At 46.2% G+C, this 57671-nt stretch carries 47 protein-coding genes, 1 pseudogene and 1 CRISPR repeat array; of the genes and pseudogenes, 19 read left to right on the top strand and 29 right to left on the bottom strand.

What is annotated here, in order from left to right; genetic code table 11:
• Positions 1-443: 443 nt before the first annotated feature.
• A CRISPR array of direct repeats spans positions 444-1000; the repeat unit is 37 nt; unit sequence CTTTCAATCGCCCCCTTGCCGCAAACCTGGATGAAAC.
• A gap of 431 nt (positions 1001-1431) precedes the next feature.
• Positions 1432-3342 carry a type V CRISPR-associated protein Cas12k gene (gene cas12k / locus LEPBO_RS0120960; RefSeq protein ID WP_017289534.1) on the bottom strand — a complete coding sequence of 637 codons (1911 nt, stop codon included), beginning with the start codon at positions 3340-3342 and terminating at the stop codon, positions 1432-1434.
• A 170-nt stretch (positions 3343-3512) separates the two neighbouring features.
• Between cas12k and LEPBO_RS0120965 the strand changes: the two genes are divergently transcribed.
• The gene (locus tag LEPBO_RS0120965; protein ID WP_017289535.1) at positions 3513-3845 is read left to right on the top strand and encodes a hypothetical protein; all 333 of its coding nucleotides are present in this window, start codon (positions 3513-3515) and stop codon (positions 3843-3845) included.
• Between the two features lie 135 nt (positions 3846-3980).
• Positions 3981-4640: a PD-(D/E)XK nuclease family protein gene (locus LEPBO_RS37760; protein WP_144056240.1), complete on the top strand. Its 660-nt coding sequence runs from the start codon at positions 3981-3983 to the stop codon at positions 4638-4640.
• A 56-nt stretch (positions 4641-4696) separates the two neighbouring features.
• On the opposite strand, the gene LEPBO_RS0120975 is transcribed toward LEPBO_RS37760, so the two are convergent.
• The 4 genes from LEPBO_RS0120975 to LEPBO_RS0120990 all read right to left on the bottom strand — a co-directional run bounded on the left by LEPBO_RS0120975 (position 4697) and on the right by LEPBO_RS0120990 (position 10618).
• Positions 4697-5944, bottom strand: coding sequence for a hypothetical protein (locus LEPBO_RS0120975; RefSeq protein ID WP_144056241.1), 1248 nt, complete (start codon positions 5942-5944; stop codon positions 4697-4699).
• A gap of 115 nt (positions 5945-6059) precedes the next feature.
• Positions 6060-8897 (bottom strand): CHAT domain-containing protein, encoded by a 2838-nt coding sequence (locus LEPBO_RS40220; RefSeq protein WP_190711082.1) that lies wholly within the window; start codon positions 8895-8897, stop codon positions 6060-6062.
• Positions 8898-8938: 41 nt separating this feature from the next.
• Positions 8939-10153 carry a hypothetical protein gene (locus LEPBO_RS0120985; protein WP_017289539.1) on the bottom strand — a complete coding sequence of 405 codons (1215 nt, stop codon included), beginning with the start codon at positions 10151-10153 and terminating at the stop codon, positions 8939-8941.
• Positions 10154-10618 (bottom strand): hypothetical protein, encoded by a 465-nt coding sequence (locus tag LEPBO_RS0120990; RefSeq protein WP_017289540.1) that lies wholly within the window; start codon positions 10616-10618, stop codon positions 10154-10156.
• A 306-nt stretch (positions 10619-10924) separates the two neighbouring features.
• On the opposite strand from LEPBO_RS0120990, the gene LEPBO_RS0120995 reads away from it, so the two are divergent.
• The gene (locus LEPBO_RS0120995; RefSeq protein ID WP_017289541.1) at positions 10925-15145 is read left to right on the top strand and encodes an AAA domain-containing protein; all 4221 of its coding nucleotides are present in this window, start codon (positions 10925-10927) and stop codon (positions 15143-15145) included.
• On the opposite strand, the gene LEPBO_RS37770 is transcribed toward LEPBO_RS0120995, so the two are convergent.
• The 6 genes from LEPBO_RS37770 to lexA form a co-directional block, all read right to left on the bottom strand.
• Positions 15140-16549, bottom strand: coding sequence for a DNA cytosine methyltransferase (locus LEPBO_RS37770; protein ID WP_017289542.1), 1410 nt, complete (start codon positions 16547-16549; stop codon positions 15140-15142). The genes LEPBO_RS0120995 and LEPBO_RS37770 overlap by 6 nt on opposite strands.
• 99 nt (positions 16550-16648) lie before the next feature.
• Positions 16649-17167, bottom strand: a complete 519-nt coding sequence (locus LEPBO_RS0121005; protein ID WP_017289543.1) for a TniQ family protein — start codon at positions 17165-17167, stop codon at positions 16649-16651.
• Complete coding sequence (locus LEPBO_RS0121010) at positions 17164-18000, bottom strand: TniB family NTP-binding protein (RefSeq protein WP_026148797.1); 837 nt, start codon at positions 17998-18000, stop codon at positions 17164-17166. The genes LEPBO_RS0121005 and LEPBO_RS0121010 overlap by 4 nt, the downstream gene beginning before the upstream one ends.
• 2 nt (positions 18001-18002) lie before the next feature.
• Positions 18003-19712: a Mu transposase C-terminal domain-containing protein gene (locus LEPBO_RS0121015; protein WP_017289545.1), complete on the bottom strand. Its 1710-nt coding sequence runs from the start codon at positions 19710-19712 to the stop codon at positions 18003-18005.
• A gap of 135 nt (positions 19713-19847) precedes the next feature.
• Positions 19848-20213 carry a hypothetical protein gene (locus LEPBO_RS0121020; protein ID WP_017289546.1) on the bottom strand — a complete coding sequence of 122 codons (366 nt, stop codon included), beginning with the start codon at positions 20211-20213 and terminating at the stop codon, positions 19848-19850.
• Entirely contained in the window at positions 20210-20875 is a 666-nt protein-coding gene (gene lexA, locus LEPBO_RS0121025) for a transcriptional repressor LexA (RefSeq protein WP_026148798.1), read from the bottom strand. Before lexA ends, LEPBO_RS0121020 begins: the two co-directional genes overlap by 4 nt.
• Before the next feature lie 230 nt (positions 20876-21105).
• Here lexA and LEPBO_RS0121030 point away from each other — a divergent pair.
• Positions 21106-21357: pseudogene (locus tag LEPBO_RS0121030) on the top strand (transposase); the annotation flags it as partial.
• Positions 21358-21940: 583 nt separating this feature from the next.
• Here LEPBO_RS0121030 and LEPBO_RS0121035 read toward each other — a convergent pair.
• Complete coding sequence (locus LEPBO_RS0121035) at positions 21941-22627, bottom strand: hypothetical protein (RefSeq protein WP_017289549.1); 687 nt, start codon at positions 22625-22627, stop codon at positions 21941-21943.
• Positions 22628-22755: 128 nt separating this feature from the next.
• On the opposite strand from LEPBO_RS0121035, the gene LEPBO_RS0121040 reads away from it, so the two are divergent.
• Positions 22756-22995, top strand: a complete 240-nt coding sequence (locus tag LEPBO_RS0121040; protein WP_017289550.1) for a hypothetical protein — start codon at positions 22756-22758, stop codon at positions 22993-22995.
• Positions 22996-23659: 664 nt separating this feature from the next.
• Here LEPBO_RS0121040 and LEPBO_RS0121045 read toward each other — a convergent pair.
• Both LEPBO_RS0121045 and LEPBO_RS0121050 read right to left on the bottom strand, forming a co-directional pair.
• Positions 23660-24172, bottom strand: a complete 513-nt coding sequence (locus tag LEPBO_RS0121045) for a hypothetical protein (RefSeq protein WP_017289552.1) — start codon at positions 24170-24172, stop codon at positions 23660-23662.
• Positions 24173-24362: 190 nt separating this feature from the next.
• A complete protein-coding gene (locus LEPBO_RS0121050) occupies positions 24363-24650 on the bottom strand; it encodes a Mo-dependent nitrogenase C-terminal domain-containing protein (RefSeq protein WP_017289553.1) in 288 nt (95 codons plus the stop codon).
• A 334-nt stretch (positions 24651-24984) separates the two neighbouring features.
• On the opposite strand from LEPBO_RS0121050, the gene LEPBO_RS0121060 reads away from it, so the two are divergent.
• Positions 24985-26592: an NAD(P)/FAD-dependent oxidoreductase gene (locus LEPBO_RS0121060; RefSeq protein WP_017289555.1), complete on the top strand. Its 1608-nt coding sequence runs from the start codon at positions 24985-24987 to the stop codon at positions 26590-26592.
• On the opposite strand, the gene LEPBO_RS40225 is transcribed toward LEPBO_RS0121060, so the two are convergent.
• The 7 genes from LEPBO_RS40225 to LEPBO_RS0121095 form a co-directional block, all read right to left on the bottom strand.
• Entirely contained in the window at positions 26549-26899 is a 351-nt protein-coding gene (locus tag LEPBO_RS40225) for an HNH endonuclease (protein ID WP_017289556.1), read from the bottom strand. The genes LEPBO_RS0121060 and LEPBO_RS40225 overlap by 44 nt on opposite strands.
• 111 nt (positions 26900-27010) lie before the next feature.
• Positions 27011-27304 (bottom strand): hypothetical protein, encoded by a 294-nt coding sequence (locus tag LEPBO_RS40230; protein ID WP_017289557.1) that lies wholly within the window; start codon positions 27302-27304, stop codon positions 27011-27013.
• A gap of 502 nt (positions 27305-27806) precedes the next feature.
• Positions 27807-28640, bottom strand: coding sequence for a dienelactone hydrolase family protein (locus LEPBO_RS0121075; RefSeq protein WP_017289558.1), 834 nt, complete (start codon positions 28638-28640; stop codon positions 27807-27809).
• A gap of 128 nt (positions 28641-28768) precedes the next feature.
• Positions 28769-29857, bottom strand: a complete 1089-nt coding sequence (locus tag LEPBO_RS0121080; protein ID WP_017289559.1) for a hybrid sensor histidine kinase/response regulator — start codon at positions 29855-29857, stop codon at positions 28769-28771.
• 3 nt (positions 29858-29860) lie between these two features.
• Positions 29861-31300 carry an ATPase domain-containing protein gene (locus tag LEPBO_RS0121085; RefSeq protein ID WP_026148800.1) on the bottom strand — a complete coding sequence of 480 codons (1440 nt, stop codon included), beginning with the start codon at positions 31298-31300 and terminating at the stop codon, positions 29861-29863.
• A gap of 335 nt (positions 31301-31635) precedes the next feature.
• A complete protein-coding gene (locus LEPBO_RS0121090; RefSeq protein ID WP_017289561.1) occupies positions 31636-33699 on the bottom strand; it encodes a thioredoxin domain-containing protein in 2064 nt (687 codons plus the stop codon).
• A gap of 75 nt (positions 33700-33774) precedes the next feature.
• Complete coding sequence (locus LEPBO_RS0121095; protein ID WP_017289562.1) at positions 33775-34539, bottom strand: hypothetical protein; 765 nt, start codon at positions 34537-34539, stop codon at positions 33775-33777.
• Between the two features lie 153 nt (positions 34540-34692).
• Here LEPBO_RS0121095 and clpP point away from each other — a divergent pair, with 153 nt between their 5' ends.
• Together clpP and ygfZ are read left to right on the top strand one after the other, a co-directional pair.
• A complete protein-coding gene (clpP, locus tag LEPBO_RS0121100; protein ID WP_017289563.1) occupies positions 34693-35298 on the top strand; it encodes an ATP-dependent Clp endopeptidase proteolytic subunit ClpP in 606 nt (201 codons plus the stop codon).
• Between the two features lie 154 nt (positions 35299-35452).
• Entirely contained in the window at positions 35453-36364 is a 912-nt protein-coding gene (gene ygfZ / locus LEPBO_RS0121105; RefSeq protein ID WP_017289564.1) for a CAF17-like 4Fe-4S cluster assembly/insertion protein YgfZ, read from the top strand.
• 301 nt (positions 36365-36665) lie between these two features.
• Here the strand turns inward: ygfZ and prfB are convergent.
• Positions 36666-37779 (bottom strand): peptide chain release factor 2 gene (gene prfB / locus LEPBO_RS37785; protein WP_144056244.1). Its coding sequence is split into 2 segments (ribosomal slippage): positions 36666-37706 and positions 37708-37779, totalling 1113 coding nucleotides; the frame shifts between segments, so codons are not numbered across the junction.
• 70 nt (positions 37780-37849) lie between these two features.
• Positions 37850-38341: a CGLD27 family protein gene (locus tag LEPBO_RS0121115; protein ID WP_017289565.1), complete on the bottom strand. Its 492-nt coding sequence runs from the start codon at positions 38339-38341 to the stop codon at positions 37850-37852.
• Between the two features lie 343 nt (positions 38342-38684).
• On the opposite strand from LEPBO_RS0121115, the gene cruF reads away from it, so the two are divergent.
• The 3 genes from cruF (at position 38685) to LEPBO_RS0121130 (ending at position 41729) form a co-directional block, all read left to right on the top strand.
• Entirely contained in the window at positions 38685-39608 is a 924-nt protein-coding gene (gene cruF, locus LEPBO_RS0121120) for a gamma-carotene 1'-hydroxylase CruF (RefSeq protein ID WP_017289566.1), read from the top strand.
• A 110-nt stretch (positions 39609-39718) separates the two neighbouring features.
• Positions 39719-40957: a 2'-O-glycosyltransferase CruG gene (gene cruG / locus LEPBO_RS0121125; RefSeq protein ID WP_017289567.1), complete on the top strand. Its 1239-nt coding sequence runs from the start codon at positions 39719-39721 to the stop codon at positions 40955-40957.
• Complete coding sequence (locus LEPBO_RS0121130; RefSeq protein WP_017289568.1) at positions 40947-41729, top strand: ZIP family metal transporter; 783 nt, start codon at positions 40947-40949, stop codon at positions 41727-41729. The genes cruG and LEPBO_RS0121130 overlap by 11 nt, the downstream gene beginning before the upstream one ends.
• Before the next feature lie 34 nt (positions 41730-41763).
• On the opposite strand, the gene LEPBO_RS0121135 is transcribed toward LEPBO_RS0121130, so the two are convergent.
• On the bottom strand, positions 41764-42606 hold the full coding sequence (locus LEPBO_RS0121135; RefSeq protein WP_017289569.1) for an ADP-ribosylglycohydrolase family protein: 843 nt from the start codon (positions 42604-42606) through the stop codon (positions 41764-41766).
• Positions 42607-42724: 118 nt separating this feature from the next.
• Here LEPBO_RS0121135 and LEPBO_RS0121140 point away from each other — a divergent pair, with 118 nt between their 5' ends.
• The gene (locus LEPBO_RS0121140) at positions 42725-43312 is read left to right on the top strand and encodes a peptidoglycan-binding domain-containing protein (RefSeq protein ID WP_017289570.1); all 588 of its coding nucleotides are present in this window, start codon (positions 42725-42727) and stop codon (positions 43310-43312) included.
• Between the two features lie 620 nt (positions 43313-43932).
• Here the strand turns inward: LEPBO_RS0121140 and bchD are convergent.
• The gene (bchD, locus tag LEPBO_RS0121145; RefSeq protein ID WP_017289571.1) at positions 43933-45969 is read right to left on the bottom strand and encodes a magnesium chelatase ATPase subunit D; all 2037 of its coding nucleotides are present in this window, start codon (positions 45967-45969) and stop codon (positions 43933-43935) included.
• A 284-nt stretch (positions 45970-46253) separates the two neighbouring features.
• Between bchD and LEPBO_RS0121150 the strand changes: the two genes are divergently transcribed.
• The 5 genes from LEPBO_RS0121150 (at position 46254) to LEPBO_RS0121170 (ending at position 52250) form a co-directional block, all read left to right on the top strand.
• Positions 46254-47054 (top strand): cobyrinic acid a,c-diamide synthase, encoded by an 801-nt coding sequence (locus LEPBO_RS0121150; protein WP_239741197.1) that lies wholly within the window; start codon positions 46254-46256, stop codon positions 47052-47054.
• A 236-nt stretch (positions 47055-47290) separates the two neighbouring features.
• Positions 47291-48922 (top strand): iron uptake porin, encoded by a 1632-nt coding sequence (locus LEPBO_RS0121155; protein WP_017289573.1) that lies wholly within the window; start codon positions 47291-47293, stop codon positions 48920-48922.
• A 58-nt stretch (positions 48923-48980) separates the two neighbouring features.
• A complete protein-coding gene (locus LEPBO_RS0121160) occupies positions 48981-50129 on the top strand; it encodes a sugar ABC transporter substrate-binding protein (RefSeq protein ID WP_017289574.1) in 1149 nt (382 codons plus the stop codon).
• A gap of 82 nt (positions 50130-50211) precedes the next feature.
• A complete protein-coding gene (locus LEPBO_RS0121165; RefSeq protein WP_017289575.1) occupies positions 50212-51030 on the top strand; it encodes an ATP-binding cassette domain-containing protein in 819 nt (272 codons plus the stop codon).
• A complete protein-coding gene (locus LEPBO_RS0121170; protein WP_017289576.1) occupies positions 51027-52250 on the top strand; it encodes a sugar ABC transporter permease in 1224 nt (407 codons plus the stop codon). Before LEPBO_RS0121165 ends, LEPBO_RS0121170 begins: the two co-directional genes overlap by 4 nt.
• Before the next feature lie 287 nt (positions 52251-52537).
• Here the strand turns inward: LEPBO_RS0121170 and LEPBO_RS43390 are convergent, their stop codons facing one another.
• Positions 52538-52678 carry a hypothetical protein gene (locus LEPBO_RS43390; protein ID WP_026148803.1) on the bottom strand — a complete coding sequence of 47 codons (141 nt, stop codon included), beginning with the start codon at positions 52676-52678 and terminating at the stop codon, positions 52538-52540.
• Between the two features lie 176 nt (positions 52679-52854).
• Between LEPBO_RS43390 and LEPBO_RS0121185 the strand changes: the two genes are divergently transcribed.
• Entirely contained in the window at positions 52855-53805 is a 951-nt protein-coding gene (locus tag LEPBO_RS0121185) for an SGNH/GDSL hydrolase family protein (protein ID WP_225903964.1), read from the top strand.
• Between the two features lie 88 nt (positions 53806-53893).
• Positions 53894-54868 carry a GH25 family lysozyme gene (locus LEPBO_RS37790; protein WP_017289580.1) on the top strand — a complete coding sequence of 325 codons (975 nt, stop codon included), beginning with the start codon at positions 53894-53896 and terminating at the stop codon, positions 54866-54868.
• 114 nt (positions 54869-54982) lie between these two features.
• On the opposite strand, the gene LEPBO_RS37795 is transcribed toward LEPBO_RS37790, so the two are convergent.
• The 3 genes from LEPBO_RS37795 to sodB form a co-directional block, all read right to left on the bottom strand.
• Positions 54983-55180, bottom strand: a complete 198-nt coding sequence (locus LEPBO_RS37795; protein WP_017289581.1) for a hypothetical protein — start codon at positions 55178-55180, stop codon at positions 54983-54985.
• A 198-nt stretch (positions 55181-55378) separates the two neighbouring features.
• A complete protein-coding gene (gene dxr, locus LEPBO_RS0121200; RefSeq protein WP_017289582.1) occupies positions 55379-56551 on the bottom strand; it encodes a 1-deoxy-D-xylulose-5-phosphate reductoisomerase in 1173 nt (390 codons plus the stop codon).
• Positions 56552-56726: 175 nt separating this feature from the next.
• Positions 56727-57326 (bottom strand): superoxide dismutase [Fe], encoded by a 600-nt coding sequence (sodB, locus tag LEPBO_RS0121205; RefSeq protein ID WP_017289583.1) that lies wholly within the window; start codon positions 57324-57326, stop codon positions 56727-56729.
• Between the last annotated feature and the right edge of the window lie 345 nt (positions 57327-57671).

The following is a 57671-nucleotide window of genomic DNA, read 5'->3' on the forward strand; positions in this document are numbered from 1 at the left end:
AAGTTTGTTTGGTGTATCCGGTTAAAGGCGTGCCTTACAGGTAGACTGCCTGACTCTGGGGGCTTTTAAGAGTCAGGCAATTTTTTGTTTAAATTCGTGTGATTGTTGTCGAATAACACTTTATTTGTCGTCGTTAACGGATTGATGTCGTCGTTAACAATTTAGTGTCGTTTTAACAGCTTCTTGTCGTCGAGGGGTAAGAAATCATTCGTTAACAAATTCTTGTCATCAGAGCTTCAAGCAGTTGAATGCTCATTCAAATTCTTATCCACTTCAACATTTTACAGTACAGACTCTACCCAGTTAAAACGAATGCTAACTCTGCTCGTTATAGCGAGGGGCAAATATTTCTAAATTAAAACCCCGAGTCAGGCAGTCCTTTCAATCCACCCACTGTTAACCGAAAGATTGTGCCTATTAAAGTTGTCAAAAGACTAAGTTACTCTTCAATCGCCCCCTTGCCGCAAACCTGGATGAAACATGTTGATACTGCTCGTTGACGGCAATAACCTTGCCCTTTCAATCGCCCCCTTGCCGCAAACCTGGATGAAACTTTATCCCCAACGCCTCAGCAATACTTTCGACTGAGCTTTCAATCGCCCCCTTGCCGCAAACCTGGATGAAACGTTCTCTGATATTGCGTCAGAAACTTTCTCATACTTTCTTTCAATCGCCCCCTTGCCGCAAACCTGGATGAAACTTGAGTGAATTGCTTGTGCAGGCTTAAGTCTGTTTGGCTTCTCCTTTCAATCGCCCCCTTGCCGCAAACCTGGATGAAACCGCAGTCGAGGGATATCTTTCAGATAAATTCCTAGCCTTTCAATCGCCCCCTTGCCGCAAACCTGGATGAAACCTAAGCAGCGATCGCATATCATGCCTAGTTAAGGGGACTTTCAATCGCCCCCTTGCCGCAAACCTGGATGAAACCGGGCATTTGCCGAGTTGTGCAGGGAGTTTCCGAATCTTTCAATCGCCCCCTTGCCGCAAACCTGGATGAAACCCTGCCATTCAAGGTGCAGCCATAGTGTGCTTTTCAAACATGGTTTTGGCAAACCCCTCTAAATCCGATACTTTTTGTTGGACAAGAAGCAGCTTTATGCTGTGGAAAGCTGCTGAAGGGATTAGTTTGTACGGATTGGCAAACCTCCTAGGGATTTTGACCTCGCTTCGGTTTGCCAACAAGTTAAAAGTTAGGGGTGGATTCCTCCTTGCTCGGAGGTGAGATTGGCTAACCAGCATTGCGGTAGACCCGCACCCTTTTGCTGGGAGCGCACCCAACTTCGAGGTAGACAGTCAACCTGAGCCAGAAAGCAAGACTATCTTCCGACAGTCAAACTAGCTCGTAATTGTCGATGGCACAGGGGCTATTGCTAGCATGAACCACGGCGCACTCTATTTATAAAATACATTTGAACTAATTGCAAGTAATTTCTATTTTCGAGATTGGTATGCTGCGATCGCTAAATTTCTTGCTTTCTCTTGAGGAGTGCCTGAAAGAGGTTGTTTCGTAATCTCAATCGAAATGCCAACTTGAGCTGCTTGGCTTTGAATAAATTGGGTTAATTGAGCGTATCTCCAACGATGAACGCTGGCTCGGTACTGGCGAGCATACTTTCGCTGCTGTTCTATAGAACCTAGAATTTTTTGCTCTGCTCTTGCTTGAACCTCGCTTTGAACAATCTCTCGAATGTCACCAAGGTCAGGAAGCGCGAGGCTACTTACCTGATATTCCTGAGCGATCGCTACAATTTCATGAGCGATCAAACGATCGAGATATTGTCCTTGGTTAGATTCTCTAAGTTGGCTAGAACCTCCTTTTCTTTGGTTGTTATGACGCTTATGAGCGTTACGTTGCTGGTTTAGGCGATATCGATTGAGGAGTTTGTAATTTTTGCCTAGGATTTGACGAATGCTTCTGTAGGTGATAGCTTTACCCGTTTGGATATTGACAATGGCTAAAGTAGCAGGTTTATCAAGTCCATAGCTTACTCCAGCCAGAATTGAAGGTTGACCTTGGTAGAGAGGATAGCTCGGACGTGGAAATTGATTCTCCAGCAATTCCAGCATTCTTTCTCGCCTTCTGATAAAAGCATCCTGATTCTGACTTCGATTTTCTTTGGCTTTCGTACTAGCGATCACTTTTGCACAGTCGCTTGCCTTCTTTTGACGAATTTCCTCTGTGCCTTCTTGCGTCCAAGTATCAGTCTCTATAGAACACGATAAAACTAATCGATGAACTACCCAATGTTCTGCATCACCTTTGCCTTCTTGCCAAGCGATTTGCCCAGAACGTAAGGAGAACAAGCTGCTTGAATGCTGATTTTTGCTTGCTTTTTTAGTTTCTTGATCTTCTAAGAATCGGTTAAACCAGTGAAGATCCCTTTGATCGCAGTAGACCTCAAAGAAATGCTCACTCAAACCGTTGAAACTGACACATATCCTGCCTTGGCTGTTTAGTGACCAGCGAAGATCTTCATTAGTTTCGTAGTTGACAGGGAAGGGTAAAATTGCTGGCTTAGTGAGGAGCCGTGCTTGCCAACCGGCTGCTTCCTCTTCGTTTTCAGGAATATGACTTGTTGCCGTTTCTAACGCTTCTATCCAAGAATGCCAAGATAAGTGCCGTCCTCTTGGGATTCTAGTGGTTTGGAAAGTGTTCATTAAACGCTCAAGGCGGATTTCTGTTTTACGGCGACGTTTGATGAATTTTTCGGGGTTTTCGTTTTGATCAGGCAATTTGCAACCGTTCTTGAGTAGGTAAGCGATCGCACATCGAGTCAAGGGATCTTCTGTCTCGTCATAAAGTTTGAAGAGGGTGCGAGAAACATTCGCGCCTGCTTGATTTGATGTTTGATTCTTTTTCTTACTTCGGGTCTTCTTAACTTCAGGTTGGTCACTCTCTGAAATTGGTTCATTCAGGTGCGTGAGGAGTTCGCTGGCTTTCAATCTGAGTGTATTGATATCAGTCTGACTAGCGATCGTTAATTCATTGTCGCTTTGAAGCATTGCTAACCAACGGGTCTGACCTGAAATCTGATTTCTAAGTCGTGTTTGAAGTGCTAGCCAGGACAAAAATATGCGATGTACAGTCGAGATTGCTGAGGAATAAAACCTTCCTGGTTGTCCTGAAAATTGGGGGTCTTGCTTTAGTTGATTACACGCTTCACTGACAACTAAACGAGGAAGTTTCCCTGTAAGGCTCCATTCCTCAAACCGCGAATCCTGAGCGATATGCTTGAGCAACTCGTTGATCAGAGGAGTATGCTTTTCTGCCATTAAGTGCCATAAAGCACGACGAGTTTCTTCAGTTGCCACCAACTTGCATTGGATTGTAATGACACTCATAAGACAAGTTCCTAATTTTGGTAAGGTACAAGACCAGCATGATGAGCATAGATTCAGCGATCGTAGTGTTGACCAACTTTCAATCTCGATTTGGAAATAATACATTAGTTCTAAACTCTTGCAAAGATATAGTAGCCTAGAGTTTTGCCATTCTGACAATCAATCTGGTTATGCCTCTTGCTCCTCGCCTACCAACTCATCGACACTGGAATACGTTGAACGCATATCTACGACCATTGGGCGATAAGCAGATGGAGATCGACGAGTTTCTTAACAACTGGGATGTTTCGCGAGAGGAACTTGCATTCATCTGCGACTGTTCTTTAACCACCGTAAATCATTGGTTTTCTCAAGGAGAGCATCGTAGGATTCCGACGGATAAGCACAAGCAGCGACTGGCGCTAGCTCATCACATCTGGATCACGATCGAGTCGGAACCTGAGTATTTACAGACGCTACGGCAGATGTATCACAAGCAACGTCGGCGAGAAGAAAAGGAATAAGAGGTTGTCATATGACAAGAAGTGCTTGTGATAACTGATAGTTCAATTGTACTTTTCATATAGCCTGCGCTCATAGGGGAGCCATCCTCTAATCGATTGTTGGCTGTGAGAGGTAAACTATTTGGATTAGAAGCAGTGAATATTTGTGAACAGAAGGCTATTCCCTCAATCTGGGTAACTTGGCTGTCTCGATTAATGGCGGATGAATCGCAGTGTGTTTGGTCAGTTTGGTTTCGGACACACTTCAAATATGAAAAGCTCAATACAAACTTTGATTCTGCTAAATGGAACGCTAATCATCGCGTCTTAGTCAATGATCGTATCAATATTCTGGAAACTGAAGGGTATACCGTTTATGTTGAGGGCGAGAATCGATTTGAGGTGCTGGGCAGAGCGCATTTGGTGAAAGTCGCTGGTAAGCCAGATATCATCGCAATCAAAGATGACTATGCTTGGGTGGAAGACTGCAAGACAGGACAACGGAAGAATTCAGATTTCTATCAAATTCTGATTTATTTGCTCTTACTTCCTGTCAGCTTAGCTCCTTGTCAAGGGCTTTCTCTGAAAGGTCGGTTGATTTATAGCGATGAAGTTGTAGAAATTCAGGCAGAGCAAGTAAATGAGAATTTTAGAGAGCAATTCCGAGCCGCGATCGCAATTCTCAGCAGTTCAATTCCTGCACGCAAAGTTCCCAGTTTTCAGGAATGCCGATTCTGTGACATTTCAACTGCGTACTGCCCAGAGCGATCGGAAAATCATTTAGAACAAAACTCTTCAGAGCATGGCTTGTTTTGAGTTGCGCCAGTTAGATCAATTTTCTGGCGCAACAGTTCAACTGCTTCCCGATGTTTCTAACGGGTTTTCATCGGAATTTGGAATGGAAGTCGCTTAGGAGTAGCTTTCTCAGTTGGCTCTAGGATGAAGTAGCCGTCAACCGCAGAGGACTCTGGTAGTGCTGCGACTTTGTGTTCAAACTCGGTTGGAGTTAGGTCGTGAGACACAAGTAGATCGTATTGGGCGACATATCCCTCAAGCACATTACTTCGAGCAGCAAGCTTTCTCAACGATGGGATGATCATCGTTCTTTCTTTTTCTAGCCCAATCCCAATATTCTTATTTAAGCCAGATCCCCCATGTAATACTGGAATCCAGCCTGTTGAGTACCATGTTTCATCGACTTTCCGGCGTAGGTCATCAATCCAGCTATAGCGCTTAGTTTCTTCGTTGGCAAAATCTAGCCATTCAACTAATTCAGCCACAGACACTGCATCGACAAAATCGCTGGCTAGAAACCGTTCTGGGTACTCACCAACTAAGATCTCCTTGGCAATGCGTCGTCCCTGAGTTTGCCAGATTTGATTAGTTTCTTGAATTTCGTGTTGAGCAACGTCTAACATTCCTAATTCGGCAGAGCAGCGAGCCTGAGCGAGTGCAGTCAAGGTGAAATACTCCTCATACGCCATCGCCGTTTCGATCGTGGTTGCACTCAGCAGTAACTCGCGATACCGCATATTGATTTCTGAGAGGGTGCGTCGCGAATCGTGTAAAATTGTGTAACGGTGATCAATAGGCGTTTTGTCTAATTTTGTCAGGGCATCGAGTGAGGCAAAGAGCTTTGCTCGTTCGTTGCTTGCCAAGAAGTGTTGAATGTCCTGAATGTCCTTCTGAATGCTTTTGAGTCTGTCGTCGATCTTACTCAGCTTGTTGTTGATTGCAATGAAGCCAACACTGCTAACAACTAAACCTAATCCAGATAGAACAGCGGTTCCTGTGGCAATTTGAAGTACTTGTTGCGTAGTTTGTGACAGTGAGCCAACTTGTGAAGAGAGTTGTGTCAGCAAGACAGTATTCTGTTGCACTGTATCCTTCAAATCCGACATCTGCATACTGTTGACGATGCCTGGAATGAAGTTGAGTCCTGGAATAAGGTTGAGAACTTGGGAACTGGCTGGGAGGATGTGGCGCACAATTTGCCCGCCATGTCCGGTTCCGGCTGCCCACCGAATGACACCACCGTAGGCTTTGTATTGTCCTGTTATTAATCCCATTATTACGTCTGATGGGATCATCCGAGTGACTTCCCAGCCTGGAAACATCATAGTCTTGACCTCAAGGAATTGTTGATACGGAATATCAGAAATATTCTTGGCTAGTGTTCCTTGAGAGATGCGATCGCTAACCCATCAAAATTTGAGATGATTTCCTGAAGCTGCACTAGGGTGAAGTTACTTCGTATCCTGTGAGCATGAAGCCTGCCCAGTGATAGGGATGCTCAAAGGGTCGGTGGGACATACCTTTGATTGCAGCATCTTTAAGGGCGAGGTGGGCAGCATCTTTGAGAGTTTCGGCGTGTCCACTGTGGTTGGGAAGTCGATCGCTTAATGCGTTGTACCAGGGAATTAAAGTTGCGTAGTCGGATTTTAGCCAGGTTTGTGCTTCGCGGAAGGCATCGATCGGGGAGAGCGATCGACGCAAGTTTTCGTAGAGGCGGATCATGAAGAGAGCGCTGGAGATTTCATCGACAATCCAAAGGGTGCTGATGACAAAGTTAACTCCGGCTTTGAGGAAGCCTGCGACGAGTCCGACGTATTCATCAGTGAGGTCGCGTTGGCGCGTAAGTCCGGTTTCGCAGGCGGAGAGGCAGACAAGACGATAGGGATTGAGGTTAAGTTGGAAGATGTCGCGCAGGGTGAGGAGTTCGGTTCCGGCGAGGGCGAGGGCGGAGTCGAGGGGGTCGTCGAAGTTGTGGTAGGCGTGTCCGGTGAAGTGGAAGAAGTCGGCGGGTTGGGTGAGGTGGATTTGTAGGGCGGTACGGGTGGCTTGGTCGGAAGTGAGGGAGTGGGTGGAGAAGAAGGTGGAGATGAGGGTGGATTCTAGTTCGGCGTAGAGCATTTTTTTGGGGGTTTTGCTCTGGCGCTTGGTGTAGTGGGTGGGGGGATCTTCGATGCTGGTGAGAGTGGGGGAGTGGGGGAGTGGAGAAGTGGGGAGATGGTCGAGGGCAAGGCGGGCGCTGGGAAGCATGGTGCAGCGGAATTTGCCAGGGAAGAGGGACTGGAGGGGAAGGAGATGGAGATCGCGGTGGGGAATGAGGATGAGGGTTTGGATGGGTTGGAGTTCTTTGCAGAGGGAGTTGATTTCTAAGATTTTGCGGAGTTTGTTGAACAGCAGGAGTTCCATGTTTTGCCGCCATGGGTCGGTTTTGCCGTTTTCATAGTTGTAGTTTTGGTAGAGGGCCGTCCATTGCTGGAGCCATGCTTCAAATTGGGCGAGTTGGTGGGCGGCGGCAGGGTAGGGTTGCTGTCCGGGTTTCAGTGAGGAGGTTTTGGGGGAAGTGAGGGGGAGGATTTTTGGGGGTTGGTTGTGATGGAGGATGAAGGTGGTGATTGCAGCGGGGCTTCTATGCCAGTAGATGGCGGCGGTGGTTTCGTTGAGGAGGGATTGGATCTCTGTGTAGGAAGTGTTTGGGGTAGAGGCTTTCCAGTCTTCTCGTAAGCGCCATAGGCAGCGATTTTTGCAGGTCTCGGCAAGTTCGATGGCTGCAATTGGATCTTGCTGGGCTAGGGAATCGATTTGGATTTGCTTGAAGCTTTCAAAGCGGCGTTCTAGTGAGATTTTTTCACCGAGTGAACGGTCTGGATCATCTAGTAACCGTTGGAGTTTAGCAGAGGCTTCTTGCAGTGCGGCTTGGATTGTTCTTTGATCACCCAATTGCTGACAGATCTTTAGGAAGTCTTGCCAGAGTTCGAGGTGAAGTTTAGGATAGTCGAGGAGGGGAAGCAGATCAATTGCTTTCTGATAGTTCTCTCTTGCTCTGAGCCAGTTTTGAAAAGGTGAGGGTTGGTTTTGACTTGAGTTGTAAAGTGTTTTTGCCTTGCGACGATGTAGCATTGCTATCCCGTAAGGATAAGCAGAAGAATCTGGTAGAATTGCTTGAATGCCTTCATCCCAAACTGTTAGAGCTAATTTATCGTCTCCCTGAAGTTCGAGAATTGCTAGACCCCGATTATCCCAAGCTTGCCAAAATTGTCCTTGAGAGTAAGCTATTGCTTGATCATAGCAAGTTATAGCTTCTCCATAGTCTTTCAGAGAGTAGAAAACGTTTCCCCGACCATTCCAGGAGTAGTAATAATCTGATTTGAGTGCAATTGCTTGCTTATAGGATCTCATTGCTTCTTGATACAGACCTAATTCACGTAAAGCATTTCCCCGCCCGTTCCAAGGATTGCAATAATCTGGCTTAAGTGCTATGGATCGTTCGTAGGAACTAATTGATTCTCTGTATTGCCCTAAGTCATACAAAACATTTCCCCGACCAGTCCAAGGTTGACAATAATTTGGCTCAAGTTTAATCGATTGATTGTAGGAATCAATCGCTTCTTTGTATCTCCCTAGTTCACGTAAAGCATTTCCAAGACCGTTCCAGGGGTCACAATAATCTGGCTTAAATGCAATTGATTGGTTATAAGAATCGATTGCTTCTTTGTAGTGTCCTAGATCATACAGAGCATTTCCGCGGCCGTTCCAAGGATTGTAATAATCTGGCTTAAATGCAATTGATTGGTTATAAGAATCGATTGCTTCTTTGTAGTGTCCTAGTTCACGCAAAGCATTTCCGCGACCGTTCCAAGGATTGTAATAATCTGAGCTAAGTTTAATTGATTGGTTATAAGAATCGATTGCTTCTTTGTAGTGTCCTAGATCATACAGAGCATTTCCGCGACCGTTCCAGGGTTCACGATCATCTGGATTAAGTCTAATCGATTGGTCATAGGAATCGATTGCTTCTTTGCATCGTCCTAATTCACGTAAAGCATTTCCGCGACCGTTCCAAGGATTATAACTATCCGGCTTGATTTTAATGGATTGCTCGAAGGAGATCAGTGCTTTTTGATACCGCTTCAAATAGTAAAGAGAATTGCCCAGGGAATTCCATGCTTTGTGATTGTGTGGGTTGAGCAAGATTGCTTTATCCAAAAACCAGAGTGCTCTTTCATAGTTATCATGTTCTAGTGCTTTAATTCCTTGTTCTAGCAATTCATTAAAGTTATCCATTGGCTCGGGGGCTGAAAGCTCTGTCATTCTCTACATAATACTTACCTAGATTTTCGCCCCTTTCCGAAGAAAAGCCACACGCGAATCAGCACCGCAAACAAAATCCCAATCGCTGAACACATCAAAACCCCGATTGCCCCCTCTGTCCAAGGCGAAACTCTCATCGGTGCAGGCACAACCTTTACAACGGACTGCACGATCGACGCATCCTCCAACTTCGCTGCCGCAAACGAAGCTGTGATCGCCACCGATCCCACCCCAACCCCCAAAACCGCGATCGAATCCTGAAACTTCTGACTTTGCGCCTCCAATCTACGATCGCGCTCCGCCTGCTCCAACTCCACCAAGCCCCGAATCGTATCCGTCGTCTTCTCCCGCACCCGCAGCCCGATCGTCAACGTCGCAATATCCCGCTCAATCTGCCGCACATCGCGACTTCCAATCTGCTCAAACTGGCTCAGCTTTTGAAACGAATGCGATCCCTTCGCCGACATGCTTGATAATCTTGATCGATAGTTCTCTAGATTTGTCTTCACCGTCTCCAACTGAAACTCTAAAAAGCTTAAACACTCCGTATACTGCGATAACAACGTCAGATTTTGCTTCAAATCCTGCGTCAAATTCTGCAAATCCAACTCAGAAACCTCTACATCCTGCATCGTCAAACTCATAATTGAAGATGGTTTCGGAAACAAATGCTGACTGAGCAACGGCTTAATCTGTCTCGTATTGCCATAAGCCCAATTTACTTTATGTCGGAATTGCAGCAAATACAGCCACTCCTGCAATGCTTCACCCGCGATCGCTTTCATCTCATCCAAGCTGGAATAAAGCGCCACAATTCCATGCTGATTTTCTAAACCACACTCAAATATCTTTGCCCCCTGCCATTGATCCGCAGAGTCTGACAGGTTCTCGATGCCCAAAATTTCACAACTCGATCGCACAATATTCTGCGGATCTTCCCCCTCTGGCAACACTCCAAACACAAGCCAGCTTCGCCCCAATTCGCGATCGCACGATCCAGTTTTTGCTAAGACGATTTCTTTTAGCAGCTTCAAATTATCAAGCGATTGCGATTCCTGTTTCTCGATCGCGCTCGTAATCAAATACTGCTCTGTATCTCCACGCCCATAGCGATACACCGTGCCTGCAATCAGATCCTTTTGAAACGATTCTCGCTCATCACTATCCTGCGTCTCATCGCGCAAGACGTAAGAAAACAAACAGAGATGGGGATAAATCAGGTGTGCCATCTAAATTAGGTAAATTACCCACTCCCAAAATTTTCCGTTGTTTGCAATTTTAGCCCGCTCTTCCTGTGCCCGCTCACTCGGATTTTTCGCCGCTAAAATCTCCTGTGCTGCTGCAATGCGATCAAGCGGCACGGACAGATTTTCAATCTCATTTTCCCCAGGTTTCGGCGATTGATTGGGCGGTATTTGAATCTCTTTTCCTCGTGGCTGACTCTGATATCCCGCAAGCAATTCCTGTCGCGCTTCTTCGTAAAGTGATTTGAGCGCACTTGCTTTCATTACTTGCCGCAACTTCGCGATCGCACTCGCAGGCTGATCCTTTAGCTCGATCGCCACCTGATTCAATGTTTGAATCATTTCAGGATCGAGAGCGTTGGGAGATTCTGCGATCGCGGCTAGCGCAGCCCTCAACGATCTTGCATCCGTTTCCTGCATGGGAAATAACTTTGAATAGATATCTAGCATTATTGTAGCCTCAGGCATCGCACTAAAAGCTACACAGAACACTTAATTAAGTTTTGATAAGGTAAAGAATCTGGTCGACAAATATTATCTGAACTCGTTCTCGACCGGGAGTCATTCAAATTCTTAAGTCACCTAGAGCAACGGGTAATAGCGGATTTCAAACCTATTTGCCATAGAAACTTTTGTCCTTGCCGAGTCCCGTAAATACAAACTCTTTATACTTCCTCGTACTTAGAAAAATTATACTTAGAGCGGAAATATTTCGAGAAGATTTAATTCCAGTTCGTTCTTTCGTTGTAAGCAAAAATGTATTCTGCAAGTCCTTTATCCATTCGTGTTACTGAAGTTGGTGAATATATTCGTTACCGCTCCTGCGAAAGACGGTTCAAATTAGAGTATAACGATCGTGATTTAGCCTCAGAATTACCGTTTGCAGATCGCTTATTCAATACTATTGATCCCGTTTTGCAGGCAGCTGGTAGGCAGAGAGAAGATGCCTGGGAAGTATCGTTACAGAGTGGAGGTCTGACCGACCTAACTAATTTCTCAACGCAATCTGGAAGTGAGACAACAACGCGATCTGGAAATGACACAAATTGGCATGATTTCGCGACTATACTCAGTGGCATCTCCATCGGCAGTAATTCATATGGACGAGAAATCTCAATTCATGCCCGATTAGGAGCTTTTGAGATCAAGGGGCAATTGGATTTCCTCGTAGTGTTGTGGGATGGCTCTCGACCTCGCCTTAAAATCGTCGAATGTAAAGCAAGTAGACGAGATCGCACTTACCATCGGATTCAGGTAACTCTCTATCGGATGATGCTGAGCGCACTTCTTGAATCTCACCCTCTTTTTATTGGTGGTTACCGCATCACATCAGAAGATATTGAATGTGTTGTTGCACGTATTCAAGAAGATAACAATTTAAGTCAAGATATTTTGGCTCTTGCCCCCTTAAACCTAGAAACAGAAGAAGCGGATATCCGACGATTAATTGCACCGGGTGGAAGCTTGGAAAGAATTGTTAACAGTGATTTAGCAGATTTGGACTATCAAATAGAATCCAAATGTGATGACTGTGTTTTCAGCGTTCATTGCCTAACCGAAAGTGCTCGTGAAAGGCGCTTAGAACTGCTTGGGCTAGAGCCATCTGTTATTCGCAGTTTGAGGAATGCAGGGATAAATAGCATAGACGATTTAGCGGAACTTGACTTGGCAGGTGGGCAAGCAATTACTTTGCGCCAAGACCCAAGTTACTCAGGCAATCTCGAACTGATGAGACTTCATGCACAGGCACGTCGAAAAACTCTGCCAGGTGGCGACACTCATCCTGATGAATATGAAGTCATTTCGTTGCCGAATACTGGACAGGGACAATTACCTCAGCACGAAACGTCTGATGGAAGAAGACTCATCAGAATTTACTTATCGATAGACTACGACTACGTTGAAAATCGAATTGGAGCTTTAGCCGCTCACGTGACCAATAGTAACTGGCAATTGCATACAGGATGGTTAGACGGAGATCCAGACCCAGAAACAGGTCTTGTACGAAGAGTTCCGAATCATGTTATTCAAGAGCAAAATAGGCAAAATGAAATTGGTCGTGACGGTAATAACCGACCAATTTATGAAGAACGTCCCTTGCTAAGCAGGGATGTCATTCACTTCAAAAACGACCCGTGGACAGGTGATTACGTCACTGATACAAGCGCGGAGCGAACGCTAATTCAGTCGTTTTTATCCGAGTTGGTCGATGCGATCGCAGATGTAGCTGAGCTTGACGAAGCGCCGATTCATTATTACATCTGGTCAAGATCAGACATGGCACAATTAGTTGAAGGTTGCTCCCGTGCCAGTTCTAGGCTACTGGCGAGTTTAAGAGAACTTTTAGGATGCCGCGATCACTTGGAGCAATTGATCTACTCCTGTCTGCAAGAAGAAGTAGACCAGAGATTTGCTCTGGGTTGGACAAGCAGAGGACTTTCGGTTGCCGCATCGCTCAAATGGTTTGGTAATACCTACCACTGGCAACGCCGTGTCAGTGGACGACCAATTTCTTTACATCAAGAGTTCACTCAAGACATTTTTGACTTCAAAACTGATTTATGGATTGATCCATCAGTTCCTGCTTGGACTGAAGAAGGAGATGGAATCAGACATAAGTTTGAAATTCGTAGCCGCTTTCATGATTCATTAACAGCACCATACTGGAGAGCATTTTGGAGAAGCCTACCAAATCCAAGTGCTATTCGGGATGCAAGAGTCCGTCGGGCTATAAATTCTTACAATAACGCGCAGAGACCTAACAACCTACGCGAGTATTTGCGTGCGCGTGTCCATGCTCTTCGTTGGATTGAAGAAAGAATCAGATTTAAGAATCCAGAAATTAGCAAACCCAATGTAATAATTGCAAATCTTCCTGATTTTAATCTTGGTGTCAATGACACTGCAAGAGCAGCACTTGATTTTCTAAAACTTGATCAACACATCAATCTCACAAGTTGGATCGCTGAGCACCTTGTACCACCTCTGTACAGAATCTCTACAGGTAAGACAATTCCTCTGCGAAACATCGTTTCACTCGGTCAAGTAGATGATTCATGCCAATTAACTGCGAATCTTGATTTGACAGATTTCGATATCAATCTTGAAGCATTCAGAAATAATTGCAATCTCGGCCCAGGTGCATTTGTTAGACTTAGCCCCTTTTCTGAAGCCCGTCGAGGGCAAACCTTTAGACAACTGATGATTGGCGGAATTACTTGCACTCTTCAGAATCTTGATTGGGATAGTGGAGAGGTAAGCTTGTCAGTAGTCCGCTTTCGAGGAAGCGATTTGTACCGATTAGGTAGCCGAGTGCCGGAGCGTGGACCTTTATTCGATCGAGCAACACTAGATGAAAGCCCTTCCGACTTCGTTGCTCCCAGGGTAGATAACCGTCTTCAGACTGTCATTAATAGCCATGTTTATCAATGGTTTCACCCTGAGTTATCTCAGATTCCAGCACAAATAGATATTGCTCCTGCCATGATAGAGCAATATCAGGAAATTCTGAGAACCTTACGCTTGCGACGTGGACGGCAATTAGCACAAGAACAGCGTGAAGCTGCTACTGAGGGCTTAAGGACGAGAATCCAACTTCTTCAGGGGCCACCTGGCACGGGTAAAACTGAAACCACGGCTGCTTCCACTTTACTTAGAATTCTTGCGCGGAGAACAGTGCGGACAGAAGGTAAAAATCAATATGGAGAAATTGTCGTTATAGCAGCCCATACACATACTGCTGTTAACAACCTTTTACAGCGTATCCATAGTGTATTGCCCCACTTTATTGACGCAGCCAGTGAGTCTGGTCTAAGAATGCCACCTGTTCGCTTAGCTAAAGTAGTTTCACGAGATGAAGATGAAGTGCCGGGAGGAGACATTCCCAATATCCCATCTGAGCCAAGTTTAAAAGTCTTCCAACCATTCAGGGAAAACTCCGTTCTAATTATTGGGGGCACAACTGGTGCGATCCTAAAGCTAGCTAAAAAACTAGAAGGTTTCTCATCATTTAAGGGATTTCCTATTTCAACATTGATTGTTGATGAAGCTAGTATGATGGTCTTCCCTCATTTCCTGGCTTTAACTACACTAGTTGGCACAGATGGTGAGATTATGCTTACTGGGGATCATCGGCAGTTGTCCCCGATTGTGGCACATGACTGGGAAAATGAAGATCGCCCTCCTGTGGTTGCTTACCAACCTTACGTCAGCGCTTATCAAGCAGTTCTCAATATTAAGCAAAATTTAGGAGTTCCAGACTCTCAAATTCTTTGTTCTGCGCTTAGTTTTACCTTCCGCTTACCACCATTGATTCGAGAATTAGTGGCAAGGCTTTATGTGCGAGATGGCATTCACCTAACAGGTCCAGAACGCAACAGTTCACCAGGAATTGTTCCTGTAACTGCATGGGAAAAATTATGGAGTGCCTCCACCGGGCTTTATCTAGTCCTGCATTCCGAAAGACGGTCTAGAAAAAATAACGAGACTGAGGTTGCTATTGTCGAGCAAATATTAGAAGCTAACTATGCTGCCATTCCTGAAAATTCCGTAGCTATTGTTACACCACACCGAGCGCAGAAGGCCCTGTTGAATAGTGGATTAACGAACTATCGAAACATTGTAGATGTAGTTGATACTGTAGAGCGGTTGCAAGGCGGTGAACGCCCAACCGTGATTGTCTCTGCTACTGCCAGTGATCCTTCTGCAATTAGCAAAAACGTGGAATTTATTCTTGATTTGAATCGCTCTAATGTAGCTTTTTCTCGTGCTCAGGAACGGTTAATCGTCGTTTGCTCCAGTTCTTTGCTTGACCACATCCCTGCTGACTTGGAGCATTATGAATCTGCTATGCTTTGGAAATCGCTGCGCGAAATTTGCTCTCAGGAAGTGGCTTGTGAAACCGTCAACGGACATACAGTGCAAATTTTCACTCCACCCGATGCGCTTCCAGAGGCAATTGTAGAAGAAGAGTTATGAAGCGATTTCAATGTCTTGATCTCCACCAAGATTGAGAATTAGGTTTTTACTTTGCTTACCTCGATTAATAGAGAAAGCGGTGTAAGACAAAACACTTTCAACAATTGCTTTGACTACTTCTACATGCACACCATTACCTAACGCTTTAAATGCACGCTCTCGTGTTTCAGGTAGGATGTGTTCCTCTGGCAATCCCAAAAGCAACAACCCTTCTGATCGGGATAGGAAACGTTTTTTTGGTCCAAGAATGGGGATTTGGGTTTCTGTCATGGCGACTAAAGAAGGGATTGATGAGTACCGTTTCACTCGCAACCCAGAGGGGCGAAATTGTAGAATATGCTGCCATAAGTTTCTTTCTTCCCCCTGACAGTTCCACTCAAGCTTTCTCAAAGAAGGTGGAAATTGGCTTAGATCGTCCAACCATTCTCTAGTAAAAAAGCGTGAATATTTATGGAACCATTCTCGGTTTTGCCGTATGAATCTCACTTTCCAGTTAGGGAAATGAGATTCCGGCGTTTGAGCATAGCTTGGTAGAAGTGCCAACAGTTCATCTTTGCTCATCCTCTTCTTTAATGAGTATGCATTCAAGCATGCTCGTAATTCTCTAATTGTGGCAGCATAAGGGGTATAGCTTTCAAACGGATAAGTTGCCTCAAATTCATCTCCCCAAATCGGAAATGAAGGCAAAGAAACGGTTTTTTCAGGTAAGTTCTTAATTAATTGATTCCAATGATTGATGCACTCCCGCTGCTGATCCGATAAGGATGTCTCTTTTCTCTCCTGCTGAGAAAGATTTTTGTTCAATTTGATATACTTCTCTAGGGGAATTAATGGCTGTATGTTCTTGGCAGGAAAAGGGTTTTCTGGTAATTCCTCATTCAGAACGCCAACTATGAAGAATCTCTCCCTACAGTGTGGAAAGCCTAAATGATGAGGAGAAAATAGTCCTGGCCCACCACTTCCCACATGAGTCGTTCCACGCACACTGTAACCAATTCTCTCTAGCCGAGTTTTTACAATGCTCCAAGTACGACCGGAGTCATGACGTTCAAAATTACCTACATTTTCTAGAAAGAGATATTTCGGTCTGCATTTTTCTAAAATCTCTAAAATCTCGTGAAATATAGTCCCTTCTGTTGGGTCATTAAATCCACGTTGATGACCCGACTTTGAAAACGGTTGACAGGGAAAGCCTGCACAGAGGATGTCATGTTTTGGAACTAAATTTTTAGCTTCTCGAATATCGCCATATGTCAGATGAGCCACAGAGGGGAAATTCTTTTTGTAGTTCTCTCTTAATTCTTCATTGATCTCAGATGCAAAGACGCACTCAAACCCAAAGCTAGATAGAGCCTTGTGAAATCCTCCCAAACCAGCACATATGTCCACAAAACTCAATCTCATTTGTTTTACTTTGCGTAGCCCATAAATTAATCCATCTGAAATTTTACTTCTATAATGTGTGATGATACACAGGACTCAAAATAAGACTGCCCTGTTGCATCACCTGCTAAAGCTATGCCTCTTTTGGCGATTTCGCATTTCAGAAAAGAGCATGAAGCAACGATGGCATTTGCTATCGCTCCAAGTTGCAGGAGGCTTAAATCTTGCTTTGCAATTTGGACACTCTGAAAGAAGTCTGAGACCGTGAACTTCGCAGCCTTGAGTATCTTTAAACTGCCACTGAATCTGATGACAGGGTAGTTCTGCATAGCAGGAAGCACAGAGGCGAATGGGTTCAAGTTGCATTCCGACACCTTCTGGAGGCATCATTTTCCATAGTTGCTCTACTGAGATTCCAGTTGCTGTGGATAATTTCTCGAATTGTTGCTGAGTGGGATAAGGATTGAAACGAAACTTCTCCCAACGTGCGATCGCTCCTCCCAAGCCTGATATTTTTCCCACTCCACTAGGAGTCAATTCGTTCGCTTGCCGAAACCGCCCCAGAAAATGACTAATGCTTTCTCCTTCCAAAGCTTCCACATGAAAGAACCAAGGTTGAATCTCTGAGTGCTCGATCATCGGTACTCCGTTGAAACTTCCTTTAAGATCTCCAAATCGATTTTGGTTTTACCTTGCTTTAAAGCTCGAATTGCAGCTTCTCGAAGAACCATATCTAGCAGTCCAATATATCCTGCCGTAGTCTCTCCAAGAATCTTGAGTGCCGCTTTACTTGTGAGGTTTGAAGCAACAGGCAACTTTAGAATTTGTTTCTCCCAGATCTCGATCGTTCGACGAAATTCCTCTCCTGCCAGTTTGCCAAACCGATGACAAGCTCGAAATCGGTTATAAACCTGCTCGTCTCGCTTAATGACAGCATCCAAACGATCGGTGCCGACCAAAACAACAGAAATCTCCAATTTGTCGAAGATATCTCTCACATCTGCGAATGTTTTTGGCTTGAGGCGATCGGCTTCATCAATAATCAGCATTTCAACACCACATCCTTTCAGCACTCGCATCGTTCGTTCCCGAATTTCTGCCACTGTTCCTTTCACCATCTGATATTTCAAGTGTTCAATAATGATTTGGAATAACTCCTTTGAACCGCACTCTTGAGGCACTTGAATATAGACCACAGGAACGATAGGAGGTTTTCCTGCTTGCTGTGTCGGCTTGTGCCGTAATCGATACGCATCACAAGCCAAGGTCTTACCTGTTCTAGATTCTCCTACCACTCGGCAACTTTGCCTTGCCTGACGCTTTCCCTCTAGCCAATTGTGCAAGCTCTGCACTTGGCTGAGAGACACCACACTTTTCTTAGTTAATCGATGGATTTCTGCTTGAAGCAACTCACTTGTGAGCGGCAGCGATCCTAACGTTTGAGCTATTGATTGAGCTTCATTTGCCATCATTTCTACCACCCAAAGTCATCACGCAACTTCTCGTAATCCTCGATCTCTGATATTTCTACACATTGAGTTTCTACAATCTCAGTCTCAAATTGAGAGGCTTCATCCAGGTGCAAAACTTGAGGTGGTGAAGGAACCTGATCAATTTTGACCTCTGCTTGTTCCGCTTTCTGACGTTCTTTTCGGGTTTTCTTCTGTACAAAAAGGTCGCGATCCCGCACCTCCTCCAGAATGGATCGATTGCTGATGGTTTTACCCACATCTCGAATTCTTCGACTGCTTGCCTTCGCCTCATAAAGAGAAATAGTCTCAGTCTCTAAATCTTGAGCGTGAGCACGAGTCAGAAATACTTCTTTCCCTTGTTCCTGATGATAGACAAAAACTGTTGTAATATCGCGTGGCTCGTAGCGTAAGGTAACGGTTTCTCCCGCATAACCTGCTAGATTTTCCCCGCGGTATATTAGATTCTCAAATCTCAGATAACCCTCTCGGTAAACAGTGCGCCGTGTTTGTTTCATCAGACAAATATCCAATTCTCGCTCTGTCAGAACGCTTGGATTTGCTAATAATCCTGCTTCCCATCGTTGAAAACGAGTTTGGTCGCCCATTCTGGCATCAATACCCTGGTTGTAGCGATCGGTGATGTAGCGTACCAAGAATTGCTCTAACTCTCGCAAGGTCAGACTCGCAGACTCTTCAGCTTCCTCTGGGCGCTTTTGAACATTCGACCCTGTATACCCCGGCAATATTGAGAAAAACTCTGTGTTTAGAGTGCCAAATGGGCGTTCTACCACTCCTCCTTCTGATGGACGATTGCGCAAATGGCAGGTGAAGCCAATTTGAACAGCAATTTGTTGAAGATGATTTGAACGAAAATCCTTGCCGCCATCAGTGAAAAAATGTTCTGGTTTACCGTATGTGCCCCAGTCGCAATTTAATTGATAGCGATCGGGATAAGTTTTTGGCAGTATGGCATGACGCAATGCCAATGCTACAACATCCGAACTTGGAGCATCAAAGCCTAAGTTAACGCCAACAATACATCGAGAGTAAGTATCAACAACCGTCGTTAACCAAGGGCGACCAATCAATTCCCCATGTTGATCTACTAGAAGGATATCTGCACGTGTATGGTCACATTGCCAAACTTGGTTACTGTATTCGACAGACAAGCTGTTGCCATCACGAGTTTTTAGTGACAGTCTCGAACCCTGCCAACCAATCGATCTAACATTCTGTTTTTCTGTCTTCCGTTGAATCAAAGGATTTAGAACCCGATAAACCGTCATGTGACTAGGATATTTTGTGATTCCCTCCTGCTGAGCTTTTACTTTGACTCGGATTGCAACTTGGGCAGGTGTCATTCGCTTGCCATTTTTATTGCCCTCTTGATAGGTCTTGATGATAAAATCTTGCCACTCCTGCTCGATTCGATGTTCTCCTTTATCTGTTCGCTCTCCATTAGATAATCCTGCTATGCCCTCTTCCTGCCAGCTTTTCACCATTCTTTGTACAGTGCGCACAGACTTACCCAAACGAGTTGCAGCATCTCGTAAGCGGTTTCCATAGGTAGCGCGATCGCAAGGTTCGAGCAAAGACTGGATTACTTCAATCTTTAGTTTTGCTTCGTCCGATAACTCTGTAACGATTTGATTCTGCTCGACTAATTCTCTAGAAACCTGTTCACTTTCGGGAAATTCAATAGGAAGCTGCATAAGTACATAAGTCCTATCAGGAACTGCACTAATCCTATGAGGAAGAAATAGCGACAGTCAATCTGTTAGACAGGAAAATTAATACAAATTAACTATTTGAAGCGATCGCAAGACGAGCGAATTCCAAAATCAGATCTAGTCGAGCCAATACGTGTTGAGTTGAGTTATGACTTGAACGGTTGTAGATCGCTCGGCACTAACCACTAACGTCGATATCCCTACTAAGAGGACGGTGCAGTGATGCCAATACCCTGGTTCGACTTCCGCCATTACAGTGTCCCCCGGTAAAAAGCCACCGCGTGCCTGAAACTCATAATTCTTCACTATTAAATTGTGTCGAAAGGCATCTTCTGCATCGGACACCTGTTGATAGAAATCTGCCCAATCCGAGTAATAATCAGCGAGCCAATCCTCGTATTCTGCATCGCCACAGTCTTCGAAATCGACTGCCGCCTCTTCATCAGGCAGATCAATATCGATATTGCAAGCACTATAAGTCATGGCTCACCGTTCTCCCAAAGTCGCCGTATCAGTCCTACGTACATCCCTTGGATATCTACTTGGTTCGCTTCAACTACGGTGGGTTCGTAAGCAGCATTTGCAGGTTTCAAAATGACTTCGCTTCCTTGTCGGTAGAAATACTTCAGGGTCGTTTGTGTATCTACTCTTGCCGCGACAATTGCTCCATCCTTAATTCGGACTGGATTAGAGATGGGGCACATGATGATCAAATCATTATGGTCAATCAACGCTCCCACCATACTGTCACCCCAAACTCGCAGCACAAACCAATCCTCACTGCCTGGGGGTCTCTGCCCTGGTAAATCTAACCACTCGATGGGTGAATCTGGAGACAATTCCACCAAACTATGGGCTGCGATCGTACCCAAAATTGGAAGTTGGAAGCTCGGAGTTGTTAGTCCGTAGCGTTCACCGTTCTCACGTAACCAAGCTTCCGTAAATCGAATGGTGCGAGCGGTGCGTTCATCGTAAATCAGAACACCTTTGCGCACCAGAATCTTGACCAGGGACTGCACTGGAGCAGGTGAGGTGTATTTCAACCCTGCTGCAATGTCTCGAATTCCTGGGCTGTAACCGAAACGGTGGAGGTGGGCTGCCAGCCAATCCACTAGACGTTGTTGTGTTGGTGTGAGAGGAGCCATGAGTTTTTTGTAGTAGTACAAATAATCTGCAAAAAGAGGGGATTTGTCAAGATGGACTAATTTCATGGAATTCCCATTCAGCATGGGCAGCCGGGGGTTACTCGCCACGTAATTGCTCAACTTAGTAGCTGTGTTGAAGCAGAACGTCAAATCGAGGGCAAGACCACTTGTGAACGTTGCTACTACCTGCTCAGTTTACCGTTGGATGCTCGGCGATTTGCTCAATCGTACGGGGTCACTGGGGCATTGAAAATCAATTGCATTGGATGCTTGATGTCGGATTTCGAGAAGACCAAGCTCGCTCTACTCTTGGCTACAGTGGAGAGAATTTAGCGATGATTCGCCACCTGGCGCTCAACTTGTTGAATCAGGAAAAATCAGCAAAGAGCGGCATCTATGCAAAGCGGCTCAAAGCGGGTTGGAACAATAAGTATCTGCTTAAGGTGTTGGCTCACTCCTCTAAAACGACTCGTCAATCATGAAGAAGTGTGTGCGTTCGCCCTATACCGATAACGAACTGAATTGCCCATATTGTCATCGGAGTGTTTTCCCTACATTGCTCAACAGGGAATCGTGCGGATTTCAAAACGTACGAAGGCAGAGCTAGAACGGATAGGCAGGGGAAACCGCTAGGACGACCGGATGAACTTGAGAGATGGAAACGTAAACTAATCGTCATGAAGAATTCTGGGTATTCACAAGGGCAAATGCAGCAGGAAACGCAGACTCGCTTACATCATCAAATCTATTTGAAGAGAGTTTTAGGGGAGTAGCGATGAGGAGGCGCTTCCAGTATTTCTTGAACATCGGTTGCGATCGCAAACTAATTTCAATTTTCAATACATCACTCAAGCCGTTGTATCAATTATTTCCTGATCTTGTGACTGAAACACGAATATACACGTAAGCCCATTTAATTCGTGATTTATTTATGACACAGAGAATCCAACTTCCAGGTGACAAAGCGTGTGAATATGTGGCAGCACTTGCCTCACATATTCAGTCAATTAATCTCCCGCCAGAAGACAAGCGAGCACTCCTTCAGGCAGTGACAATACTATCTAACTACTTTAACTGCTGATTTTCAAATGCTTTTCGGATTTCATCAATTAAGCGCTTGAGAACCTCTCGCAAATATGCAATCTGCTCCGGAGTAAGTTCCCCCCACTTTCTTTCATCAATTAGATAGTTGATTGCAGCAATGTAGGGATGAGGAGACTCAACTATAGGATTCTCTACAGGAAGAGGAGTATTTTGAGTGCGACCACCATACTTCTTGAGGCAGGTATGCACCCAATTAAGATATTCAGTCAAATCTTCCTTGAATCGCCCTATCTTCTGCCTAGGAATTAAATTCGAGTAACTTCGGAGTGTATATTTGCTTGCTTGCTGAACCCAATTCTCCTTACAAGTCTCTAGCCATTCTGCCGCTTCCTTGCAATCTGCAAACCCCTTTGAAAGAGACTCGAAATTGTTAAGCAAACTAAAAATTTCCTTAAGTCTTACAGCATCTTCAGGACTAAAGCGCCCAGTATCAACGTTGTTTAGTCGCTGAGCAATATCAATAACTAAACGAGCTGCTTTCTCCTTTTCTGCTTTTGCTTCTTCTTTTAGGTCTTCATTACGCTGAGTCAGATATTGAATATGAACATCTTTCCGGTCAACAATACCTTTTGTTACAAGAGTTACTAAACCAACTAAACCACTACTGCCGAGGATAATTGCAAACCAATTGGGAGAATTTTGAGCCATATCAAAAGTTCTAGAAAAAAGACCCTGAATTCTACAAATTTTACGACATTTTAATACAGGTGTAAGAAGTAACAAAAGCATCCACCAAGCTGATATAGTATATTTGAACTATAAACAGAATTACTGCAATGCTTAATTTTTTACGTAGAAATAATCAGCATCAACAACAATCATCACCTGATAAATATCAGGGCAATAGTCTTGATAAATCTATGACTGAGATTGCAATCAGTCTCATTAATGGACAGAGTGGAGCAGAGTTTTCTGCATACTTCATTAACCTCTTCAAAAACGATCCACGGTTCATCAAAAACGTTGATCCAGAATATAGAGAAGCTCTACAGCAACTACTTGAAAGTGCTGAGTAATTCTTATTTAGCTAGAATTTCTGGGTTTCTAGCTAAATAGATTTTCAAGCAGATTTTTTCTAAACACTATGCGGAAACTGAGGTTTATGGGAATCTTGCCGCGATCGCACCTTGATTGTGGTCTGATTGTAGATTTTGAAGTCAGGTTGTCCTTTTGCTGGTTGTCATCTATTGAGATCTCAAAATCATGACGCTGATTGTGTTAAACCCCTGATCGTAAAACACGACACTGAATTTGTTACTACTCTGAAAAGCGACATGGATAATGTTAATCGTCCTGCAAGGGCGCGATCGCTCTGAAAGAGCTGAAAGTCAATATTAATAGGAAGTTTAAGTTGTTGAGGCTGAACGACATCAATTCGTTATGACGACATTTAAAGTGTTATTCGACAACAATTGTCGAATAACACTTTATTCTGCTAGCAATTTGCTGTTCTTTCAATCTACACATAGAGCAATCCGATTTGAGTTGTGAAATTTGAGAACGCTCCTAAATTCTCCATGCTGAGGGACTGAGAAGTCTCAAAATTCCCAGTTTCAAAGTCTCCAAAATTTGGGGGATTTAGGAAACACAACAGATCGTGCATTTCACGATTAATTTGGGACTGCGATATAAGGAGATTGTGTTTCGTAATGGAGAAGTTAAGCAGATCGTTGTGCAGGGTTAGGGCTGGAATAGCTGTTTAGGAATTTCTCTTTGATCACTTTGCAATGAACGTGAATATCCTAGTTGCTGAGCTTTTCGTGCAAGCCCTTCTTGTGGGCTAAAAACTTTAGCATTCCAGATATCATGACAGACTGCCCAATATATTCTGTTAGATCCAGAGTTATAGCCGAATACATCGCCACCAGGATTCAGGTAGTGAAGGTAAATTAGCTCGTCATTCGGTGCAGAGGTGAATGCTACAAAAGGTTGGCTGGTTGAGCAATAAACCCATCGTGAGGTTCGTTCAGTCTTAGAGTCTTTACCTGTAAATTGAGTTTCAACTTCAATTCTGTAGAGCTGATTTGCTGCTCCACCCAGCTGATTTTGATGGACTAATGTTCTGCTCAGTAAAGATGATTCCCAGCAAGTACCTTGACGACATCCCGAATCAAGAACTTGTTTAGGTTGTGCGATCGCGGGAAGAGAGACAGTCAAAATGCTCGAAAGCGTGATGAATTTGAGAATGCTCATTATGAGACTACTGAAAACACTTTAGTAATGGCTTAGACTTTCTGAGTAGATTGGCCAAACCCAATACTAGCGGACATTGTAGCGCAGATATACCCAAGTCTAGCCACCATCCAGAAACTTTCACAAACTGAGAGTACAGTCGATGAAAGTACAGTGAACAGTTCGGTTCATTGAACGGATGGCAAGAACCCTAGCAGTAAGCTGCAATATCTTCACCACAGACATCTGCTAGGTAACACAGTGCTTTGAATCGTAATCCTACGAGTTGTTCGTAGAACGGGTTCAGTTTGCACATCGGCGGAATGTGAAACAAAACGCGACCGAAGAAGCGGACATCACGTTCAAACGGGCATTGGGCAGGAATGAGGCGACAGAAGAAGTGAGCAGTTTCAGCGGTGTGAATTTCAAGATTGTCGAGTTTTTCAGCGATCGGACGGAGAAGGGAAGCTGCAAGTTTGTGAAGTGTAGGGTACAACATGACTGATCTCCTGAGCTGTGAGGTGTTGGGGATTTGTTCTCTGCTACTGACTTATACGGTTGAACTGGATGGTTTATGCAAGGTGACTTGGAAGGCTTTGAGCTTCAGAGATGGTACAACAGAGAGCGCTACTTGAAAATTTTGGCACTGGACGGATATCAAATTGAACATTGTCGATCGACAGCTGCAGATGTTGATGGAGGGAGCAGAGTGTTCTACCTTTTTCTAAGCAGTGCGCGAACAGCTTTGCTGTGCCAAAGGCAATGTTCTCAAAATGGAGTAAGTTGGTATCGCGGAGACGTTATCCTGAACCTTGTAGGTTGGACTCTAGATTATGTTGCGGCTCAGTGAAATAAAGCTCCCGTTAGATCATACCGAAGCGGAAATTGAAAGCGCCATTCTCGACATGCTGCACCTTAGGGCAGAAGAATTGGTTGGGTATTCCATTTTTAAGCGCAGCTATGATGCCCGCAATCGAGGGGAGAAGATTACTGCGGTCTATATTCTGGACGTAGAAATCAAGCAAGAAAAACGAGTACTGCAACGGTTTAAGAAAGATCCGCGGGTGAAAGAGACACCGGATATGAGCTATCGTCCCGTGGCTCACGCGCCGCAAGGATTTACAGAGCGACCGATCGTCATTGGCACAGGGCCTTGTGGGATGTTTACGGGACTGATGCTGGCGCGGATGGGATTTCGCCCGATTCTGCTGGAGCGGGGAAAACAAGTCCGCGATCGCACGGCCGATACGTTTGGCTTTTGGAAAAAGAGAGCTGACTTTAATCCAGAATCGAATGCTCAGTTTGGCGAAGGCGGAGCAGGAACTTTCTCCGATGGCAAACTCTACAGCCAAGTTCGCGATCCGCAACACTATGGGCGGAAAGTGTTGACAGAATTAGTCAATGCGGGCGCTTCACCGGAGATCCTGTATGTAAATCGTCCGCACATTGGGACATTTAAGCTGGTGGGAATCGTTGAGAAGATGAGAGCAACGATCGAATCCTTGGGCGGTGAGATTTGCTTCCAAAGCCGAGTCGAAGAGGTCTTGATTGAAAATCGGCAAGTGCAGGGCGTTCGCTTAGAGAGTGGAGAAATCCTCGAAAGTCGGTATGTGGTGCTCGCGATTGGACACAGCGCTCGCGATACGTTCCAAATGTTGTTCGATCAAGGTGTTTATATTGAGCCGAAACCGTTCTCGATCGGCTTCCGGGTTGAGCATCCGCAGCCCGTGATTGATCGCGCCCGATACGGACAATATGCAGGCGATCGACGATTGGGGGCAGCAGATTATAAGTTAGTGCATCATGCCAAAAATGGGCGATCGGTGTATAGCTTCTGTATGTGTCCCGGTGGATTAGTCGTTGCTGCGACTTCAGAGCCAGGGCATGTCGTCACAAACGGTATGAGCCAGTATTCTCGCAATGAACGTAATGCTAATAGTGGGATTGTCGTTGGCATTTCGCCCGACGATTATCCAGGAAGTCCTTTAGGGGGAATTGCCTTGCAGCGACAGTTAGAAAAGCGGGCGTTTGAGTTAGGGGGCAGAACCTATGAGGCTCCAGGGCAGTTAGTCGGAGACTTTATTGCCGATCGTCCGTCGCGCGAATTTGGCAGTGTGTTGCCGTCCTATGCGCCGGGTGTGCGGTTAGGAGATTTGGGATCGAGCTTACCAGAGTACGCGATCGCGGCAATCCGCGAAGCTCTCCCCGCCTTTGAAAAACAGATCGCAGGGTTTGCGATGCCCGATGCGGTTCTGACGGGTGTAGAAACTCGAACCTCTTCCCCGATTCGGATCAAGCGTGGGGAAGATGGGCAGAGTGTGAATACTCAGGGTTTGTTTCCAGCGGGAGAAGGCGCAGGCTATGCAGGCGGAATTCTTTCAGCAGGAATTGACGGCATTAAGACGGCGGAAGCGGTAGCGTTGCGGATGCTGGCGACTTAAGCGCACAGATCAATACCGTTGCAGCAACCGCGATCGCTCTTTCTTCATTCCACCAGGGAGAGGCTTGCCACCATTGCCAGAGGGGAAGACTGCCTTTACTGAGATTGCAGCGGTTACAGACTGCGACTAAATTTGATATGACATTCCTGCCCCCTTTGGATTCAGCCACGATGTGATCCAAGGTGAGAACTTGGGGAGTACGTCCACAGTAGGCACAGGCTCCATTGAATCGTTGTTTGATTCCAGCTTTGAGCTTGTGCTTTTGGGATTTCCGCCCGAGTTCTCGAAAGGGGGGCTTTGAATTCATGCGTTTAATCTCATCCCTATTTTGTTTTTATCTTGGTTCTGTGCAGGTGCGACTTGCAGAAGTAGAGTTTAAGAGTAACTCAGTGAGTGTGAAAGGTGAAGTAGATTACATCTATGGATGAGAGCGAATGGATTGAGGAGGCTCACTGGTCACAGTAGTAGCACGATCGTGGGCGTTTCCCCTCTTGTATACACGATCAAAAGCGACTGAATCATTCAGTAGGTGCGCTCGTAAAAACAATGCGCTCCATCGGGCGATCGTTGCAATTGCTTGAGGTTGATTTAGAGTGGGTCGGCTTGGATCACGGGGATTATCTTGATTGGTCATGCTGTAGTGATTTGCCCCCTTGACGATAATGAGTGCCTTTGGCGGCGTTTGAATGTGCTTGTAAAATTGCCTGTGCATATCCCCGGAAAGCACTGATTCTGAATCGCTCTTAATCCGACATAACCACCGAGCGAGTGTCCTAATAGTCCTAGTTTGGTTGTGTCAACTCGGTTCGCGAGACGGGATTTAGAATTTGCATTTTCGGCAATCATCTGTTTGAGCACATCGTTAACTTGCTGTTGTTCTGCTGCGAACCCGGTGAAGCAAATGCGTGCTTGGTATTGCAAGACGTATTGATGATGATACAGGCACAAGTCAAAGCAGCATAAATAGGCTTTCTCATAATTTTGCTCCTGAATACGATCAATCAGTTCTTCTAGTTTGATGAAATTGCTCAGTTAATTCTACTGGGTTCATCAGGCTGAGGGAATTCGTCAAACATGAGGGATGAGCTAAGCGGATAGGGATTCCGATTCAGTGCTTGGCATGTCCAATGGTGAGGAAGCATAGAGAGCAATTTGCTGAGCGGCAATATATTTGGAGTCAGCAAAACTGCGAGGAGTAATGTCGCGATCGCGGACTAAACTCCCTGCCGCTTAAACCATGCTTGAAGCCGTTGCCATCCTTCGATCGCTTCTCTCTCCCGATAAGAGGGACGATAATCCGCAAAGAAAGCATGAGGTGCATCTGGATAAACAATGATTTCAGACTGGCTCTGCCCGGTTTTGAGTCGAGCTTGCATCTGTTGCACTGTTTCAAGCGGAATGCCTGTATCTTTGCCGCCGTACAGTCCTAGAACTGGAACCTTGAGCGATGCTGCAATATCGATTGGATGCTTAGGGGTGACTGGTGTTGCATCACCGACGAGGCGCCCGTACCATGCCACTCCTGCTTTGACTTGGGGACGATGTGCTGCATAGAGCCAGGTCATTCGTCCTCCCCAACAAAAGCCTGTGATTCCTAACCGTTCAGCATTTCCCTTGGCTGAGCGCACTGCCCAATTCACGGTTGCATCTAGATCAGACATGACTTGGGCATCTGGAACCTTGGCAACAATCGGACGAATTTGATCAATGCTGCTTAACTTTGAGACATCGCCTTGCCGGATAAATAATTCAGGTGCGATCGCGACATAACCTAACTTGGCAAATCGGCGGCAAACATCTTGGATATGCTCATGCACCCCAAAGATTTCTTGAATCACCAAAACAATTGGAAAATTAGAACCTGTCGCTGGCTGCGCTCTGTAAGCAGGAAGCTCGCCATCTGCAACGGGAATTTTGACGGCACCTACAATCAATCCCTTCGCGTCAGTCGTGATTGTTTTGGCTGAAATAGGTTGTACCGCTAGGGCAAACCCTGTTGCGAGAGTAGCAGTAGCAATGAATTTCCGGCGCGTAAACTCTTTCGTCATTTTTACAACTGAGCAATTTCGCTCCGATTTTACTGGCTTGACGAAGCTAGCGATTCTAGCCTACGAGAGATATTCAGAAAATCGAACGGGGTTTTGTCAGTAAGAGAGGAGTGATGTTCCTGGATTAGTTATTGATTGATCGGCAAAGTTACTGTAAATGTCGTGCCAACATTCACCTCACTTGCGACGGAAATTGTTCCACCCGATTGCTCAATGACCTGTTTCACAATGGCTAGCCCTAACCCTGTTCCTGAAATATTGCCGACATTGCTTGCACGAAAAAAGGATTCAAACAGGTGTGCTTGATCCGTGGGAGAAATACCAATCCCTTCATCCTGGACTTGGATGATCACTGCTGCTGATTCACACTGCAATCGAAGCCGAACAGTGCTTTGAGGGGGAGAATATTTGATGGCATTGGAGAGCAGATTGGTGAGAACTTGGCGCAGCAATACCTCATTCACATGAACGCTCAGGCATTCTGCTGCACAGTCAAACTGAATTGTATGGTTAGCTCCCATACCAAACTTGATCTCTTCCACTAATTTGCGGCAGAACGGCTCAATGACAATCAATGTCATATTTGCCGTCGCCCCGATCGCTTCTGCTTTGCCCAATGCCAAGACATCATCGAGTAGAGCAGTCATTGTTCTGACGGCGATATGGATGCGTTGAGCAAAGTCGGCTCGCCGTTCTGGTGATAAGTCGCTTTTCTCTAGCAGTCGAGAGAACCCGAAAATGATATTGAGAGGATTGCGAAATTCATGGGACACCATTGAGACAAAGCGTGTTTTGATCTGTTTGAGTTCGCGTTCTTGTTCTAGGGCAGCTTGAAGTTGAAGGGAAAGTCGTCGCGATCGCAGTAAGATTTCCACTCGTGCCTGTAACTCTAACTTTTCGATTGGTTTGCTAATCAGTTCATCAACAGTTTGCCAGAGATGTCGCGTCACCAGTCTGATATCCGGTTGGAGCGTAATCAGCAAAACAGGCAAAAATACAGGTTGCTCTGCGTTTTTCCTCGCCTGTACCCATTCCCACAAATGGTGTAACGCTGGTCCATCCAAAATGCACAGGTCAAACGGTTCATTGAGCAGTGGGACAGCATGCTTTGCCTGCACCACAGACTCTCCAACGGTGACATCGTAATATCGTCCTAGCCACTCTGTCAGGAGGCGGCGATTCTCCGTTTGCTCAACAAAGATCACAATTCGGTTCATCGCTTACTCACCCTCTAGCAATTCGGGGATACCTGTGAGGATACCTCGAAGTCGATTGAGCGGATTGCCAACTTTAATCCCATCCCGACTAATTTGAAATTCACGCAGGGTTTTCTCAAAATCGCTGATCCGCTTCTTCAGTACGCCGATCACACGTCTCAATTCACCGTGTATTTCCAGATAGCGCAGAAAGATAATATTGTCTGCTAAATAGCTAATCCCAATTTCGGTTGCCTGAAATTCTCCGGTAATCGATTCAACTTCATTCACTAGCAGAACAGCAACCCCCAGGTTTTGCAAATACTTACAGAGGGAATGAATGTGAGGGGTTAAGTCTTCGCCTCGAACTGAGAGCCGATACCCCGATACACTATCGATCATGACAATCCGTGCCTGATGTTCTTCGACTTCCTGGCGCACGAGGTTGGCAAATTCATCAGGGGTATAGTGGAGCGGTTCGATTTGCACGATCGATAAAGTGCCGCGCTCCTGCATGGCGTGAACCGGAATATTGACTCCTTCAGCCCGATGCAACAGCGTTTCCTTGTTTTCCTCAAAGGTGTAAATCACGGATCGCTCTCCCCGTCCGGCTGCCTCTTTCATAAACTGAAGCCCTAACGTACTCTTTCCTACCCCACTCGGTCCACTGATGATGGTAATCGTGCTGCGTTCAAGACCACCATGCAACAGTGCATCAATTTCTGGAATTCCCGAAGAAATCGTTTCTACGGTCAGCGCTTGTTCCGATACTCTGGGTAATAGTTTCGGAAAAAGCTGCATTCCTTCACTCGTGAGGCGAAAGCTATGATTGCCGCTGCGAAAATCGCTTCCTCGAAACTTGGAAACCGACAGGGTGCGATTGTCCTCATTAAAGTTCAAGTCAAGCACCCCGTCGCTCATGAACTGTAAATCATCGTCGGGGGCTTCGACGCTGTGTTCTGAGGTAAACAGCACCGTAATATCTTTCTCTGTCAGAAATCGCAGAAACGACAATACCTGCTTACGGAACTGAAAGGTATTGGTTGCCAGGTAGCGAAATTGGGTCATTGAGTCGATGAAAATTCGCTGCGGCTTTAGGCTTTCAACTTGTTCTACAATGCGTTGGGTTGTTGGCTCGCGCTCGACTTCAGCGGCTGAGAAAATATCGTAGGTTTGTACTTGAGCAAAAAAGTCGGAGGTGGGGCTAAGGTCAAGAAACGTGATGCCCTGAGTGTTGAAGTTCAAGCCTTCAGCTGTTTTTTGCAGTTGGGCAACCGTTTCTGCCAGTGTAATGAACAGAACGGTTTCACCGTTTGCGGTTCCCGACGCTAAAAAGTGCATTCCTAAGGTTGTTTTACCTGTACCCGGTCCGCCTCGAACCAGATAAGCACGACCGGGTACATATCCACCATGAAGCACTTCGTTGAGTCCTGAAATTCCCGTCAGTAGTCGATCGTGAGTCATCTGTAAGCCATCTCCCCTCATTGCCTAATCCTGATAAAACGTGATGTAATGTGCCTTTTCTGCTGTGCGGGAGTTGACTGTCCGTTGAGGGTCAGAAAGTTCAGGCTTCATGGGGTGAGTTACCTGTCTCTTTTGGCTACGCTGCCTAGCAAGCACAAACTGAATTAGAAACGAGAATACCAGTAAGGACTTAAATGTTGCGAAAAACAAAAGGAAAGTTCGGCAACCATACTCTCACAAGGCAATTGAACACCTGCAATATTTATTCGCAAAAAACGGAAATTTTCACATTCTGAGGCAAGATACTCAAAATGTGACAAGCCATTTTTCAGAATTTATCGGCTTCTAATCTGGCTCTGTTGGAGTTGCTGCATCATTTGTTCTTGCGTCAATGCTGGCTCTTTGCAACTTAACCCCTGGCACACTAGCGCCACAGCGTTTTCTGGTAAAGCATCAATGACAATTAGCGCAGTTGTGGGCAAGTAATGGGTTTCGAGCGGAGTAATTTGCTCGATCGAACTCCGAACCAGTGTTTGATTGCGAAACCAATCGAGTGCAACAAACAAACTCGGACAAGCAGAAGGCGATTGTTCCATCACGCTTGCAAACGCTTGTAAGGCTTGCTCTGCTTGATCGAAGTAATCTAAGTTCTCAGTTAGTAATGACAAACGGACTAAATTCGCGATCGCAATGCCATTTGCCGCAGGTGTTGCATTATCGGCATAGCTCCGTTCCCGAATCAGTAAATCTCGACTCGCATCTTTTGCTGTGTTGTAATAGCCACCTTGTTCGATGCTCCAAAGATACTCGTCAAACTCATCTTGAATCCGAATGGCTTCTGCTAGCCAATCTGTCTGGTTCTCTGGCGCATCGGATCGAATGCTCCGTGTAGCTTGATGTAAATCGAGTAGAGCTTTAATGAACAGAGCAAAGTCTTCAGCTTGGGCAAGTAGCTCAACTTTGCCGCCATAATTTAGGCGATGGAAGCGCTGATTGATCCATTGATTTTGCAGAATGAAATCTGCGGCTTGGCTGGCAAGTTCTAAGTATTCTAATTCTCGAAACACCGCATACGATCGAGCGAGTCCCGAAATCATTAAACTATTCCAAGCAACAATCATTTTTGTGTCGGTAACGGCTGGAATTCGTCCTGACCAAGCAATAGATTTTGCTTCTTCTGCATTCCGAGCAGGCGGAAACGGATCACTCACACAAGCTCCATATCGAACTTCAAACAACTTGCTGAGGGCAGTTTCAGCAGTCTGTGAAAGTTGGTTAGAGTTCTGGCGTTGTAGTACGATTTTGCCTTCAAAATTTCCAGCAGGAACAATTGAGAACTGTTCCGATAGCTCTGTGAATTCTTCCGAAGTTAGTAACGCTTGCAGTTCTGAATAGCTCCATACATAGAAAGCTCCTTCTTCGGGTTCTGCATCTTCTGGAGTAACAAAACTATCGGCATCTTGTGCGGCATAAAAGTAGCCTTCGGGTGCAGTCATTTCGCGTTTGAGCCATTGAGCCGTTTTCGCGATCGCTCTTTCAAACGCAGGTTCTTGCACGCCCAATGCCCAGAGATTTGCTAAATATTCGACAATCTGCCCATTGTCGTACAGCATTTTCTCAAAGTGCGGAACTGTCCAAGTCGCGTCCACGGTATAGCGATGAAATCCGCCTGCGACATGGTCAAAGATGCCACCTAAAGCTAAATCTAAGCCGCGTTGAGTCACTGCTTCGCGCGCGTCATACCGATCGAAGTCGAACCGAACTGCGTGCAGGACTGCATCCGCATAAGGAATCATCGGAAATCTTGTACCAGGCATTTGTGCCGATAGAATCCCGGTACTATATTCCAACCCCAGTTTTAAGAGTTCGTCGCTTAAAGTCTGAGTGGGAAGCAGAACTGAGTTTTGGAGATTTGTGAGAATTTCTGATTTGACTCCATCGATCTTGGCACGATCGCTGTCATACAAGCGCCGCAACGTCTGCAAGATTTGCAAAAAACCAGGACGACCATATTTGGGATCGATTGGGAAATACGTTCCGCCATAGAACGGGACTAAATCGTCTGGAGTTAGAAAAATATTTAAGGGCCATCCTCCTTGTCCCGTAAGCATTTGCAGCGCTTGCATATAAATGCTGTCGAGATCTGGGCGTTCCTCGCGATCGACCTTGATCGGTAAGAAATTCTCATTTAGATAGTCAGCGATCGTCTCATCTGAAAACGCTTCACCTTCCATCACCGTACACCAGTGACAAGAAGAGTACCCGATCGAGAGGAAGATGATTTTGTTTTCTCGGCGTGCCGTCTCGATCGCATCTTCGCTCCAAGCCCACCAGTTGATCGGATTGTGAGCATGTTTGCGTAGATAAAGGCTTTGGGCATGGAGTAAGCGATTCGGCATAGAGCGGTGAAGAACACGATTTCAAAATTGTGCTTGAAATCCGCAAATTCTTCACCCCTCTGAGCTAATTTGAGCTTATTTTGCTTCTCCCCGCAAAATCGCATTGCCGTCTTTGAAGTCAATATCCTTGATATCCAGACCGCGCAGCTTCATCTCGATATTGAGTTGCTCCTGCACTTTGGCAGCAGGGACACCCAACCGATTGGCAACTTCTGCGATCGTAAAACTCATATTCCCAATCTGGATTTTTGCATTTTGATCAAACCGTAACTTGCCATTTTGCATTTCTGGTTTGCCTTCAACGCCGATGTAAACTTTGCGATCGCTCATCGGAATTTTTTGCGTAATTTCAGATAACAAGTTTTGCTGTTTTGATCCCAGTCCGCTATTTTTTAACTCCTGAACATCTACAACCGCTCCTGTTTTTAGCTTGTCATCTTTCAGCGAAGTATGAAATCCTTTCACAGAGTTTGGTAAGGGTTGACCGCCACTTTTTTCAGTGATCTTTGTTACCAAAAGATCATTCAATTCCTGAGAATTTAGGGCAACTTGTACATTTGGATTTGGGCTGAAAGGCTTGTCAGGCGAAGCATTAGCAACAATCTTTGTATCAGGAGAAACCCGATTGGGTTGTGGAATTGATTGAGCTTTCTCCTCAATCTTTTTTTCAATAGCTGCCCCAGACTTTTGAATTTGGGCATAAGTTTTGGGATTCTTTTCTCCCTGCGCATACCATTCGGGTAATTGTGTCAACTGTCTCCAGAAATAATAAATTCCTGACGCAGTTCCAAGCACAATTCCCGTCGTGATCAATAGAAATAAAACACCAGATTTCTTCACAGCTACCTCAAGTCAATCTTGTAGGATCTTCAGTCAATCTATTATGTAAATTCGAGTTAATCAATCACTTGTTTAGATACCGCACTGATACGACCTATGCAACACGATCGCGCTTAGGTCGCTAAAATATAGAAAATTCACTGGACTGGATTCATGATTCCTACCGTTATTGAAACCTCCGGACGCGGCGAACGCGCCTTTGATATCTACTCTCGACTCTTACGGGAGCGAATTGTGTTCCTCGGTAGCGCGATCGATTCCGATGTCGCCAATTTGGTCGTAGCTCAACTGCTGTTTCTCGAAGCCGAAGATCCCGAAAAAGATATCTATCTCTACATCAATTCTCCGGGTGGCTCGGTGTCAGCCGGGATGGGCATCTACGATACGATCAAGCAAATCGGCCCTGACGTTTCGACGATTTGTGTCGGGTTTGCCGCTTCAATGGGTGCATTTCTCCTGAGTGCTGGCACTAAGGGCAAACGGATGAGCCTGCCTCACTCGCGGATTATGATTCACCAACCGCTCGGTGGTGCTCAAGGACAAGCGACGGATATCGAAATTCAAGCGAAAGAAATTCTGTATCTCAAGAAGCGCTTGAATACGATTCTCGCGGATCACACAGGTCAACCGCTTGAGCGAATCGAACAGGATACAGAGCGCGACTTCTTTATGTCTGCCACAGAAGCGAAGGACTATGGATTGGTGGATCAAGTCATCGATCGTAAGCCTTCTGCTACTCGTCCCGCCGTTGTGAAATAGTTTGTCAATTTCACTCTGGTTTGATTCTGTCTCGCTGCGATTCCATCTCGCCCCGGATTTTCATTGACGGGTGGGATGGAATCCCAGCAAGAAGACCGAAATGATGAAGAATAAAGTGAGAAGGTAATTTGATTCACGCTTATTTGAAATTGCTATGACTCAAGTTGAAGGTGCTGTTTTTTACGATCGCTCATCCTGGGGACGCATCCAAGTCTCAGATGCTGATCGCCTCAATTTTCTCCACAATCAAAGCACCAATACATTTAATCTCAGAAAACCCGGCGAAGGTTGCGATACTGTCTTCGTCACTTCAACGGCTAGAACGATCGATCTCGCAACGGCGTACATTCTAGAAGATTCGGTGATTTTGCTCGTTTCACCTGGTTTGACTGAAAAGCTGATGAAGTTTCTCGATCGCTATATATTCTTCGCAGATAAAGTGAAACTTGCTGATATCACTGCCGAGACTCAAACAGTCTCAGTCTTGGGTTCAAAGAGCCATGACATTGTCAAAGAACTGGGTGCAGCCGAGTTGATCGCTCAGCCTTACGGAACGCACTGCCTTGTCGACGGAATTCGGATTGCGGTTGGTAGTGGACTTGCGACGGAAGGATATACCTTAATCAGCGATCGAGCAATTGATCTCACGTCAAAGCTCAAAGATTTGGGCGCAACTGAAATTGATGATCAAGCCTGGAATCAGCTACGAGTTGAACAAGGTCGTCCAATGCCGGGAACTGAATTGACCGATGATTACAATCCTTTAGAAGCCGGATTGTGGCATACGATTTCATGGAATAAAGGGTGCTATATCGGACAAGAAACAATTGCCCGTCTGGATGCCTATAACGGCGTGAAACAAAACCTCTGGGGCATCAAGCTCAATCAAGCGGTCGAACCTGGAACAGTTGTGTCGATCGCGGATGAAAAAGTTGGAAAAATTACCAGTGTTGTAGACTCGATTGGGCTTGCCTATATTCGCACCAAAGCAGGTGGAGCAGGATTACAGACTGATCTCGGTGAGATTGTTGCACTCCCGTATTTGACGCGTGAAAAACAGAATTGAGAGATAGGGAGAAATTTAAGCCTGGATTCTCCCGATTTCCCAACTGGCTACGGACACAAGACCCGGACGATAAACTCTTAGAAAGTGTTTTAAAGGTAATCTTTCAGACACATTCACCCGCCCCCGGACTGAAAGCCGGGGCTAGTTGAACGAAGTCCACTGAAGGGACTAAAATTCAATCAGAATGGGGTCTTCAGTCCTTTCCAAAGGACTTCGCACTGTTAGCCCCGAATTCATTCCGGGGTGAGATAGAACGCAGCGAGGAAACATTTGATACTTTTAAAACACCCTTTTAGGGTTTCTAAGCTTCCACCAGTTGATTCTCTTGTCTCAGACACGCCTCAATAAATGGATCAAGTTCTCCATTCATTACGTCTTGAACTGCGGTTGTCTCCACATTCGTTCTGAGATCTTTCACCATCTGATAGGGATGGAACACATAGTTGCGGATCTGCATTCCCCAAGCTGCCTCAACCATATCGCCTCGAATTTCCGCGATCTCTTTGGCGCGTTGTTCTTCTGCGATAATCAGCAATTTGGCTTTCAGGTAGGCGAGTGCTTTCTCTTTGTTTTGAAGCTGCGATCGCTCTTCTGTACACCGCACTGCAATGCCTGTTGGCTTATGGACAACTCGCACAGCCGTCTCAACTTTGTTGACGTTCTGCCCACCTTTACCGCCCGCGCGAGAAGTCGTGATTTCTAAATCCTTCTCAGGAATATCTAACTGCACCGACAAATCAATCATCGGCATCACTTCCACGCCAGCAAAGCTCGTCTGCCGCTTGTCATTCGCATTAAACGGCGAAATCCGAACTAAGCGATGCGTCCCTTTCTCGACTTTGAGATAACCATAGGCATAGCGCCCATCGATCTCAAGCGTGGCAGACTTAATCCCCGCTTCGTCTCCTTCGGAAACTTCCATCAAATGCACCTTATACCCATGTGCTTCACCCCAACGGGTATACATGCGTAACAACATCTCCGCCCAGTCTTGGGCATCGGTTCCACCTGCACCTGCATTAATGGTCAGAATTGCGCCCTTGGCATCGTAAGTGCCAGACAGCATTTGTTGCAGTTCCCACTGGTCGAGATCCCGTTGAAGTTGCTGCGTCTTTGCTTCAGCTTCTTCGAGCAGGGATTGATCCATTTCGAGTTCGAGCAATTCTAAGGTCGCTTCAGCGTCAGCGAGATCAGATTTCCAGCGATCAAACTGTTCGAGGTGAGATTTGTAGTCGTTTAATTCTTGAAGGGTGCGTTGTGCCTGAGTTTGGTCGTCCCAGAAATTCGGTTGAGATGCAATTTGCTCAAGATCTTGAATTTTCGCAGTCAGAGCAGGAACGTCAAAGATAGTCCTGGGTAGTTCCCAGGCGCGAAGTGAGCAATTCGACATTCCGCTTTAATTCAACGGTATCCATACTAAACAAGCATAAAAGAGCATTTCTGATTGTAGCGCCGATTTCGCATTCAGTGCCAAAGTTCAAAACTCTAGAGAATGATCCAGAGCAGAATCCCGATCGCGAAACTTACACCGATCGTAATGAATGTCTTTTTCAAGCGCTGCAAAATCGGCTGAACTTGATAGCTGACTACCAATCGATCTTGCGCGAGAATTTCGGGTGGTTTTTCCCACATCTGCCCGTCATACCAGCCAGATTCCTCGTAAAAGATCGCCGTATCACTTAAGCGCCGTTGCACATATGCCCAGCCCAGATAGAGCCGCACCAGTGCCAAACCCGGAATCACAAATGCTCCTGCCGATGCAAATAAGAGAAATTGGGGTAAATGCTTTGCAGGCGGAAAACTCACCGCAGCGACAGGCGCAGCAACAAGCCAACTTATTGCCCAGAGAATCACTACAGGCTTGAGATAGGAAATGCGATCGAGCGTTGCCCAGCGAAAAAACCAAGATTCCTTCAGTTCTTGATATTCATTGAGCGGCTGCTGTTCGTCGGGAACTGGACAAGTAACAGAATTCATGACGAAACGGAGAAAGTAGAAGGATATTCGTAAGTATAAAAGACTTATCCTAACTAAGGGAACGAAGCAATTTTGGATTTAGGCGTAATCTGCTGCGATATGGCGGTGAGGACATTTCTATCTCAGAGCACATGAATTTATGAGGTTAATTGAAAAAAGACGATTCCGATGGGTCGCAGTGGGTCACCCTTGATACGCCTCCTCAATCCAGAATTTCATCCCAAAATCAGATGCTTTTTCGGAAATCTAGAAAAAAGCATCGGAAGAAACGACTGAAAATACCTGAAGATTTGTAAACTAAATAGTCAGGCAAAGTTAGTGCCATATTTTCTGAGGAAACGGTATGAAGCATCTGGTTACAGTTGAGCGCCTGTGTTTGGCAGGACATTCGTTGGCGCTGGCTTTTGGATTAGCGGGATTATTGCTGGTGCTGCCCAATCCAGAATTTATTGCATCTCTTCCGACGGTTGGGCAAACCGCGTTTGGGTGGAGCATGGCGAATGGCGGAGTCGGGTATATCCTACTCGGGGCTGTGACGGTAGCAATCTATGCTTACCGGACGCTCGGAATACGGCACTGGCTGACATTTATGCTACCTGCAGTGATTCTTTCTTTGGGTAGTGAATTGCTGGGAACCAGTACGGGATTCCCGTTTGGTGCGTATGGTTATTTGAATGGGTTGGGCTATAAGATCGCAGGCCTTGTGCCCTTCACTATTCCCTTGTCTTGGTTCTATGTCGGATTGTGTTGCTATGTGCTGGCACGATCGGGCTTAGAAAGCATTGGACTGCCGCTTTGGGCGAAATTGGTCGGCTCGATCGCGCTCGGTTCTGTATTATTAACTGCCTGGGATTTCGTTCTCGATCCGGCAATGAGCCAAGCGCCTTATCCTTTCTGGGAATTTGGTGAAGTCGGTGAATTCTTCGGGATGCCTTACCGAAATGTCACAGGCTGGTTGGGAACGGGTGCAATCTTTATGTTTGTGGCATCGCTGTTCTGGGGTGCAAAGCCGTTGAATTTGAATCGTGCTCAGTTGTCTGTGCCGCTGATTGTCTACTTGATTAACTTTGCCTTCGGAGCAATCATCACCGTTACTGAGTTGGATTCGCGCTATTTAATTCCGACTTCGATGAGTATTGTGTTGGGTGTCGTTCCAGCGATCGCGCTTTGGTGGATGACGAAGCCTGCTCAAGGAGTTGAGTCTGCGTTGTCTGGAAATTTGACGCGCGAAGTGCCGACAGTTTCGGTAGGTGTCGGGCAGAAGTAGAGGAGATAGGGAGATGGGGAGATAGGGGGAAAAGAAAGTCACCCGCTCTCTCCTTCTCTCGACCTTTCCTGCAATAATGAACAGCATTTGATTTTTAAGGGGTTGGAAGGTTGACGAATTTCATCGGACAGACCGGAATCTATTGCCTGGGATTGATTGATTCCCAGGCTTTTGTATTTCAGGATGTGTTTTTCCTCGTACTGTTAGCAATTCAAATTCCGGCGGCAGCAATTCTACTCTCGCGATTGCTCAAAGGGGCTGTGCGTCGTCCTCCGCTTCAACCTCAACTGCCGAATCCAAACTTTTTCGGAGCGGTGAGTGTCGTTGTGCCGACGCTGAATGAAGCCGATCGTATTGCGCCTTGTCTAGAAGGGTTGACGCGCCAAACGTATGAGGTGCGAGAAATTACGATCGTGGATAGTCGATCGACCGACAAAACGCCGGATTTAGTCAGAGTCGCCCAAGCGACTGATCCGCGATTTCGATTGATCAATGATCCTCCTCTGCCTCCAGACTGGGTGGGTCGTCCTTGGGCATTGCACAACGGATTCTTGGCAAGTTCTTCTCATAGCGAATGGATTTTGGGGATTGATGCTGATACGATTCCGCATCCGAGCTTGGTCTGTAGCTTGCTCGAAATGGCGAATCGCGAAGGGTTTGACCTGATTACCCTCTCGCCCCGGTTCATTCTCAAGTATCCAGGCGAGCTTTGGTTACAGCCTGCTTTATTGATGACCTTGGTGTATCGATTTGGAGCAGCAGGAGAAGTCGGAAGTTCTCCGGAACGAGTGATGGCGAACGGGCAATGCTTTTTTTGTCGGCGATCGCTGTTAGAAAAAGTCGGCGGCTATACCAGCGCCAAAGGGTCTTTCTGCGATGATGTCACCTTAGTGCGAAACATCGCGGCAACGGGCGCAAAGGTCGCTTTCTTAGATGGTGCCAACGTTTTGAAAGTCCGCATGTATGAGGGCATGAAAGAGACGTGGGAAGAATGGGGTCGATCGCTCGATCTCAAGGATGCTTCAACCTCGGCGCAAATCTGGGGGGATCTGGCATTTCTCACATTAGTCCAAGCATTGCCGATTCCATTGCTGATTTTAACCGCTGCGATCGTTGCTTCTGGAAATACAACCTTGCCTGCTTTGATCACGTTGGGATTGAATGGAGCCTTGATTGCGATGCGATTGGGATTGAATGCGGCGATCTTGCAATCTTACGATCGCGCTCAAGCGAAAGGAGCAGGATTGTTCTGGCTGTCTCCGTTCGCTGATCCAGCCGCTGTGTTTAGAATTTTCCTCTCGTCTACTCGCAAGCCAAAAAGCTGGCGAGGTCGAACCTATGGGGGATAATGTAACGCTCCTAGGTTTGGCTGGCAGCCTGGTTGCGGGACTCGCAACTGGGGCAGGGGCATTGCCGATCTTTTTCATCAAAGAAATTACGCCTCAAACTCAAGGTGCACTTCTGGGGTTTGGGGCGGGAGTGATGTTAGCCGCGACTTCGTTTTCCTTGGTGATTCCGGGAATAGAAGCGGCTGAGAAACTGGGTGCAAATCACCTGATCGCAGCCGCGATCGTCGTTGCTGGAATCTTATTGGGTGGTGGGTTTCTCTGGTTCGCAAATCGCTACTTTCCGCATGAGCATTTTATTAAAGGATCGGAAGGTTCAGCCCAAGCGAATCGATTGCGGCAGGTCTGGCTCTTTATCATTGCCATTACGCTGCACAACTTTCCAGAGGGATTGGCGGTTGGCGTCGGATTTGGCGGCGGCGATGTTGCGAATGGAATTGCGCTGACTTTGGGAATCGGATTGCAGAATTTTCCAGAAGGATTGGTTGTGGCGATCGCGCTTTTAGGAGAAGGATATCGTCGCCGCAGTGTGTTTGGAGTAGCGTTGTTAACGGGATTGGCAGAGCCAATCGGTGGCGTAATCGGTGCAGCAGTCGTGTCGATCGCTGCAATAGTTTTGCCCTGGGGAATGGCATTTGCAGCGGGCGCGATGCTATTTGTGATCAGTGATGAAATTATCCCTGAGTCACATCGATTGGGAACAGAGAAGCAGGCGACGGTGGGCGTGATGATTGGATTTGTATTGATGTTGTTTTTGGATGTGGCATTGGGTTAATTGTTCACCCCACTCCCCACTCCCCATTTCCCCACTAACGTGGAGCCGTAATACTCTGAGCACTGGGCGATCGCATATTCTCATCATTCAAGTGATACATCCCCGACCAGCTTGCTAACAATCGCGTACAAATTTGGCGAATATGCTCCTCTTGATTCAAGGTCATTCGCCAATCTGCAGGCAGACCGATCGTGCTATTCAATGCTCCCGATAGCGCACCTGTTAAAGCAGTGACTCCAGGAACCTGATATCGCGTCTGAGCCGCCCGCAAAATCGATAATCTAAAATCTCCTGCCGTGCTGAGAAAACAATAGAGTGCAAGTGCGATCGCGGCATCTCCAGTCGTCGCTTCACTCAAGGTCAGAATTAACTGCACCGCATCTTCTAATCCCACTTTCTGTTGCACCATCGTTTCCACTTGCTGCAATCGCTGAAGTCTGGGAATTCCTTCGGGTGGAGCTAGCAATGCTTCAAACATGGGAGAAACTAAACGGCGCGGATTGAGATCGCCTTTCAAGGCTTGAGCGATCGTGTATCCGATCGCTAAGAGATCTAACTCTGAGATCAGCAAATTTTGCCAAACTTTCAGAACAGTTTGGAGATTCTGCCGCAGTTTTGTAAAGTCATCATGGAAATACAAAAATACGGGGAGAAGCGCGATCGCTGCTTCCGCATTCGTCAGGGGTTCTCGGAAAATCGGATCGCTAGAATTCTCGATACGACTGGGATCAATCAAAGATTCTGCATAAAACTCCATTAGGTCTTCTAGAGAATAGTGACGCGACGGCAGGCGACCCGATGCCTGAATGCCGATCATCTCTCCCATAATCGCGCCCATCATTGTTGCTTGAAATCGATAGAGAAGTGCAGATTGCATGATTATTTTCCGAAACCTAGTGTAGAATTCTCGCTGATTTGGTTCATTTCTCACCGTTTTTATTCTGCAACTTTAGCTCCTCGCCATGCGTCCCATGATTCGTCTTCAACTTCTTTCTATGATGCCAACCCGATTTATCAAATCGCTGTTTCTCTTCACACTCGCGATCGCTCTTACGGCTACGATTATCCATCCTGGATTGAGCCAGACTCCAGCCCGAAACATTATCCGCCTAGGAAGCCAAGGGGCAGATGTCACCGAATTACAAAGTACCTTAAAGCTATTGGGCTATTATGGCGGCTCGGTCAATGGTGTATTTGATGAAAGCACTGCTCAAGCCGTCCGACGCTTTCAACAAGTCGCTGGACTGGATGCAGATGGCATTGTTGGCGCTGCGACCTGGAATCGCTTATTTCCCTCCAATGAACCTGTCGCGCCCCCAGCGAATCCTGATCCCACTGCGCCACGTCGGGTTGAAACTACTGCACCCGCTTCCACCGAGTTTCCAATTTTAAGACGCGGAGCCACGGGTGAAAGTGTGCGGGGATTGCAGAGTCGATTAAGAGCGATCGGCGTTTATGACGGTGAAGTCGATGGGGTCTTTGGAGCCGGAACCGAGGAAGCGGTAAAAGCGGCACAGCAGAAGTTTGGACTCGAAGCGGATGGTATTGTCGGCGGCGCAACTTGGGCAGCGATTTTGCGGTAGGTTGAGAGAAATATTGCGATCGGTAACATGGAGTGAACTTTAGTAAAACAGGTGCGCGACTCGAGGATGAGGATGCTACTTTATATTCAAGACACAAGAGAAGTTCAAACCCTTCTCCCAAGCCGATTAAAGCCCGTGTCTCCCGCTTTAATCCCTCGCAAATCCTGAAAGATATTTCACCGATCGAACTTCACCTTAGTCTCAACTGCACTCAAGATTCTCACTTCAATTCCGCTTTATTTGAGTCGCAAATTTGAACTAGCGAAAACTACAGCCTGGTTCGGCTGATTCGGGGAGATTGTTGATTAGACTGTTTGCGATTTTGTCCACCTTATTTGTTGTTTGTTCGATACACCTTGACAACTTAAGTGACCACCATTTTTTCAGGGTTTGGCGACTTGCCAGACCCTTTGACATGTTTACCGCAGTTCGGCTTCGCGCGTTTCTAGCTGTTCACTACAAATAAAGCTGGTAGAGAGTGATCCGCGTCTGGATTCTCCCCATCTCCCCAGGGCTTTTTCATAGATTACTTTTAAAACATTCTCTCAGGCTGGAGCTTCACCAACATGAGAAGCGGTCACCCAAGATGTTTTAATCGACTAGCACGACAGGACTCCGTACTAACGAGTCTTAATATCTGAGATAGCATTGCGCGCAACTCCTGCGATCGCGGCATCTGAGGCTTTCGGCAAATGATGATATTTTCCGCCTGCTTGCTTCGCCAACTCTTTCGCGAATCCAGTTGAGATAAATTTATTCTCGGTGTCAATGACGAGCAACTGAATCCCCAAGGCGCGAATTTTTGCGGCAAGCTCTAACAGTTCACCTTTGATATCCGGCTTTTCACCTTCAGGCAAAGTTTCACCGAGCGATCGCGCCAGCGGAATATTGCCTCGACCATCGGTAATTGCCACAATCACGACTTGTCCAATATCGCCGGACTGTTTTGCATTCAATCCGACTCGAACTGCCTGGGTTAAGCCATGTGCTAAGGGAGAACCGCCGCCGCACGGTAAGCGATCGAGTCTGCGTTTTGCGGCTTCAATTGATCGCGTTGGCGGTAATAAGACCTCAGCTTGCTCACCTCGGAAAGGAATCAGCGAAATTTGATCTCGGTTCTGATATGCCTCAGTGAGTAAGCGCAATACTGCACCTTTGGCAGCATTCATCCGATTCAGTGCCATTGAGCCAGATGCATCGACCACGAATACAATCAAGGCTCCAGCCTTTCGAGCCAGTCGTTTCGCCCGAATGTCACTTTCTTCAACGAAGACTCGCTTACGGCCGGGTAGGACTTGATCCGCGCGTTGTCTTCTCGATCGCTGATAAGGAGCCGCAGTTCTCAAAGTCGCATCAACAGCAATCCGACGCACTTTGCCTTTGGGCAACATCGGTTTGATATATCTGCCTCGATCTTCTGAAAATACGATCGTGCGACTTCCCGATTTTCCTTGCCGCGTTGCCATTTGAGCAAAATAGAGCACTTCCGGATCGAGAATTACTCCTTCAGGATCAAACACGAACTCTTCGGGAATGTTCGGTGTGTCTTGTTCGGGTTGATCTTCCGATTCGTCTTCTGGATCGTCTTGGTCTTCTTGCTGGTCTTGCTCTTGATCCGACTGATCTTGAGGCGGGGGAGGGGGAGGAGGCGCTTCTTCAGGGGGAGCTTGTTGAACGATCGTCGATCGCGGAATGATCACTAATTCAACTGCTTTTCTCAAATCCTCAGCATTTACAGCAGTGCGCCCGTCTAAAGCGGCATGAGCTTTTGCCACTCTTAGAGCAAACAATTCGGCTCGATGCCCTTGCACACCGCCTCGCACGGCTTCAGTGACTAAATATTCAATCTGCTCTGCACTAATCTGCACATCTTTCAGCCATTCGCGAGCCAAAATAATCTGCGTTTTCAGTGCGTCAATATCTTCGGTGTACTGCGTTAAGAAAGCCTGAGGCGAATCAGAATAGCGGGTGGCTTGTTCGACGGCTTGAATGCGATCGTCTAATCCCAACACCATGTCGGCTGAAAGTGAGATAGCAATGCGATCGAGTAAATGCTCTCTTAAATTCCCTTCTTCCGGGTTGTAAGTTGCAATCAACAAAGGTCGGCAAGGATGTTGAAAGCTAATGCCTTCGCGCTCAATCTGATTGCGCCCATCGGTCAGAACAGAGAGCAATAAATTAGAGATTTGATCATCTAATAAATTAATTTCATCGACGTACAATACGCCTCGATTTGCTTCAGCCAACAACCCAGGCTGAAAAACCGTTTCACCTTGCTTAATTGATTGGCTGACATCAACTGAACCGAGCAACCGATCTTCAGTGACCCCCAAAGGAATCTGCACAAAGGGTGCGCGAATAATTTCAGTCGGCACTTCTTCAGTGCTGCCGTATTTCTCCAGCGTAAGATCATCCCACTCGGAGATCGCATTAGGTTCACAGTTACTAATCGAATCTTGAACCACTTCGATCGGGGGCAATAAGGCATGAATCGCGCGTGCCATGACGGATTTTGCTGTGCCGCGTCGTCCAGCAATCACCACGCCACCTAAGCCTGGATCAACCGCTGCCAGCAGCAGCGCTAATTTGATCGCTTCCTGCCCGACAACGGCAGCAAGAGGAAAAGCAGTCACTTGGGAGTCGATCGTAGAAGGCATTGAAATTTCGGATATTTATCTTGATCCACAATACCAAGATCCGGGAAGTTACGCGAACTCGCCCGGTCAGGTAATCCGATCAGGTGAAGTCTTGGATCGCGAAACTTTTTATAGTGAATCGAGAAGGACTGCCCCGAAGCAAGGGCTAAGAGCCTCCTGGAAATCGTAAAGACTGTTCGTCATTGCACGACAACTGCTCGTACAGTGATCTGTACACGAATCAAGAAAATACCTCTTTACAGCAGCGACATGATGTCGCTGCTTTTTTTGGGCACACTGATTGAATGTTTCCTGCTTTCTCCGATCGTCGAATGACTCATCCTGCAAATGCTGATGCGATCGAAAACGTTCTCGACAAGCTACCGCCCGAAGCAAAACAGTGGGCGGAAAGTTTGCCGTGGAATCAGCGACGCTATGTGCTTTCGCTCTGTCACTTGCTGTGTGCAGCTTCGCCAGAGGTGCAAGCTGAATTTTTAGATGAATATACGGCAAATGGACTGATTTCTAAGCTGATCGAAAATCATGAGATTCGGCAGAAAGTCAAAAATAATCTCGATCGCTTTCACATTACCACTGAGCTATCTGAACGCTTATTAAGAGGATATATTCGACAGTTCTATATTCATTCCGCTCAAGATGCGAGAAGGCAACCGGAATTAATTTTAGAATCAGCACTCCGTGTCGTCGTCAGTACTGAAGAAAGAAATAATATTTTTAACTATGTTCTAGGCTTTGAATTGGTTAAATTATTGTTTCGGATGAGCTGGTTACAACACGAAAGACTTTACAGATTGCAACATAATCAAGAAGAATTTATCACACTGTATTTAAAACCAATTCAGCGCACTCATCGGCTTAATCAGATCATTGTGCCAAGAGACGAAAAGCTCTTTTTTGCCCGCCGTGACTACTTTGTCGAGCGACCCAGTATATCAGATAAAAAATTGATAGAACTCGCGATCGCAACGTTTACAACTGAAGCAATTATCCAGTTTGGCTTCTCTGTTATTCGGCATCCGGATGCAGTCGTATTTGATCATGATTATATTTTCAATCGCGATTCTGAAGCAGTTTTCCCCTACTGAAAACTGTAAAGAAATTTGAATTCAAATATCACTGTAAATTCGACTGTTCAGTCTCCAGATAGACGAAATCGTTTGCCAAAAGAAATTAATCTCAAACCTATCAGGATCACTCTCATACTTCTCATAAAGCAACAGAGTTGGTGATCGTCATTCTGGAATTTTATTCGGTTGAAATTCAGCTTATTTTTGGTGCTGCACTTTGCTGCGGGGTCAATTTTTTACTGTGAGGATGACTTGTGAAACTTCATTTATTAACCTGTGCTGTTACTGTTAGTTCACTTCTTGTTTCAGCCATTAGTGTTCGTGCTGCGGAAACCCCTAATCTTGTTGCTCAAATTCCCCCAATCGTTCCTGCAAATCCTCAAACCATTGAAAATAATGCAGGACAAGTGACCTCGGTTTCGCAGTTATCGGATGTTCGACCGACGGATTGGGCTTTTCAGGCTTTGCAGTCTTTAGTCGAGCGCTATGGCTGTATTGCGGGATATCCCGATCGCACGTATCGCGGCAATCGGGCTTTAACCCGATTCGAGTTCGCGGCAGGATTGAACGCTTGTCTCGATCGCGTCAACGAGCTAATCGCAGCTTCAACGGCAGATTTAGTCAAGAAAGAAGACCTCGCAACGCTGCAAAGGCTTCAGCAAGAATTTGCAACTGAACTTGCAACCTTGCGCGGACGAGTCGATGCATTGGAAGCTCGCACTGGAACGTTAGAAAGGCAACAATTCTCAACGACCACAAAACTTCAAGGTGAAGTGATCATTGCCGCTTCCAGTGTAGTCAGTGGAGACAATGCCAATGGAACCGAAGCCGAGCGAAATCCAACGCTTGGTTATCGAGTGCGGTTGAATCTCAATACCAGCTTTTCTGGGCGAGATTTGCTCACGACTCGAATTCAGGCAAACAACATTACGCCCTTGGGGCAGACGACTCAAGATGCCACGAGTCCGACCGGAGTGCGCGGCTTAGGAGTACTCGGTACGAACATGGGGCGATTAGAATTTGATGGAGATAGTGGTGGATCAGCGAGTATTGCACTCCTCCGCTACCGCTTCCCATTGACAGAGAGCACCGATGTTTATTTAGCAGCAACCGGAAATGGCTTTGTAGACTTGGATGCGTCTTCACAGCTTAATCCTTACTTTGATGGCGGTGCAGTCTCCCTGTTTGGCTTGCGGAACCCGATCTACAACTATTCGGGCGGAGCAGGCATTGGTGTACGTCAAAGGATTGGGACAGCGGCTGAGGTCAACTTAGGCTATCTCGTTCCGAATGCTTCGATTCCCACTGATAAAAACGGCTTGTTTAATGGTCAATATGGGGCGCTGGCGCAGTTGATCCTTAACTTGAGTCCAAGTTCACGGATTGGGTTTACTTACATCAATGCGTATGCTCCATTTGGTGCGAATCTTCAGCCGGATGATCCGTTTAACCTGAGTGCAACGGGAAGTAATCTCGCAAATAGTAACTTCGATAGTGCGGTGAGTATCAACGCCTATGGAATTTCTGGAAACTTCCAGGTGTCACCGAAGTTTGCGCTAGGTGGATGGGTTGGCTATGCCAATCATAATTATATTGGGCGCGGGCGTGGAGATGTTTGGAATTGGGCGGTGACTTTGGCGTTCCCTGACTTGTTTAAGCAGGGCAATCTGGGAGGCTTATTGGTCGGACAAGAGCCAAAATTGACGCGGAGTGATTTGGGATTTCGCGATCGCGATACTTCTCTGCACTTAGAAGCTTTTTACCGCTATCGCATCAATGACAACATTTCGATCACACCCGGTGTGATCTGGGTGACGAATCCAGACTACAACGAGAATAATAACGATGCGGTGATTGGTGTTGTTCGGACAGTTTTCTCTTTTTAGTAGATCTCAAACTAGGAGCAGAGAGTGCTCCTAGTTTTGACCTTTAGGACACACAGCTATGAACTCAATTCTCAAAGCAACTTCTAAATTTCTTCCTTTACTCGGTCTGTTGTTTTTTTCAGCTTGCAGCAATTCAAATACACCCACTGCAAATAATGCGCCCGCAACTTCAGCCAGCTTCACTGCTGCGAAAGGCTGTAAAAACATTGGAATTCTTTTGCCTGAATCAGATTCTTCAGCGCGCTATGAAGCATACGATCGTCCTTTGTTAGAGCGGGAAATCAAGAAGGTCTTGCCTGACGCAACCATTCAATATGCCAATGCGAATAACAATGCAGACACTCAACAAAATCAAGCGGATGCAGCTTTGACCAAAGGCGCTTGTATTCTCGTTGTTGATCCCAATGACAGTGAGAAAGCATCTGCGATCGTGCAAAAAGCAAAAGCAAGTCAGGTTCCAGTGATTGCATACGATCGCTTGATTCAAGATCCAGATGTGGCTTACTATGTCTCATTCGACAATGTACGAGTCGGTGAACTGCAAGGGCAGTACATTGCTGATCAGTATCGCAAGGGAGCGTACGGCTTAAAGCGCGGCGCGAATCTAGTCATGATCAATGGCTCACAAACGGATAGCAATGCGTTGCAGTTCCGAGAAGGAGCATTGAAAGCTTTGCAGCCATTAGTTGATAGTAAAGACTTAAATTTGGTGTTTGATCAATACACGCCAAACTGGGATAGTGCGAGAGCACAATCATTGATGGAAGGAGTGTTGACGCAGCAAAAGAACAATGTTCAAGCGGCTTATGTTGCCAATGATGGTTTAGCCAATACGGTCATTGCAGCATTGAGAGCGCAGAAGCTAGATGGAAAAGTGCTAGTCACAGGTCAGGATGCAACTTTGACGGGCATTCAGAATATTCTGACAGGCGATCAGGCGATGACGGTTTATAAGCCGATCGCAAAAGAAGCGGAGGCAACGGCGCAATTAGTTGCAGCTTTGAGCAATGGCACTGATCCAGGAAGTTTGGTGAACGGACAGACGAATTTGCAGCAGGGCGGAGGACAAGTGAAATCAGTCTTGCTTGCTCCGATCGCAGTCGATAAGACGAATGTTCAGCAGACAGTTTTTGCAGATGGATTCTTGAAGAAGGAGCAGGTCTGCAATGGGCTAAATGGGGATACAACTGGACTTTGTAGAAGTTAAAAGCTGAGATCCTCGGAAGTTGGAGTTCTGAAAAAACTCCAACTTCTCGTTTACATAGAATTCTTGCAACTACAACATCTCTATGAGTAACTCAGTTTTATCAACACAATCAGAAGCGTCTTCAAGCTCAACTCGGCCGACGCTAGAACTCCGCAACATCTGCAAATCTTTTGGAGGGGTACAAGCTCTCAAGAATGTCGATTTTGAAGTCTATGCGGGCGAAGTCGTGGGTTTAGTTGGCGATAACGGGGCAGGAAAGTCTACGCTCGTGAAAACCATGTCAGGCGCTTATGTGCCGGATTCGGGTGAAATTTTTCTCAACGGAGAGCGAGTCTCGATCGCTTCACCTCAAGATGCGACCCGTCTCGGCATTGAAACGGTTTATCAAGACCTCGCGCTCTGTGACAATCTCGATGTGGTTGGCAATCTCTGGTTAGGGCGAGAAGCCTATCGCTGGTTGATTCCAGGCGTTCTCAAGGTTCTCGATGAGACTGAAATGGAGCGCCGCACGATCGAAGTTCTCAAACTCCTGGATGTGAAAATTCCATCGGTTCGCCGTCCGGTTGCTGCCTTATCAGGTGGACAACGGCAATGTATTGCAGTCGCGAAAACGATTCTGCGATCGCCGAAAGTTGTTCTTCTCGACGAACCGACCGCAGCTTTAGGTGTGGCTCAGACTCGCCAAGTCCTCAACTTGATCCAACGGCTCAAACAACAAGGCTTAGCAGTCGTCGTTATTTCGCATAACTTACATGATGTCTTTGAAGTCTGCGATCGCGTGATTGTCATGCGGTTAGGACAACGAAGTGCAACGTTTGACATTCAGAGTTCTACATCAGAACAAGTTGTTGCTGCCATCACAGGCGCAGAATATCGCGATCCTCAACCCGAAATATTATGAAAACAGATGCGAACGATCGAGCTTCAGCGAATGCTGAAATGAGCGATCCACAAAGTTCTCGATCGAAATTTACTTTAAGTTCTCTGATGCGGGGTGATCTGGGATTTATCCCCGTTCTCGTTACGCTTGCATTGATCACGCTATATTTTCAACTTACAACGAGTGGCATCTTTCTCCAAGCTCGGAATCTGACGAATCTGACTCAGCAGATTGTTGTGATTAGTATTCTCAGTACTGCTGCTGTTTTAGTGCTTTTACTGGGCGAAATTGATTTGAGCCTAGCAGCCGTTGCTCAAGCTTGTGCAGCCATCATGGCGACGCTTTCGGTCTATCAAAACTGGGGCGCAATTCCGTCGATTTTAGCCGCGTTAGTCGCAGGCGCAATCATTGGGTTAGTCAACGGCTTTTTTATTGCAATTCTGCGCGTCCCGTCGTTTATTGTGACCCTAGCAGGATCGATTGGATATGCTGGATTCTTGCTATTAGTTCTAGGGCGACAAACCACGCTGATTGTTCGTGATCCTGTGATCCGATCGCTGGCTCCAACTTATTTAAATCCGGTTTTAGGTTGGGGGATTCCGATTGTGCTCGCGGCACTTTATGCGATCGGGGTCTGGTATGAACGGCGGAAACGGCTGCAAGCAGGATTGCCTGTGAAACGATCTTCAAACCTTTTAGCTCAAGTTGCGGCAATTTTCGCGATCGTATTTCTGATCGTGTTCTTGTTCCAGACTTATCAAGGTGTGCCGCAATCGGTGATGATTTCGCTTGGGATTGTTGTTGCGCTCTGGCTAGTTCTGAGAAAAACGCTGTTTGGTCGGCATCTTTATGCGGTCGGTGGTAATGAAGAAGCGGCAAGACGGGCGGGCATTAATGTCATTGGTATGAAGATGGCAGTCTTTACATTGGCATCGATGCTAGCAGCAGTCGCCGGAATTATGCTGACTTCACGGAGTACAGCAGTCGCGACTCAGATTAGTGCAACGTTATTGTTAAATGCGATCGCGGCAGCAGTCATTGGTGGGGTTAGTTTATTCGGCGGTCGCGGCTCAGTCTGGGCAGTCATTTTAGGCGCGCTTGTGATTGGAAGTTTGGATAATGGACTAGATTTGCTCAACCAAGATCAGAGTGTAAAGAACATTGTTCAGGGAATTGTGCTAGTTCTAGCAGTGACAGCGGATGCATTAGTTCGTCGATCGAATCCGATACGAGGCAAATAGCGCTTAGACCAAAAGCTTGGTTCGTGAATTTCAAGCGATATCGATCTATCAATCCTGTTTGATGTGTAAGATCTTGCAATTTGGGGGAATAGGGAAAATACTTCCCCATTCCCCCATTCCCCTATTCCCCCAACCGATTTAAGACTGCAATAGCCAAATGCTCGATCGAGCACATCCGAATGCTGATTCCGAAACATCGAGAACTTTGCGATCGCCCTAAATAAGAAATAAAAAAGAGCCTACAGACTGCAAGCTCTCTAATCTTTGAGTAAACGAAATCAAGCTAACTAACCTAACAGGTAGGCAGAGCGAAGTGCCCATAAAATTAGCACGCCGATACTGCCGAGAATAAGAGCCGCAGAAATAGCAATCACAAGCGGACTGTCTGCGCCCTCGAACTTCATAATCCCACGATTTAGGTCTGACATGAGTGCAACACTCCGTAACGTTTAGTAAAAGGTCGATGATTTTCCTTTAGGGTAATTCACAGATTTTTCTGTACCCTTCTTTCTCAAGCATTATTTTATCTTTCTGCTCAAATAAGTTTAAATAATCTCCGAATCTTAACCGAATTTTTGCATCAATTTTGCACTCAGCGGTCAAGATGGTAGGGCAAATCACACACTGCCCCGGAATGACTTGGCTCAGCATCACGATCGCGCTTCTGACCACCGTTCTCATCCTGCTCGAAATCGCCCTGAGACTTTTCTTTGGTTTTGGCGATCCGCTGCTTTATGTCGCTGATCCTGAGATTGGCTATCTGCTCGCTCCGAATCAGTCGGTCAAGCGGTTTGGCAACCGGATCGAGACGAATCAATTTTCCATGCGATCGCCAAACTTCGCCCTGAAACCCGAAGCGAAACGAATTTTACTGCTTGGAGATTCGATCATTAACGGCGGCTGGTGGACAGATCAAAAAGATGTCATTTCCGAACTCATGCAGCGATCGTCGGCTGCGAATGGCAAACTTGAAGTTCTAAACGCTTCCGCAAATTCCTGGTCGCCTCGGAATGAATTAGCGTATCTCAAACGATTCGGAACTTTCAATGCAGAAGTAATTATTTTAGTCATCAATACCGACGATTTATTTGGAACGCAGCCCACCTCTTTAGGAGTCGGACGCGATCGCAACTATCCCGATCGCAAACCGATGAGTGCAATTCAAGAAGTCCTCGATCGATACCTTTTACCTGCGCCCGCCATGCCCGAAGCATTCAAAAAAATCCAGGCTGAAGGCGGCGATCGCGTCGGCTTAATCTTAGATGCGATTCGAGGAATTCGCGACCTTGCACATCGTAACAATGCAAAATTCGTCTTAGCAATGACCCCGTTGTTGAGAGAATTAACACCGCCAGGTTCGCGAGATTATGAAATTGTTGCCCGAAAACGATTAATGGATATGACTCAAACTGAGCAAATTAAGTACATTGATTTCCTAACGATCTTTGCAGGCGCAGCAAAATCAGCTCCCCCAGAAACACTTTATCGAGATCACATTCATTTAAGTCAAGGTGGGAATCAGATCGTCAGTGAATGGCTACTTCAAGCAATTTAATCGATCTTTTCGATGATCTTCGGCAAGCTTGAGGAATGTTCTTGATCGATCGTGAATTTAGTACAGCAAGGTTTCAGAGGTTTGAAGAATGGCTCTATTAGGGATTGATATTTCGGCTTATCAAGAAGATGTCAACTGGGCAACGGTTGCGAGCCAAAGCGTCTTTTATGGATTTGCGAAAGCGACAGAAGGTGTCACTAGTCGCGATGAGAAGTTTGCCCGAAATTGGGCAGGAATGCGATCGGTCGGAATTGTCCGCGGAGCATATCACTTCTTTCGTCCGGGTCGAGATCCCGCTCAGCAAGCCGATAACTTTTTGAAAACAGTGCAAACGATCGAAGATTTCGATTTACCTCCAGTCCTCGATCTAGAGATCAATGATGGACAGAGTGCAAGTGTGGTCATCGATCGAGCGTTGAAATGGTTAGAAATCATTGAAGCGAAAACAGGACGCAAACCGATTCTCTACACTTATCCTTCGTTCTGGGAAGATAAACTTGGCAATACCGCCAGATTCTCGGAATACCCACTGTGGATCGCAAACTTTGGGACACCTGGAAGACCGTATATTCCCTCAGCTTGGAAGCTTTGGGTATTTCATCAATATTCGGAATCTGGAACTCTACGCGGCATTGTTGGAAATGTCGATCTCAATCAATTTAATGGGGATTTAGATGGACTGCAAAAGCTGTTGAAAGGTCGCATTCCGTTAAGACAAGGCTGTGAAGGCAATGTCGTTCAAGAAATGCAATCTTTACTGAAAGCTCAAGGCTTTGACCTAGGCACACCAGATGGAGATTTTGGACCCAAAACGAAAGCGCAGGTTGTTGCTTTTCAGAAAGCAAAGAGCTTACTCACTGATGGCATTGTTGGAGCGGCGACTTGGAGTGCGCTGCAAAAAACTAGCCCAAGCGTTCCTCCTGCACCGCTGCCCATCGATTTAATCAATGTCTGTAAATCCTACCGAGGTGCAGCTCATCAAGATTCATCTTTGAGATGGTTACAGAGTCAAATTCCGAAATCGACCTTGGATGAGTTTGCTAGACGGTGGAGGCAGCCATAGAATCTACCCGCAGTACTAGGGTGAATTACTCAAGAGCCAGCGCGATCGTCATCAGTCATTGAAACAAAGAATCCTTGCCAAACGATAGAACTGGCAAGGATTAATCTTTGGCTGCTAGAAGTTTTTTTCGTCTGTTTCTTGTTGCCAACAGCGTTCTAATAGACGAACTTCTGACTGTTCCCAACAGCGTTCAAGTTTCTGCACTCGATTCACATGCCGGAACTTCTCAAAGCTCCAAATAAACGGGCGCTCGGAATCGAATAAATGTTGATTGAGATAGTCCCACCAGGGGAAATGGTTGAAGGAATTCATGCGATATGTGAGTAAGCGAGGGGGCAGAAAATCGGACAGTCACCTATCCAAGGGATGAGATTGAGAAACTGCTCCCCAGTATGGCACCTCAAAATATTGTTTGACTAAAAGAAAGCGTTAAGATGTCAGGGTTTTATTGCTTTCTTAAGCAGATTTTGATTGCACGAATTCTCGCTTACTATAGTAAAGTTACGATCGCTAAACTTGGACAAGTTGGCTAGTTGCTACAACTGTTTCACGTGCCCATGCGTCCGCAGCTAGAATCTCTTCAAGCGTTGGGGTTGAGCGGTTTTGAGTGGTGTAACGATCGCAGGTTGTTTCAATCAATCGCGGAATGTCCAAGAAGCCAATTTTTTCTTCTAAAAAGAGTGCGACTGCTTGTTCATTGGCTGCATTCAAGACCGCAGGCATACAGCCACCTGCTCGACCTGCTGCATAAGCAAGCTTCATGCAAGGATACTTCGCGTGATCCGGCGCACGGAAGGTTAAGGTTCCCAGTTTCACAAGGTCTAAGCGTTCCCAGTTCGTCGGAACGCGATCAGGATAAGACAAGGAATACAACAAAGGCAAGCGCATATCTGCCCACCCCAGTTGAGCTAACACCGAAGTATCTTGCAACTCAATCAAAGAGTGAATAATGCTCTGTGGATGAATCACAATTTCGATATCGTCATAGTCCACGCCGAATAGATAATGAGCTTCGATCACTTCTAAGCCTTTGTTCATCAGCGTGGCAGAATCGATCGTGATTTTGCGTCCCATTGACCAATTCGGGTGTTTGAGTGCATCTGCAACCGTGACCGATGCGAGCTTTTCCACGGGCAGATCGCGGAACGAGCCACCTGAAGCGGTGAGAATAATTTTTCTCAGACCTCCCTCAGGCACACCTTGCAAACATTGGAAGATGGCAGAATGTTCTGAATCCGCAGGCAGCATCTTCACGCCATGTTTTTTCATCAAGGGCAGCACCACAGGCGCGCCTGCAATGATGGTTTCTTTGTTGGCTAAGGCAATGTTTTTCCCGGCTGCGATCGCGGCTAGAGTCGGCAACAATCCCGCACATCCCACAATCCCGCTCACAACTGATTCTGCATCGCCGTAGCGCGCCACATCCACCACTCCAGATTCGCCAGATAAGATAATCGGCTGTGGAGTCAAGTCCGCGATCGCGTCTTTCAATTCCGTCAATTTGCTCTCATCACAAATCGCAACAATTTCGGGACGAAAAGTGCGAATTTGTTGGGCAAAGAGTTCGACATTCCGCCCGGCCGCCATTCCGACAATGCGAAACTGATCAGGATGCTCGGATACGATATCCAGCGTTTGTGTCCCGATCGATCCGGTTGAACCAAGGAGGGTGATTGCTTTCACGGGTTAGTTGTTTGACACTTCATTCCGTATTTTACGGGCTTACGGGGATCAAAGGAAAATTCAAACCCTGACGATATGACTAACAGAAATCCTCAGCCTCGTCTTGCTTCCCTAAAAAAAAGAGTGAGGCAGAAAACTCACCTCACTCTTCATCACAATTCTGACCAATCTGTTTTTAAGCAGCTAAGTTCTGAGCGACAAAATCCCAGTTGACCAAATTATCCAAGAAGTTCTTGATGAAGGCAGGACGTGCATTTTGGAAATCCAAGTAGTAAGCGTGTTCCCAAACATCCAACGTCAACAAAGGCTTTTGACCATGCACCAGAGGATTCTCTGCATTCGGAGTTTTGGTCACTTTTAGCGTACCGCCATCGTCTACCAACCATGCCCAACCACTGCCAAATTGAGTTGCAGCCGCATTGCTAAACTCTTCTTTGAACTTGTCAAGGCTACCGAATGCAGCATCGATTTTGGCTGCCAGTTCACCTGTCGGTGCGCCACCGCCGCCTGCTTTCAGGCAATTCCAGAAGAAGGTGTGGTTCCAAACTTGAGCCGCATTGTTAAATACGCCCACTTTCGAGGAATCCCCAAACGACTGTTTGATCACATCTTCTAGCGATAGGCTTTCCATCGGCGTTCCTTCTACCAACTTATTCAAGTTGGTAACGTAAGCTGCATGATGCTTGCCGTAGTGATAATCAAATGTTTCTGCCTTCATGCCATATGGCTCAAGTGCATCTTTTGGAAACGGTAAAGGGGGTTGTGTGAATGCCATGTGTCCAGTTCCTCTCTAGATCTAAAATCTGCCGTCGATTGCGGGGCAGAAACATTACTTAACCCTGAAAATTCTATCTCAAAAGCGAGGGGGCAAGGTTAGAATCACACCGAAAACCAAAAAAGCCCTGTCCACTAGGCATGGACGAGGGCAATAAATCAGGGTGCATCTACCATTCCTTCTTCCTAGAATTTACGCTTGTTCTCCGGAGACTCTGGGTGGGAATACTTAAAGATGAGACAAAGTTTTCTTGAACTTTCAGTAACGTTTAAGTAAACGTTCAGTCTACTCGTGGAGTTGTTCGTCAGGATGCCAATGACTTTGCTATCGATCGCGTCAAAATTT

Origin of the sequence: Leptolyngbya boryana PCC 6306, from assembly GCF_000353285.1 — a bacterium.
Lineage (GTDB): Bacteria > Cyanobacteriota > Cyanobacteriia > Leptolyngbyales > Leptolyngbyaceae > Leptolyngbya > Leptolyngbya boryana.

Excerpts from the sequence above, each read along its gene's own strand:
- cas12k (WP_017289534.1), bottom strand. The coding sequence starts at position 3,342 with ATGAGTGTCATTACAATCCAATGCAAGTTGGTGGCAACTGAAGAAACT.
- LEPBO_RS0120965 (WP_017289535.1), top strand. The coding sequence starts at position 3,513 with ATGCCTCTTGCTCCTCGCCTACCAACTCATCGACACTGGAATACGTTG.
- LEPBO_RS0120975 (WP_144056241.1), bottom strand. The coding sequence starts at position 5,944 with ATGATGTTTCCAGGCTGGGAAGTCACTCGGATGATCCCATCAGACGTA.
- LEPBO_RS40220 (WP_190711082.1), bottom strand. The coding sequence starts at position 8,897 with ATGGATAACTTTAATGAATTGCTAGAACAAGGAATTAAAGCACTAGAA.
- LEPBO_RS0120985 (WP_017289539.1), bottom strand. The coding sequence starts at position 10,153 with ATGGCACACCTGATTTATCCCCATCTCTGTTTGTTTTCTTACGTCTTG.
- LEPBO_RS0120990 (WP_017289540.1), bottom strand. The coding sequence starts at position 10,618 with ATGCTAGATATCTATTCAAAGTTATTTCCCATGCAGGAAACGGATGCA.
- LEPBO_RS0120995 (WP_017289541.1), top strand. The coding sequence starts at position 10,925 with ATGTATTCTGCAAGTCCTTTATCCATTCGTGTTACTGAAGTTGGTGAA.
- LEPBO_RS37770 (WP_017289542.1), bottom strand. The coding sequence starts at position 16,549 with ATGAGATTGAGTTTTGTGGACATATGTGCTGGTTTGGGAGGATTTCAC.
- LEPBO_RS0121005 (WP_017289543.1), bottom strand. The coding sequence starts at position 17,167 with ATGATCGAGCACTCAGAGATTCAACCTTGGTTCTTTCATGTGGAAGCT.
- LEPBO_RS0121010 (WP_026148797.1), bottom strand. The coding sequence starts at position 18,000 with ATGATGGCAAATGAAGCTCAATCAATAGCTCAAACGTTAGGATCGCTG.
- LEPBO_RS0121015 (WP_017289545.1), bottom strand. The coding sequence starts at position 19,712 with ATGCAGCTTCCTATTGAATTTCCCGAAAGTGAACAGGTTTCTAGAGAA.
- LEPBO_RS0121020 (WP_017289546.1), bottom strand. The coding sequence starts at position 20,213 with ATGACTTATAGTGCTTGCAATATCGATATTGATCTGCCTGATGAAGAG.
- lexA (WP_026148798.1), bottom strand. The coding sequence starts at position 20,875 with ATGGCTCCTCTCACACCAACACAACAACGTCTAGTGGATTGGCTGGCA.
- LEPBO_RS0121035 (WP_017289549.1), bottom strand. The coding sequence starts at position 22,627 with ATGGCTCAAAATTCTCCCAATTGGTTTGCAATTATCCTCGGCAGTAGT.
- LEPBO_RS0121040 (WP_017289550.1), top strand. The coding sequence starts at position 22,756 with ATGCTTAATTTTTTACGTAGAAATAATCAGCATCAACAACAATCATCA.
- LEPBO_RS0121045 (WP_017289552.1), bottom strand. The coding sequence starts at position 24,172 with ATGAGCATTCTCAAATTCATCACGCTTTCGAGCATTTTGACTGTCTCT.
- LEPBO_RS0121050 (WP_017289553.1), bottom strand. The coding sequence starts at position 24,650 with ATGTTGTACCCTACACTTCACAAACTTGCAGCTTCCCTTCTCCGTCCG.
- LEPBO_RS0121060 (WP_017289555.1), top strand. The coding sequence starts at position 24,985 with ATGTTGCGGCTCAGTGAAATAAAGCTCCCGTTAGATCATACCGAAGCG.
- LEPBO_RS40225 (WP_017289556.1), bottom strand. The coding sequence starts at position 26,899 with ATGAATTCAAAGCCCCCCTTTCGAGAACTCGGGCGGAAATCCCAAAAG.
- LEPBO_RS40230 (WP_017289557.1), bottom strand. The coding sequence starts at position 27,304 with ATGCACAGGCAATTTTACAAGCACATTCAAACGCCGCCAAAGGCACTC.
- LEPBO_RS0121075 (WP_017289558.1), bottom strand. The coding sequence starts at position 28,640 with ATGACGAAAGAGTTTACGCGCCGGAAATTCATTGCTACTGCTACTCTC.
- LEPBO_RS0121080 (WP_017289559.1), bottom strand. The coding sequence starts at position 29,857 with ATGAACCGAATTGTGATCTTTGTTGAGCAAACGGAGAATCGCCGCCTC.
- LEPBO_RS0121085 (WP_026148800.1), bottom strand. The coding sequence starts at position 31,300 with ATGACTCACGATCGACTACTGACGGGAATTTCAGGACTCAACGAAGTG.
- LEPBO_RS0121090 (WP_017289561.1), bottom strand. The coding sequence starts at position 33,699 with ATGCCGAATCGCTTACTCCATGCCCAAAGCCTTTATCTACGCAAACAT.
- clpP (WP_017289563.1), top strand. The coding sequence starts at position 34,693 with ATGATTCCTACCGTTATTGAAACCTCCGGACGCGGCGAACGCGCCTTT.
- ygfZ (WP_017289564.1), top strand. The coding sequence starts at position 35,453 with ATGACTCAAGTTGAAGGTGCTGTTTTTTACGATCGCTCATCCTGGGGA.
- LEPBO_RS0121115 (WP_017289565.1), bottom strand. The coding sequence starts at position 38,341 with ATGAATTCTGTTACTTGTCCAGTTCCCGACGAACAGCAGCCGCTCAAT.
- cruF (WP_017289566.1), top strand. The coding sequence starts at position 38,685 with ATGAAGCATCTGGTTACAGTTGAGCGCCTGTGTTTGGCAGGACATTCG.
- LEPBO_RS0121130 (WP_017289568.1), top strand. The coding sequence starts at position 40,947 with ATGGGGGATAATGTAACGCTCCTAGGTTTGGCTGGCAGCCTGGTTGCG.
- LEPBO_RS0121135 (WP_017289569.1), bottom strand. The coding sequence starts at position 42,606 with ATGCAATCTGCACTTCTCTATCGATTTCAAGCAACAATGATGGGCGCG.
- LEPBO_RS0121140 (WP_017289570.1), top strand. The coding sequence starts at position 42,725 with ATGATGCCAACCCGATTTATCAAATCGCTGTTTCTCTTCACACTCGCG.
- bchD (WP_017289571.1), bottom strand. The coding sequence starts at position 45,969 with ATGCCTTCTACGATCGACTCCCAAGTGACTGCTTTTCCTCTTGCTGCC.
- LEPBO_RS0121150 (WP_239741197.1), top strand. The coding sequence starts at position 46,254 with ATGTTTCCTGCTTTCTCCGATCGTCGAATGACTCATCCTGCAAATGCT.
- LEPBO_RS0121160 (WP_017289574.1), top strand. The coding sequence starts at position 48,981 with ATGAACTCAATTCTCAAAGCAACTTCTAAATTTCTTCCTTTACTCGGT.
- LEPBO_RS0121165 (WP_017289575.1), top strand. The coding sequence starts at position 50,212 with ATGAGTAACTCAGTTTTATCAACACAATCAGAAGCGTCTTCAAGCTCA.
- LEPBO_RS0121170 (WP_017289576.1), top strand. The coding sequence starts at position 51,027 with ATGAAAACAGATGCGAACGATCGAGCTTCAGCGAATGCTGAAATGAGC.
- LEPBO_RS43390 (WP_026148803.1), bottom strand. The coding sequence starts at position 52,678 with ATGTCAGACCTAAATCGTGGGATTATGAAGTTCGAGGGCGCAGACAGT.
- LEPBO_RS0121185 (WP_225903964.1), top strand. The coding sequence starts at position 52,855 with ATGGTAGGGCAAATCACACACTGCCCCGGAATGACTTGGCTCAGCATC.
- LEPBO_RS37790 (WP_017289580.1), top strand. The coding sequence starts at position 53,894 with ATGGCTCTATTAGGGATTGATATTTCGGCTTATCAAGAAGATGTCAAC.
- LEPBO_RS37795 (WP_017289581.1), bottom strand. The coding sequence starts at position 55,180 with ATGAATTCCTTCAACCATTTCCCCTGGTGGGACTATCTCAATCAACAT.
- sodB (WP_017289583.1), bottom strand. The coding sequence starts at position 57,326 with ATGGCATTCACACAACCCCCTTTACCGTTTCCAAAAGATGCACTTGAG.